Here is a 57671-nt window from a genome sequence, read left to right as displayed (position 1 = left end):
AGAAGGCATTGTGGCTCGTCAGCCATACGTATTCGTTGAAAGGCCGGCTCGTGTCGGCAATGAAGCCAGGTTGAGCTGCCCGAGCGAGGTCCGTGGGAGAGGGATTCACGGCCCGCTCGATTTCATCGGGCGTGAGCGGCTTCTCGTCCGGTGGCGGAATGGCACTGCGTGGATCTTGCCCTGGCCCCTGGTCTGCCTCGGGAGGCTGTTCGACGTTCGAGGGATTGAGCGTCGTTTGTTGCGGTGCGGGCGGTGGAGCGGAGGCTTCTTTTGTTCGCGAGGCACATCCGAAGCCCGCCGCCGTCATGAGGCACGTCAACGCTCCGACGATGACTTTTTCAACGGAACTCCGCTTCGGTACGGTTTGCATGCGGTCTCCTTGTACGTATGGATTGGGATTTGACTGCGAGTAACAAATCGCCTCGCCGAGAGCGCATCAACTTTTTGCTGAGTTGACAGCCATGGGGAAATGTGGCCACCCCATCACATGGACGCTTTCAACTCGCGGGGGCGAAGCCATGGATGGTCTCCACGTTGGTCTCCCCGCACCAGTCGCACGAGATGGGAGACGCACGCCGGATGCGGCTCCTGGACTCATCCACCGCCGCGCCACCAAAGACAGGAGTGACATGGAAATAGGGTGGAGGAGAAGAGGCGAGGGGAGAACGCCGTCGCGTGACGACTGCCACTGGAGGACCCCAAGGGCCCGAGAAGGTGTCAGACGATTTGTACGAGACGGTTCGTCTGACTCGGGCGGGCCCGTGGGAGACCCCTCCCGGGAGAAGGGCGTCTCGCCAACGGGACCAAGGGGCGCAAGCGGACGTCCACGGCCTGCTGGCTCCCCGCGGGGTGCGACTGGCCCGCTCCGTGCTCAGGCGCCCCGCCATGCCCGGTCCTCATGAGCTCTTCGCCCGCTATACTTTCGGCCGTCCCGAGCGAGCCGAGGCCGAGCTATGAGCGATGAGGAGTCCGCAGCAGCCGAGGTGCCAACTGCCTCCATCGACAGGGTGCTCGCGGACACCACTCCCGCTGAGCCATCCGTGCTCGCCTGGTGGAGCCTGCCCCCCGCGCTTGATGAAAGGATGTGACGATGCGCTTGCGAACCTGGAGCGCGCTCCTGGTGCTGCACACCGCCTGCGCGAGCGCGCCCGCCCCGCGGTCGATGCCACGGCCCCATGCCTTCGCGTCGACTCCCTCTTCGGGCCCGCGCATCCGGCTCGTTTCCGCGCCGATGGAGCCGGCACCGCAACGGTCGTGGATTGGAAAGGCAGACCTGGACCAGGCCAGGGCACTGCTGTCCCGGGCACGCAAAGACCTGGAACCGCGTCGGTGGGAACAGTTGGACCACAAGCTGACCGCAGCGGAGCGGGCCTTCGAGAGCTTCTCCCGCGCCACGAGGATGAGCGGGCAAGCTGCCGAGGTGGCGAGGGGCGTCGAGGGCCTCGCCCAGGCTGGACGCGCAAGCGAGGCCCCTTTAGCGCTCTCCAGGGTGGGTCCGGTGCTCGTGGCTCTCGTCCTGCTCTGGCCCTCCAGCACCGCCGGGTCGGAGTTTGACAGCCGTCCGCCCTGGGTCGACGCTCAACGAGAGTTCGAGGCACGGCTGCGGGACGTCTCGGAGTCCTCGCGGCAACTCATGGTGGAGCTTGAGGCCCAGCCTCGCGCGGCGAAATCACCGGCCCGGGCGCCCTCGCCGCGGAAGCAGCTCACGTCCGCTCTCGTGGAGGAAGACGACCCGAGATGCAAGCCCGTCCCGGTTCCACACCTGGGTGGTCATGACCCTCACAACAAATGCGCCGACCTGATGCCGAACAACAGCTTCCCCGGCTGGGATGTGTTCCTGAATGGGAAGAACTTCGACGCGCTGCAACTGGCCACGCGCACCCTGTGGGACGTCAAGACTGATAATTTCGACAAGCACTCGCCGCGCTCCCGGAGGTTTCTTGCGGAGGTGAAGTTCCCGGAGATTAGACGTGAGAAAATGCTTGCCGAAGAATGTGGGTATGAATTCGCCGTTGGCGTCCGAAGCCAAGCGCACAAAGACGCGCTACTCGAGCTGGATCCCGATCTCACTGTCGTTGTCATGAATTGGTGCTGAAATGTCAGCCGAGCAAAAATCCCTTAACGTAATCGTCTACGCGCCTGCGCTCGTGGGCGACGAGAAGCGCCCTCTTGCCATCGCCCAAGGAATGGAGCGCGCCCTTCCCGGCTTGCGGCTGGAGTGGACGACTTCTGAAAAGGACAACCTTATTGCATTGCTCAACCGCGACGAGGGGATCGCGATAGACAAGGCCAACGGCGGCTTTTTCTTCCTTTGCAACGATGACGAAAAACACCCGGTAACACTCAGTGGGTGGGAGAATCCTGACGGGCTTGCCGCAGGGGGACCTCCGCACTTTCAAGTCTCTGCGAGCCTGCCGCTGGATGCAGTTGGCATTGCTGCGGCCGTAGATGTGTTGGAGGCGGTAGGGGATGGCGCTCGCGCGGTCTGGGGAAAAGCGTCGCTGGACGGCTATGGCGGGATAGTGGCGCAGCAGTTTCGCCGCCAGGGCGACAAGCCGCACGTGCCGCCCTACGGGTTGCCCTTGCTCAAGCGCCCTCGGGACAATCCCGCGCCTGAGATTCCCCATTACCTCGGGTGGCTGAACTACTGGTCTGCCGCTACCGCACGAGCCATCGGCTTCCCGGACCCGGCGCGCGACGCGGAACTGCTGTCGCGCGCACGGCGTACCGCGACGGGAGGGTGGGTTGTCCAGCTCACCGATACGCCGCTCGAGCTGGACAACTCCGCCCACCTGGATTTGCTCAGACGGGCCTACGAGCGCTTCCCGGAGATCGGCGGACGCTCAACCCTTTGAGGCTCGGCACGGTCCGCAGTGGCTAATCGAACTGCCTGGGGAGAGCGAGGAGGAGCGGGCGCACTCTCGCGTGCCTGTGTCGTGGAGGCGGGAATCGAACCCATGAACAAGGGCGGCTCCTGGACTCATCCACCGCCGCGCCACCAAAGACAGGAGTGACATGGAAATCCTCATCCCAATGAAGGCGCCACAGCGAGGGCACCGGGGGCATCACCCAGATTGTCATCTCCCACGGTCTCGAAGGAGGTGTCGTGGCTGGAGCCAAGGGCATGCCTGAGAACGAAGAAACGGGATGAAGCGTCACGGGCCTCAGAATCCATGGGGAAACCTCGCACGCAAGGAAGGCCGGCTGTAGAGCGAGCGAAGAAACGCCTCGAACTCCTCTCCTCGAGGCGAGAACCGCACGACGGGCACGGGGGCGGGGGTGTCTTACCGGCCGCGTCCGCGCTGACCAGAGCCGCCGGGCCTCATGGCCAGGGGGGCCCGGTCCTGGTACCATCGGCGCATGGGGGCAACGTTGAGCTGACGGGAGTCCCCACGAGATGAGCGCACTCGAAGTCCCGCCCCCCGTGCCCCACCCCTTGGAACCAGCCGAAGAGTTACTGCGGGTGGTGCTCGGCCTCACCGACAGCCTCGTCTTCGAGTTCGACGCCGAGGGTCGCTACCTCTCGGCGTGGGCCGGGTCCGACGCACTGCTGGCGGCGCCACGGGAGACGTTCCTGGGACGCCACATCTCCGAGGTAATAGACCCCGCGATCGCGGCGCGGACCCTGGAGAGCATCCAACGCGTGCTGGCCCGGGGAGAGCCCGAGCGCTTCGAGTACTCGTTGGAACTGGAGGGCGGGCGCCGCTGGTTCATCGCCGATGCGGTGCGGGTGCCCCAGCGTCCGGGCGTGGCCTTCCTGGTCCGGGACATCACCCGGCAGAAGACGCTCGAGCTGAGCCTGCTCCAGGCGGACCGGCTGGCGGCCCTGGGGACGTTGGCCGCGGGGGTGGCGCACGAGGTGAGCAACCCCCTGGGCTACATCTCCTCCAACCTGAACTTCATCGAGGAGGGACTGGCCGAGGTTCGCCAGGCGCTGGCGGGCGCGCCCGGACTCGCCCCGCAGGCGCGCACGCTGGAGGAGTGCGCGGAGGCGCTCACCGAGGCACGGCAGGGCACCACGCGCATCCGCAACGTGGTGGGCGACCTGAAGACGTTCGCGCGAGGAGAGGACACACGCCCGGGTGAGGAGCGGGCGGATGTCCGGCGGGCGCTGGAGATGTCGCTCAACATGGCCAGGCCGGAACTCCGGCACCGGGCCCGCGTGGTCTGGCAGGCGGAGGAGGTGCCCCCGGTGCGGGGCAGCGAGTCGCGCCTGGGGCAGGTATTCCTCAATCTGCTGCTCAACGCCGCCCAGGCCATCCCCGAGGGCGCCCCGGGAGAGAACACCGTGGAGGCCCACCTGCGGGCCGAGGACGGCAAGGTCGTGGTGGAGATCCGGGACACCGGCCACGGCATCCCTCCCGAGAACCTGAAGCGCATCTTCGAGCCGTTCTTCACCACCCGGCCCGCGGGCGTGGGGACGGGCCTGGGGCTGGCCATCTGCCACAGCATTATCATCGCGATGCGGGGCGAGCTCACCGTGGAGAGCACCGTGGGCAAGGGCACCTGCTTCCGCGTGCGGCTGCCCACCGACTGACGCCGTCATCACACTCGCGGCGCGATGGGGTGCGGAGGCAGCCGGAGGGGACGCATCGCCCAAGCGCTAGACAGCGCCATCATCGCGGACATCGTCCAGACCTACCCGATGGTCGATTTGTTCCTCATCCTGGTGGACCGCGATGGCGCCGTGACTTCGCAACGGACGAGCCAGGCCGCTCAGGGACCGCAGACCCATTGGCCGACAATATTGGAGGTCGTGCTATGGCTCGTCAGGAACGTTCGCCAGTGGGCCCTGGTATCACCGCGCAATGCCCGACAAGGCGCGTGAGGTCCTGCAACATCTGGTGGATGCGCTTGCCGCGATTGACCGGCACGACAGCCCGGACTGGCCCTCCCGTTCGAGTCCAGCGTCATCGGCCGACGGCCGTGCGTTTCCGTGCGCTGTCGGGACTGCCATCCGCTTCGCACATTGCCAGCTTGGAGTGGTCTCGAACGGAAAGAAGAACACCCATGCATCCCTCACGCTCGATGTGGCAGGAGCTCCACCGCGTGGTCCTCCTGGGTTGTCTGCTGTTCACCCCGGCACTGCTGGCGGCACAACCCCTCTCCCCGGGCGCCACTGCCTCCGTCACCTTGCTGGAGCCGACCCCGCCGCAACGCCTGTCGCTCGAGGTGGTGCACACCAACACCACGTACCGCTTCCTCGCGGTCGCGCCCTCGGGCACGGCCTATGCCGTCTCGCTCAATGATTCAGAGAATCGGCTCCATGAAAGCACGGATGGGGCGCTCACCTGGCACCTCAAGGTGAGGCATCCCAATGGCAACGGGTTCCGTGTGATGACCGCACTCTCGGATGGAACGCTGCTCGCGGACACGGCCCGCGGGAATCTCCACTTCATCTCCCGCTCGGGCGACGGGGGCGCCACCTGGCGGGATGTGCTCTCCCTCGACACCTACCGGATGCTCACGCCGCGGAGCATCGTGGAACTCGATGGCACCGTGTACCTGCTCGAGTATCAGGTGTTCACCTTGGAGGATGCGCCCATCCGGCTGTACGCGAGCGTGGATCGGGGACAGACCTGGCAGGTGCGCTTCACCTTCCTCGGCCACCGCCACGGCCATGGGCTGGCGGCGGATCCGGCGCGTCATGCGCTCTGGGCCTTCTTCGGAGACACCACACGCCAGGCCGGCACCTTCCGCTCGACGGACGAGGGGCGCACCTGGCGGCAGCTGCTGGGCGGACAGCAGGGGGTGGTCGTGGAGGGGGTGGTGCTCGCGGATGGCCGTCTGCTCTTCGGCCAGGACATCTCCTACCTGCCGGCGCGTCCTCACATCGCGCAGCTCACCCCCGAGGGACTCTACACCGAGTTGTACCCACTCACCGGCCCCGCCTATTCCACCCATGCGCTCCAGGGAGGGGGATTCGTGGTGGGGGCCGCGCGCGAGCCGGGTGGAGACATCTACCCGCCCACCGAGGTGAGCACCCATGTGGTGGGCAGTCTCGACGGCGTCACCTGGGAGGAGTTGCTCGTCTACCCCCGGCTGGATGCCAACGAGAATACCCGGGCCGACGTGTACTACGAGCTCCCCTCGGGGCTGCTCGTCCTGCAGCTCGAGAATGTCCAGGGCATGGGGCCCGGCGGGAGGGGCTACCAGCTCCTGCGGCCCGTCCGGCGGTGACTCGCGTGGCGATAGACAAGGTGGAATGTGTTCGTGAGAGTACCCTGGCTTGATGAGTGATTGGACACTGTTGCCACGCTTGTGTCTTTTGACGAGCAGCGGGAACCGCCCCGATGTTGGAGTGGAGGCACTTCGTGGCCCCGACGTCCACCGTGCGCACGGCGGCCCTCGCCCGGTCCAGAGAAGAGGTCAGGCGACCTCCTGGAGGCCAGTCCAAGGGGGAACATGGGGGGTTCTCCTCTGTCCGGGTCTGTTTCCTCCCTCCCGTGCGTCCTATCCTGTCTTTTACTCGGCTGGTCTCCTCGCTCCTGGAGAATCGAAGCGCCGCGAACACGGTTGAGACCTCTTCCACCACGGGGAACCGCGGCATGTTGCTCATTCCTGGCTATTCCCTGCGGGAGGTCATCAAGACCACGGGCAACAACCTGCTCTTCCATGCCGTGAGGAAGGAAGACTCGCTGCCCGTCATCCTCAAGACGCCCTCTGCCTCGGTGTCTGGTCCTGGAGAGATCGAGCGCTACCGCCGCGAGTTCGGAGTCCTCCAGCGCCTCCAGGACATCCGGGGGGTTCCCCGGGCCTATGCCTTCGAGTGCGTCCAGGACCGACCCATCCTCCTGCTGGAAGCGGTGTCGGGCTCGCCGCTGTCGTCGATCATCGGCCGCCCCCTGGGGGTGGAACGGACCCTGGAGCTGGCCATCTCGTTGTGCACCACCCTGGCGGGGATTCACCGGCGGGGGGTCATCCACAAGGACATCAAGCCCTCCAACATCATCGTCACCACCACGGGCGACACCTGCCTCATCGACTTCAGCATCGCCACGCTCCAACTCGTCGAGCACGTGGACGCGGCGCCCGCGACGCTCATCGAGGGCACGCTCGCGTACATGTCCCCCGAGCAGACCGGGCGCATGAACCGCACTCTGGACTCCCGCACGGACCTGTACTCGCTGGGGGTCACCCTCTACGAGATGCTGACGGGCACCCGGCCCTTTCATGGCAGTGATGCGCTCGAGTGGTTCCACGCGCACCTGGCCGTGTCCCCGCCGGCCCTCGTGGAGCGCGTTCCGGAACTGCCCGCGGTGCTGTCCTCCCTCGTCCTGAAGCTGTTGGCCAAGGAGGCGGAGGAGCGCTACCAGAGCGCCGAGGGGTTGAAGGCGGACCTGCGGCGTTGCCTCGGGGACTGGCGCCGGGGACGGCTCGAGGACTTTCCCCTGGGCGTGGAGGACTACCCCAACCGCTTCCAGCTCCCGCAGCGACTCTACGGGCGACAGGCCCAGCTGGACGCCCTGCATCAGGGCTTCCAGCGCGTCGTGCGGGGCGTCCGTCCCGAGTTGTTCCTGGTCCGGGGCTACTCGGGCATCGGCAAGTCGGCCCTCGTCCACGAGCTCCACAAGCCCGTGGTGCGCCAGCGGGGCTTCTTCCTCCAGGGCAAGTTCGAGCAGCTCCAGCACGACATCCCCTATGCCCCCCTGTCCCATGCCCTCCGTGGATTGACCCAACAGCTCCTGGCGGGGACCGACGAGGAGCTGAAGCAGTGGCGCGAGCGTCTGACGACGGTCTGCGCGGGGCAGGGGCAGCTCCTCGTGGACCTGGTGCCCCAGCTCGAACTCGTCATCGGGCCGCAGCCGCGTGTTCCGGAGCTGCCCCCGTCCGAGTCCCAGCGGCGCTTCCTCCAGGTCTTCCGCCGGTTTCTCGGCGTGTTCGCCACGCCCGAGCACCCCCTCGTCCTGTTCCTGGATGATCTGCAGTGGGCGGATCCCGCGAGCCTGCGGCTGCTGCTCGAGTTGTTCATCCATCCCCAGCCCTCGTCGATGCTGCTCATCGGAACCTACCGGGACAACGAGGTTGGCCCCGCGCATCCCCTGACGCAGGTGTTGGAGGAACTGCGCGTGGCGGGCGCGCGGATGACGTCGCTGCTCCTCGAGCCGCTGGGTGTCGGGGATGTCCACCAGCTCCTCTTCGATGCGCTGCCGGGCGTGAATCGGGACGACCTTCCTCCGCTCGCCGCACTGGCTCACGAGAAGACGGGAGGCAATCCCTTCTTCCTGCTGCGCTTCCTGCTGGCGCTCCATCAGGATGGCCTCCTGTCGCGCACCACCCTGGGCACCTGGCAATGGGACGTGGAGGCGGTCCGGGCCCGGGGCTACTCGGACAACGTCGTCGACTTCATGGTCGGCAAGCTGCGCGAGCTGGCCACGTCGACCCAGCACCTGCTCGCGCTGGCCGCGTGCGTGGGCACCTCCTTCTCGCTCGAGTTGCTCGGCCTCGTGTCCCGGATGGACCTCGACGCGGTCCGGGAAGGGCTCGAGCCGGCGCTGAGGGAGGGCCTGGTGACGAGCACGGGGGAGCTACCCCATCGCTTCCTCCATGACCGCATCCAGCAGGCGGCCTACGCCCTCATGTCCAAGCAGGAGCGGGAGGCCATCCATCTGAAGATTGGCCGCCTGCTGTCGGGAGACCTTCCTCCCGAGTCGCTCGGGGAGCGGCTCTTCGACGTGGTGGGCCAGTTCAATGCCGGACTCGAGCTGCTGCGGGAGCCCGAGGAGCGCCAGCGCGTCGCGCGGCTGAACGCCGAGGCGGGCCGCAAGGCGCAGGCGTCGAGCGCGCACGCCTCGGCCATCACCTACTTCGCCACCGCCATCGCGCTGCTGCCGGGCGACCCCTGGGAGACGGCGCCCGCGCTGACCTTCGAGCTGAGTCTGGCCCAGGCCAGCAGCGAGTTCATGCGCAACCGTGTCGGCACGGCCCGCCAGATGGTGGACGAGCTGTGCGACCGGGCCCGGACGAAGGCGCAGTGGGCCGCCGTCTACGACTTGAAGAGCGTGCTGCTCACCTTGTCGGGCGACACCACCGGCTCCTGCGCGTGCCTGCTGGAGTGCCTGGCGCGGATGGGCATGCCCCTGCCCGCCCATCCCACCAGGGAGGAGGCCGTGGCGGCCCATGAGCAGGTCTGGGCACTGTTGGATGGCCGCCCCGTCGCGAGCCTCATCGACCTGCCGCTCATGACGGACGAGGACATGCGGGCGGTGATGAAGGTGCTCGCCGCTCTGACCGCGCCCTCGTTCTTCGTCGACGCCAACCTCACCATCCTCCATCTCAGCCGGATGGTGACGCTCAGCCTCCAGTACGGCACCACCCTGGAAAGCGCGCATGGGTATGCCATGTACGGCATGGGGTTGGGGCTCTACTTCCACAGCTACGTGGATGGTCATGCCTTCTCGAGGCTGGGGCTGGATGTCCTCGAGCGCCATGGTTATGGCTCCCAGCGGGCCACCGTCCTCTTCTGCCTGGAGCACAGCAGTTGCTGGACCGAGCCCTACACCCGGGGCCTGGAGATCATCCGCGAGACCTTCCATCAGGCCGTCCAGGACTTCAATCACAGCATGGCATGCTTCTGCGGCAACCACATCATGGCCTTGCGTCTGGCGTTGGGGCACGACCTGGAGGCCGTCCAGCAGGAGAACCTCACGCACGTGGACTTCGCCCGCGAGGCGAACTTTCCGGACATGCTCGACACGGAGCTGCTCACCGGGCGCTTCGTGCGGCAGTTGCGCGGGCTCACCCCCTCGTTCGGGACCCTGGATGACGAGGGACTCCGGGAAGAGGACTTCGAGGCCCGGCTGACCCCCAACCGCATCGGCACGCTGCGCTTCCTCTACTGGTCGCTCAAGATGCAGGCGCGCTTCATGGGAGGCGCCTACGAGGAGGCGCGCGAGGCGGGCGAGCGGGCCCAGGCCCTCTACTGGGCCGCGGCCAGCCCCGTCTACCGCAGGGACTTCCAGGTGATGCGTGCCCTGACCCTGGCGGCGTGTGTCCCTGGCGCGGCGCCCGAGCTGCGCCCCTCGCTGCTCGAGGAGCTCCGCCAACACCTTGGTTTCATCGAGACGTGGGTCCGTATCTGTCCCGACGACATGCGCGCCTTCGAGCGGATGGTCTCCGCGGAGCTGGCCCGCGTCACGGGACGGTTGGACGAGGCCCTCCATGCCTATGAGGCCGCGATCCAGTCCGCGCGCCAATATGGCCACCTGCACCACCTCGCGCTGGCCAGTGAGCTGGCGGCGAACTACTGGCGGGCCCGCGAGGTTCCCACCATCGCGGACGCCTATGAGGACAAGGCGTACGACGCCTATTCCCGCTGGGGTGCCCTGGGCAAGGCGCGTCACCTGGCCCGGCACTCTCGTCCGGACGCCCAGCCCTCGGCGGAGGAGCGCGTTTCCGATACGACGTCGGTGCGGATCGACGTGCTCACGCTGGTGAAGGCCCAGCAGGCCATCTCCCAGGAGATCGTCCTCGAGCAGCTGGCCAGCACCCTGCTGCACGTGGCGATCGAGAACGCGGGGGCCCAGCATGGCGCCCTGCTGATGCCGGAGGGCGAGGGGCTGTCCGTCATGGCGCTCGACCTGGGCGGGGCCGAGGGGGAGGCACATCCCGACGCGAACACGCGACTGCCCTGGTCCCTGCTCGCCTATGTCCGGCGCACCCAGGAGCACGTGCTCATCCGGGATGCCTCCGCGCCCCATCCCTTCTCCTCGGATCCCTGGTTCGAGCAGCTCATCGCCCGCTCCGTGCTCTGCCTGCCCCTGGTGCGTCAGGGAGAGCTGCGCGGCGTGCTCTACCTGGAGAACAACCTCGCCACGGATGCCTTCACCCCGCTCCGGCTCTCGCTGCTGGAGCACCTGGCCTCCCAGGCCACCATCTCCATCGAGAACGCGCGGTTGTACGCGAACCTCCAGCGCGCCGAGAGCGCCCTGCGCGCCGCCAATGACGACCTGGAGAAGCGCGTGGAGGATCGCACGCGGGAGCTGCGGCGGGCCCAGGCCGTGCTGGTGGAGACGGCGCGCTCGGCGGGCATGGCGGAAGTGGCCACCAACGTGCTCCACAACGTGGGCAACGTGCTCACCAGCACCGTCATCAACATGGACATGATGCGGCAGTCCTTGAAGCTCTCGCGCATGGGACGGCTCAAGCAGGTGACGACCCTGCTCGGCGAGCACCGCGGGGATCTGGTCGGCTTCCTCACTGGCTCACCACAGGGCCAGCAGCTCACCGATTATCTCTTCGTGCTCGCGGATGAACTGGTGCGCGAGCAGTCCTCGCTCAAGGACTGCGTGGATACACTGGCCATGCACATCGAGCACATCCGCGCCATCGTGCAGATCCAGCAGGTCCATGGGACCAGCATGCTCGTCGTCGAGGACTGCGACCTGCGCCAGCTCGTGGAGGACGCCTTGAGTCTTCAGATGTCGGCCCTCACGCGTCACGGCATCCAGGTCTCCCGGCGGTTGGACTCTCCACCCATCGTGAAGGTGGACAGGCACAAGGTGCTGCAGATCCTCGTCAACCTCATCAGCAACGCGAAGAACGCGATGCGCGGGCTACCCAAGGGCCAGGCCCACCTCCAGGTGCGGTTGATCTCCGAGGAGAACAGCGTGCGCATCCAGGTGGAGGACAACGGCGTGGGCATCGCGCCGGAGAACCGCGCGCGGCTGTTCTGCCAGGGCTTCTCCGGCTTCGAGGGAGGACACGGCCTGGGTTTGCACTCGAGCGCCCTGGCGGCGGAGCTGCTCGGAGGCTCGCTCTCCCTGGAGAGCGATGGGCCCGGCAGGGGAGCCACGGCCACACTGGTGCTTCCCCTCACGCCCGCTCCAGCCTGAGCGGGGGTTGCGCGCCCAGCGAGCCGCTCAGATGTCAGTCGGCACGCGCGCCCGTGCGGAGTACCTTCCCGGCCCCGTATGAGCTTTCCCTCACTGGACGATATCGAGACCCCGGCGGCGCTCGTGGACGAGGAGCGCCTGGAGCGCAACCTCGCGAAGGCCTCCGTGTATATGCGCGAGCACGGACTGCGGTGGCGGCCGCATACGAAGACGCACAAGGTGCCGGAGCTGGCGGCGAGGCAGCTCCAGGCCGGCGCGGTGGGCGTCACGGTGGCCACGCCTCGTGAGGCGGAGGTGATGGGCGCGGTGGTGGACGACGTGCTCCTGGCCTATTCGCCCGTGGGCGCCTCGAAGCTGGCGCGGCTGATGGCGCTGCCCGGGCACGTGCGGCTCTCGGTGGGGCTGGACTCGAGGGAGGTGCTGGCGGGGCTGGCGGAGGCCGCGCGTGGGGTGGGGCGCACTCCGACGGCATCGGCGCCGCGCTGAGGAACCCGGGGAGAGATCAGCGTCGAGGCCCACACTCCGCTGAGCGTGCCCGCGCGGAACCGCATCACCGTGCTGGAATGAGTCCCGGCGCGCGCGTCGGCACGAACGTCACCACCGGAGCCGTCTTCCCCGCGACGGGAAGCGGCTCCGCGGGCTCGAAGCGCAGGGTGTCGTCACAGCGCGCCCGGGTGGCCTCGGACACGAGCAGCGACACGCCGACCTTCTTGGTGAGCCCCTCGATGCGGCTGGCGAGGTTCACCGCGTCCCCGATGACGGTGTACTCGCGGCGCTGCGCCGGGCCCACGTCGCCGATGACCACACGCCCCGTGTGCACGCCAATGCCGATGCGCAGGGGCTCCTCGCCGCGCGCCTGGCGCTCGGTGTTGAGCTCCTCCAGCGCCTCGAGCATGGCGAGCCCGCAGGAGACCGCCGCCTGGGGATGGCCGGGCAACTCCAGGGGCGCGCCGAAGTAGGCGAGGATGCCGTCGCCGATGAACTTGTCGAGCGTGCCCCCGTGGCGGAACACCACCTCCACCATGCGCGAGAGGTACTCGTTGAGCAGCCGCACCACCTGGGGGCTCTCCAGGCGCTCGGACAGCGAGGTGAAGCCGCGGATGTCGGCGAACAGCAGTGTCACCTCGCGGTGCTCGCCCTCGGCTCGACCCGTACCCACCTCGATGATGCGGCGGGCGACCTCGGGGGAGAAGTAGCGACCCAGGCGCGTGCGGTGCGTCTGCTCCTGGGAGACCTCGAGCACCAGACGGTACATCTGCCGCCGGGTGAAGCCCGCCACGCCCGCCGCGAGGGTGAGCACCAGGGTGACGGCGGGCAGCGTGTGTTGCACCGGGAGCCCCGCCCGCCAGGTGAGCGCCGTCTCCAGGACGATGCCGAACCCGGTGGCCAGCACCAGCCTCGGCCAGGAGGTCCCCAGGAGCGCCATGAGCATCCCGATCAGGATGAAGATGCCCACCGAGATGCCCGAGATGACCTGGGCCTCGGCGGAGATGGACACCGATGACCACTGGATGAGGAAGATGGCGGGCATGTCGAGCAGCAGCACCGCGAGGTCCGGCTGACGTCGCACCAGGGGCACGACGCGCGAGCCGGCCCATGAGGCCGCGGCGAACAGCAGGTAGGCCGCCACCCCCGCCAGGGGCATGGTCCACTCGAAGAAGTAGACGCACGCCAGCCATCCGAGCGCGCCCAGGGTGCGGAAGCGGTACACCCATCGCCCCATGCGCTCGCCCTGCACCTCGAGCCGCTGACTCAGGATATCGTTGACCATGGACTCGGGGAGCACGGTGGAGCGCACGACATGGCAGGGTAGTCCAGTTGGCCGGCGCCTCGTCGTGAATCCTCGTCGCGGGAGTCGGCCCGCTTCAGGTCCAGTGAAGCCAGAGTGAGCCGTCTCCTTCCAGGGTGACGCGAGTTCCGAACCGGCGGCCCTCCCGGTCCAGGAGGCCCTGCAACCACCCGGCGTCGGCGGAGGAGGCCCGGCACGCCTGGAAGCGGCGCACCTGCATGGGCGTCATGCGAAGGGAAAGCAGTCGGCCGCTCGTGGGGTCCAGCGTCACGAAGTACATCAGGGTCAGGTCGCCGCGGAAGCCTGCGTTGTCGCGGATACCTTCGTAGTCGTTCAGGAAGTCCCCACAGCCATAAAGGATGGGGCGCTCCCGGTGGACCTCGATGCCACGGGGATGGTGGGAGGAGTGGCCGTGGACGACATCCACCCCCGCCTCGTCGATGAGGGCCCGGGCGAACTCCCGCTGCGCGGAGGGCACTTCGTAACCCCAGTTGCTCCCCCAGTGGATGGAGGCGATGACGAGCGCTCCCGTGTTCTTGATGGCTCGCACCCTCGCACCGATGCCGCGCGCCGTGGCGGGAGCCAGGTTCTCCAGCAATTCCACCCCTGGCCTGTCCGCGCTCGCCACCCACTCCGGCGGGATGCCGCTGCTCCTCGTCCCGAACGAGAACACGGCGACGCGGCCCTTGCCTGGGACGTCCAGCATGGCGGGAGCCCGTGCTTGCTCCAGGTGGGCGCCCGCTCCCGCGGTGGCGATGCCCACGCTTCGCAGGGTCGCCAACGTCTCGCGGAGTCCCTCGTACCCCCAATCCAGCACATGGTTGTTCGCCAGCGCGCAGCATCCGATGCGGGCGGCCGTGAGGCAGGCGGCGTGCGCCGGGTTCATTCGATAGTGGATGCCTTTGTCCGGCCACCACGCCTCGCTGGTGGTGATGCTGGTCTCCAGGTTGATCAACCGCACGTCCGGAGCACGCCGCTCCAGCTCCGCGAGCGCATCACCCCAGATGTAGTCGAGGCCCACCGGTCTGGGGATGGGACCATTCACCTCCTCGGCCAGTGCGACGTAATCCCGGGCATCCCGAACATAGGGCTCGTACAGGTGGGGTGGGCACGGGTGGGGAAGCACCTGGTCGATGCCTCGCCCGGTCATCACGTCGCCACAGAGGAAGACGGTGAGGGCGTCCCCGTGGGCTGGCGCTGTCATGTTCATGGCCCACCTCCTCGAAGCGCGACGGCGCGAGCAGCGTCCTTCCGAGAGGGTGGACATGACGTTCATTGAGCGCATGGGAACGCCAGCGCGAAGCTCCCGCGCAACCGCCCGGCGAGGGTCCAGGCTTGCTGGGAGGGAGGCGACTTCAGTAGCCCACCGAGTCGCTGTAGGTGATCAGCTTGGTGCCGTAGCTGCCGCCCCACTCGTAGCCGTAGCGGCGCTCGGCTTCGATGTCCATGATGTCGTAGAACTTGCCGCCGGTGCGGTCGCTGAAGAAGCCCTTGTCCTGGTTCAAATCATAGAATCGGTACCACAGGGTGCTGCCGGCCTTGGTCTGGATCGGGTTGTAGGTGTCGTCGGTGTTGCCCGAGGGGCGCTTCACATAGGCGGTGTTGGCGACCTTGACCGTGCTTCTCTTGTACCAGGCAATCGCGGCCTGGACGGCGGCCTTGACCTCGGCGGTCTGCGGACGGGTCATCAGGAAGGTGACGATCCCCACCGATTCCTTTCCGCTCCTGGAGGGCAGCTCATAGGCCCGGGCTCCCTTCGGAGCGTAACTGACCGGATCATGCTGGGCACACCACACGGTCTTCACGCCGCCCTGAACGATCTGCGCCTTGAGGATGTAGTTCACGCCCTTGTCGATCGCGGTGGCGAGTTTCGCGCGCTGCTCGGAGGTGAAGATGTCGCCATCGAGCGGCGCCTTCTGCCGCGAGGCATGATCGAGCAGCACCAGCACTCGCACCATCGCATCGTCGTTGAAGGTGATGTCATTGGAGTAGCTCGTGCCGCTACGCGCCGGATAGACCTGCGGCCAGCCGCCCGAGGAGGACTGCATGATCAGCAGGAAGTCGAGCGCCCGGCGAGCGGCGTCGCGGTGGCTGGTCTTGCCACCGCGCTTGTAGACGTCGGCGAGGAAGAGGATTTCGGAGACCGTGGCGTCGTTGTCGATGGTGCCCAGTTCCACGCCGTTCGCGCCGAGCCACTCCGAGCGGGCCGCCTTGCCGTTCCAGGCGGAGTCGTACCAGGAGGGAATCTTGTAGAAGCCGCCGTGCGGCATCTGCCAGGAGACGATGTTGTTGGCCTTGGTGGTGTCGGCCGCGAGTGCGGTGGCCGCATTCGTGCTGGTGCTGAGCCAGCTCTTGTAGGTGCTCAGTTCGGCGTACACCGGGTTGTTGGTCTGGTCCAGGGTGGGCGCGCTGCTCGCGGCCGTGCTGGTGCTGTACGGACCGCTGGCTTCGCCTTCCTCACCCCCGCAGGCGCAAAGCAGGTTCATGACGAAGAGGGTGACAAGGCCCGTGCGCGGTGGATTCATCGTGGTTCTCTTCTTCTTTCCCATACCCGCCAGGGTTTCTCCCGGGCGAGGCTGCGCTGGTGCGCGGGCTGCCATCATCCCTGGTATTCCTGATTGAATCCAGTAATAATAGCTTAACCGGAATATGCTGTAATCAGAAAATGCCACCCATCGTCCAGGGGCTTCTTCCTGGCGAGACACGGAGCTGCTCTCCGCCTTGCTCAGGTGGCTCGCGCCAGGAACTCGTCGGTGGACTGGGTCTGGGCGTAGGCGAAGCTGAGCGCCGCCATGAAGGCGGCATGGACCTGGGCGGCGGGCACGCGCACGCCTCCGAATTCCAGATCGCGGCTGGCGCAGGCATCGTGGATCAGGGTGCAGCGGTAGCCCAGATCGACCGCCGCCCGCACTCCGCCATCGATGCACATGTGGCTCATGGCGCCGCAGATGACAAGCTCCTCGATCCCGTGGCGCTCGAGGATTGCCTTCAGTTCGGTTTCGCGGAAGGAGTTGATGAAGTGCTTCAGCACCACCGGCTCCGCCGCCGCCGGGGTCACCTTCTCATGGATCGCGGCCCCGCTCGAGCCTGGAGAGAAGAAGGGGGCGTCGGCGGTCTTGAACTCATGGCGGACATGGACGACCAGCTCACCCCGGGCCCGCGCGGCGGCGATCAACCGCGCGGTGTTGTCCGCGGCGGCGTCGATGCCGACGAGGGTCCATTTCCCACCCGGGAAATAATCATTCTGGATGTCGATGACGATGAGGGCGCGCTTGCTCATGGTGCCTTCCTTCCGATCCTGGCCGTTGGGGTGTCGCGGTTGATGGTCGGAAGATAGAGCGGTTCTCCGCCCCACCGGGATTGGCGGAACTGACAGGATCAGGGTTAGAACTGACAAATGACCACGGGGCACGTTCTGGCCCATATCGGACTGCTGATCTATCCCGGTGCCCAGTTGTCGGCGGTACACGGGTTGACGGACATGTTCCGCATCGCCAACCGGCTCGCGGCCCAGCAGGGCTTGTCGGGCGTGCCCGCCCTGCGAGTCAGCCATTGGCGGCCCGGCGAGGGCGGGGAGGTGGAGCGGGTATTCGACACCCACGCCCAGGCCGGGGAGTCCCTGGTCGCGTTGATCCTTCCGCCGAGCCTGGAGGAAGAGCCGCGGGTGGAGCGGAGGAAGACGCTGGCCCGTTGGATCGCCGCCCGGCATGCCGCCGGCACCACGCTCTGCTCCATCTGCGCCGGCGCCTTCCTGTTGGCGGAAACAGGGCTGTTGGATGGCCGGCCGGCCACGACCCATTGGAGCCTGGCGGAGCGGCTGTCCGAGCGATTTCCCGCCATCCGGCTGGAGGCGGACAAGCTGCTCATCGAGGATGGGGACATCATCACGGCGGGTGGCGTGATGGCCTGGGTCGATCTCGGGCTGCGGCTGGTGGATCGGCTGATCAGTCCGGGTCTCATGCTGGCGACCGCTCGTTTCTTCCTGGTGGATCCCGCCGGGCGCGAGCAACGCTTCTACAGCCACTTCTCGCCCAAGCTGCACCATGGCGACGAGGTCATCCTGAAGGTGCAGCACTGGCTCCAGGCCCGCGGCTCGGAAAAGGTGACATTGCCGATGATGGCGGCGCAAGCCATGCTGGGCGAGCGCACCTTCTTGCGCCGCTTCCAGAAGGCGACGGGGTTGACCCCGACCACCTATGTCCAATACCTGCGTGTGGGCAAGGCAAGGGAGCTGCTGGAGTTCTCGAACCTGTCCATCGAGCAGGTGGCGTGGCGGGTGGGGTACGAGGACCCTGGCGCCTTCCGCAAGATCTTCTTCAAACGGGTGGGCTTGTCCCCTGGTGACTACCGGCGTCGCTTCAGCGTCACCGGTCATCGAGGCACGTAACTGGAGGAGGGGAGCGCTCCGCCTCCCGGTTACGACCGGGCGGCCATGTGCTTGCCGGTCAGCGAGCCCTTGTGTGAGGCGAGCTGCCCGGGAAGCCCTTCGAAGACCACGCGGCCGCCCTCATGCCCGGCGCCGGGTCCCAGGTCGATGACCCAGTCCGCCCGGGAGACGACGTCGAGGTTGTGCTCGATGACGATGACGGTCGACCCAGCATCGACCAGCCGATCGAACAACCCTATCAGCGTGTCCACGTCGTTCATGTGCAGGCCCGTGGTGGGCTCGTCGAGCACGTAGATGTTGCCCGAGCGCCCCAGCTCGGCGGCGAGCTTCAGACGCTGGCGTTCGCCGCCCGAGAGCGTCGACAGCGGCTGCCCCAGCGTGAGGTAGCCGAGCCCGACGTCATCCAGCCCCTGGAGAATCTTGGCGATGGCCGGTTCGGTGAAGAAGGTGACGGCGTCGGTGACGGACATCTCGTAGACGTCGCTGATGGACTTGCCGCGCAGCCGATGGGCCAGCACCTCGTCGGTGAACCGCTTGCCCTCGCACGTCTCGCAGACGGTTACCATCGGGTCCAGGTGCGCCAGATCCGTGTAGATGACGCCGAGCCCGTTGCAGTCCGGGCAGGCTCCCTTCGAGTTGGCGGAGAACAGCGCGGCGTCCACCTTGTTCGCCTTGGCGAAGGCCTTGCGGACATTGTCGAGGATGCCGGTGTACGTGGCGGTGTTGGAGCGGCGCGAGCCACGAGCCAGGTTCTGGTCGATGATGATGGTCTCCGGGTAGGCCTTGGGCAGGCAGCCCTGAATCAGCGACGACTTCCCCGAGCCCGCGACGCCCGTCACGACCGTCAGCACCCCACGAGGAATCGAGACGGAGAGGTTCTGGAGGTTGTTGAGGCGGGCGCCCTCGAGCTGGAGCTGCCCCGTGGGCTTGCGTGGCGTGGTCTTGATGGGCTGGTACTTCTTCATGTGTTTGCCCGTGAGCGTGCCCGAGCCCAGCAAACCCTCGTACGTGCCCTCGTAGACGATCCGTCCGCCCTGGCTGCCGGCCTTCGGCCCCATGTCGACCACGTGGTCGGCGATGGCGATCATGTCCGGCTTGTGCTCGACGATGAGCACGGTGTTGCCCTTGTCGCGCAACTGCTGCATCAGGCCCGCGAGCCGGCCGACATCGTGCGGGTGGAGTCCCACGCTGGGCTCGTCGAAGATATACGTCACGTCGGTGAGGCTGGAGCCCAGGTGCCGCACCATCTTGACGCGCTGGCTCTCTCCGCCCGACAGGGTCGAGCTCTCGCGGTCGAGGCTGAGGTAGCCCAGCCCGATCGTCACCAGGTTGTCGAGCCGGTGGGCCAGGGCCTCCAGCATCGGTCCCACGGACGGAGCGGCGATCTCGCGGACGAACGCGGCGAGATCCGAGACCTGCATCGCGGAGCACTCGGCGATGTTCTTGCCCTGGATGCGGCTGCCGAGCGCGGCCTGGTTGAGTCGCCCGCCCTGGCAGGAAGGACAGGTGGCGCGGGTGAAGATGCGCTCGTATTCGGCGCGGACATGCGGCTGGACGGTCTCCGGGTCCTTGGCGCCCAGCGTCCTGCGCAACTTGGGGACGAGGCCCTCGTAGGTGAGGTTCATCTTGTCGACCTTGATCTTCCGGCCGTCGTCCAGATGGAGGAGCTTGTCCATCTCCTCCTTCGAGTACTCGGACAGCTTCTTGTCGAGGTCGAAGTAGCCGGACCTCGCGAAGATGAGCCAGTACCAGCTATCGACCGCGTAGTCCCTGGGCAGGATGGCGCCCTCGTTGAGGGACTTGGACGTGTCGATGACGGCGTCCATGTCCATGGACGCGACCTGGCCAATGCCCTCGCACCCCGGGCAGAGGCCGCGCGGGTCGTTGTAGGAGTAGAACCCCGGGCTGCCCAGGTGGGGCTCGGCCAGACGCGAGAACACCACGCGGAGCATCTGCGCCGCATCCGTGACGGTGGCGACCGTCGAGCGCGAGTTTCCCCCCAGCCGCTGCTGGTCGACGATGATGGCCGCGGAGAGGTTCTCCAGGCTCTCCGCGTCCGGCTGGCCATAGTGCGGCATGAACTGCTGCACGAAGGCCGGATAGGTCTCGTTGATGAGCCGCTGGCTCTCGGCCGCGATGGTGCCGAAGACCAGGGACGACTTGCCCGAGCCCGAGACACCGGTGAAGACGGTGATCTTCCGCTTGGGAATATCGAGCGAGACGTTCTTGAGGTTGTTCTCGCGTGCCCCACGAATCTTGATGGAACCGTACATGTCTTCCTTCTCCGGACAGTCTTCCTGCAATAGCACGAGTGCCTTCCAATGCGCACCTGCAACGCATCGTCGTTCTCCACCCAATCAGATGAAGAGCGGCTTCATCCTTTGTTCCATATAAGAGATGAAAACCAGGACCTTCGGTGGCGTGAAGTGGTGTTTTTGAAACAAGAAATGAATGGGTGCGTCCTCCATCGACCACTCCGGCATGACGACTTTTATACACTTTGCTTCGATCTCCTCCCGACAATTGGAAACAGGCAGGAGGGCGACGCCGGCTCCTTGCACCACCAGGGCTTTCACGGTGGTCACGTTGTTTGAAAGAAACTTGATCTCCGGCTCGAGAGTCGTTCTCGAGGTTCTGGATTTCAACCGCCAGGTTCGCATGTCGGGTTTGGGTGCGAAGACCAGGCAGTCGTGTTTTTTCAGATCGCCTGGCTCCTGAAGAGGGGGCGAACGTTTGATGTACGCGGGACTCGCCACCAACTGAAAGACATCTCGGCCGATCTTCTTCGCGCTCAGGGATGAGTCCATCATCGGGCCAAGCCGGATCGCGACATCGATGTCGTCATTCACCAGATCCAGAATCTTGTCGGTCAGCATCATCTCGAGCGAGATTTTCGGATACGTCTCTAAAAATTCCGCGAGGATCGGTGCGAGGATGCTCGTCGCGAAATCGGAAGGAGCCGTGATGCGTAGGCGTCCTCGGGGTTCAATGCTCGTTGCCTGTGCCTGCTCGGTCGCCTTCTTGATTTCTGATAACCCTTTTGACGACTGCTCGTGAAACTGTTTTCCCATGTCCGTCAGCTGGATGCTTCTGGTCGTTCGTCTGAGAAGAGTTGTTCCCAGGTGAGACTCGAGTTCGGCGATCTTCTTCGAGATGGTCGATTTCGTGACGCCAAGCTCCACCGCGGCTTTCGAAAAACTGCCGACCTTCACGACCCGATTGAACATCATCACCGCGTTCAGATCCACCTGGCTCCTCCTGGGACACTGTTCGCCTCGAGAAACAAAGCGTTCACATTATAGCGTCTTATCGAACCCCACAAGCTCCGATAGGGTCGTGGATGTCAGCGGAACACAACCCCCAGCCGAGCGCACGGCGGAGGGAGCAAGCAAATGAACCCGACATTTGTAAATATCGTCTTCTCGGTCGCCGCGGCATTCGCACTGACGTCGACTGCCCAGGCGCAGGTGCCTGGAATCAAATCAGCCGGAATCGATCATGTCGGAATCACGGTTCCCAACATGCGCGAGGCCGAGAAGTTCTTTTCTGAAATATTCGGCTGTGTCGCTGTGACGAAAATCGGTCCCCATCCGATGACCACCAGTTTGTCGAACGACCGGAAGACGCAGGTCCCAGCCAGAGCGAAAAGCATGACGCTCAAGATGCTTCGCTGCGGCCACGGCTCCAATATCGAGCTCTTTGAGTATGAAGGCTCAAAAGGGAAAACAACCCCACCGGATCATGAAGACCTGGGTGGCCACCACATTGCTTTCTATACGGACGACGTCGAAGCGGGTGTTGCCTACTTGAAGTCAAAGGGCATCACCGTGATAGGTGAGCCGATGACGACGACTTCAGGCGATACGGCAGGCGAAACATGGGTCCACTTCCTCACTCCATGGGGGCTCGAGATGGAGTTGGTTGGTTATCCACAAGGGAAGGCCTACGAGAAGCGAGCGCCGGTGAAGCTCTGGTCCGCGAAGCATCCAGCCGATTGAGACGAAACATATGGAGCAGCACGCCTGGGGAGACTCGGTCCATCAGGTTGAATCATCGACGCAAAGGAAACAAAACCCCATGCATCTCGTGAAATCCGCCCCCCTCCTCGCTGTCGCCCTCCTGCTCTCCGCCTGTGGCGGGTCCGCCACCGACGAGTCGCCCGAAACCGCTACGGACTCCGCCACGCTGACCTCTGCCTTCTCACAGGGGTGCACCTTCTCCATTACCTATCAGCGGACAAGCTCGAACTCGCATCCGCCCCTGTTCGAGCCCGTCATCACCCGGCAGGCCTCTTCCACGTGCCCATGGCCGAGCGCGAGTGTGGTGCTCGAGGGCTCGTACTCGGTACCCGCCCTGTCGATTGCCGCGAACGACCTTGGGGTCGCCGTCAGCTACACGTACGATTACTCGCCGAGCGGCTCCAATGGCGCATACCTGAAGCTGCTGCACCTGACGCCGGACACGCTATCGGTGGTGCGCTCCACGTTGCTCGTGGCGCAGTACGAATTCCGCTTCTCGAACGTCTTCTGCGAGGAGCTGTCCTTCCTGGCCGATGGCACCACCCTCCGGGTTCAGGGGACCAAGGACGGCATCATCCCGCTCGAGATCGGGAGCGGCTCCAACTACCTCGCCACCTACCCGGACTTCTTCACCAGCACCACGGAGCCCACCGTCGTGGCCTACTGAGACGCTCCGCTTTCAAGGTGTGCGCGATCCTGAGGCGCGGGCCCTCCGTCACGTCTTCCCGCCGCGCGCGGGAGGGCGGCGCGGGGGCCCGCCGTGCGCCGCGGTCCAGACGCGGCGCAGCTGGCGCACGTCGGCGTAGCCGCAGGCCTCGGCCACCGCCTCCACCGTGAGCTCGGGGTTGCGCAGCAGGCCCTTGGCGCGCTCCAGCCGCAAGCGCTCGCGGTAGGCGTGCACGCTGATGCCGGTGGCGCGGCGGAAGGCGCGTGTGAGGTTGCGCTCGCTCATGGAGGCCACGCGGCCCAGTTCGGCCAGCGTCGCCTTCGCCTCGGGGTGTGCGACCAGGTACTGCTGCACGCGGTGCACGCCCGGGTTCAGGTGCGTCTGGAAGTCCAGGTAGACGCTGTCCTGAGACTGCGCCCCGTCGCGGCGCAGGTACACCACCATCTCGCGCGCGACGCTCGAGGCGAGCAGTGGCCCGCCATCGCGCTCCAGCAGCGCGAGCGCCATGTCCACCCCCGCGCTGATGCCCGCGCTGGTGACGACGCCCGCGTCCTCCACGAAGAGCCGCTCGCCCAGCACTCGCGCACGCGGGAAGCGCGCCTGCAACTCCTGTGTGCGCCGCCAGTGCGTGGTGCAGCGGCGGCCGTCCAACAGGCCCGCCTCGCCCAGTGCGAACGCCCCCGTGCACACCGCGCACACCTGCGCGCCCGCGTTCGCCGCCGCGCGCAACCAGGACAGCAGCGCGGGCGGCACCCGCGTCGTCGCCAGCGGGTAGCCCGGCACGACGACGCGGTCGCCGGGGCCCACGTCCTTCGGCAGTGGCGCGAGGCCCGCGAGCTCCAGGCCCTGCGCCGTGCGCACGGTGGGCGTCGGGGACACGGACGTGACGGCGTACGGGTGCCCGAAGCCCGCGGCCTCGTGGAAGGCCTGCATCGGCCCGGCCAGGTCCATCACCTCCACGCCCGGTGCGAGCGCGAAGAGGACGCGCGGGGCGGGGCGCGGCGGCGGGGGAGGGGCGGGCCGCGCCGGCTCACGCGGCGGTCCGGGCGGGGGGAGGGCGGCGAGCTCGGCCACCAGCTGCCGGGCGTGGGTGATGCGCGCGAAGCGGTGGCGCAGCGCGTACGCCGTGCGCTCGGTGATGGCGTCGACACCGAGCTCCTCTCCCGGCACGTCCCAGTTGGGGATGGGGAACGTCATCGTGGCGTCCAGCACGAAGTCCACCGCGTAGCCCAGGTCCGCGGCCACGCGCGTCGTCGTCTCGCAGCACTGCTCCATCTGGATGCCCGTCACGGCCAGGCGCCGCACGCCGCGGGCGAGCAGGATCGGCGAGAGGGGCGTGGAGGTGAAGCAGTTGCGTGTCTGCTTCGTCAGCACGGGCTCGTCCGTGCGCGGGGCGAGGAAGTCCATCAGCTTCAGGTGCGGGCTGCCCGGCTCGAAGCCGGGGTCGCCGTCCGTGTGCAGGAAGTAGAGGACCGGCAGCCCCGCGGCCCGGTATGCGTCCACCAGCGACGCGACGTTGCGCTCGAAGTCCGGCGTGCTGCGCCGCTCCCAGCGTGGGCTCACCTTGAAGGAGTCCTGCACGTCGATGACCAACAGGGCGGATTGGGCCAGGGGCACGTCTTCGGGCTTCAGCATCTCGGACTCCAGAGGGACAGCGGGTTCGCGAGGGTGAATAGCCCCGCCACGGCCCCGACATCAGGGCCGCAGCGGACCATGAGGGGACGTTTCCGGCCATGGGCTTCTTCGTGCCTGTCTGCAGTACTCAGTGGAATGGTGGGTCGGCATCGACACAAGGTTTTAGGGCCTGTCTCCGTTGCGCATTAGGCTACCGCCAGCTGTCAGCCTGGAGAAAACCCCATGATGCGACCCTCCCCGACCCCTTCCCTCATCGCCGCGTCGACGGCGCTCCTCCTTTCCGCCGCGCCGGCGCGCGCCCACTTCAGCATCCAGCAGCCGGCGAGCTGGGCGGAGCAGGACCGTCTCGGCAACCCGCAGAAGAGCGAGCCCTGCGGCCAGGCCGACCCCGGGCAGCCGGCCCAGCCCACCGGCGCGGTCACCACCTACCGCCCGGGGCAGATGATCACCATCGCCCTCACCGAGACGATCTTCCACCCCGGCCACTACCGCGTCTCGATCGCCCAGGACATGAACTCGCTGCCCCCCGATCCGCCGGTCACCGCCGGCAGCACGCCGTGCGGTAGCACCCCCATCAACGAGAACCCGACGCTGCCGCTGCTCGCCGACGGTCTGCTCGTGCACTCCTCGCCGCTCTCTGGTCCGCAGACGCTCCAGGTCCAGCTGCCTCAGGACTTCACCTGCGACAAGTGCACGCTGCAGATCACCCAGTTCATGTCGAACCATGCGATCAACAACCCCGGTGGCTGCTACTACCACCACTGCGCCACCGTCACGGTCGCCGCGTCCAGCGACGGCGGCGGTACGGGTGGCGAGGGTGTCCCGCCGGACGACGCGCCGGGCAAGGGTGGCGGAGGTTGTCAGCTCGGCGGCGTTTCCGGCACCGCGGCCGCGCCGGCCGCCGGCCTGATCATGCTGGCGCTCGGGCTTCTCCGCCGCCGCCGCCGCGCCTGAGCGGCACCACCCCCGGCTGCCGCGCCCGCCGGGCTACCCAGCCGCGCTCCCGGGTCTGGGTCTGCTCGCCGGGCCATGCGCTCGGCGGCCGGGTGCCGCAGAGCTGTGTGCGCCCGGCCACCCGAGTGCTCGAAACCACCAGGTGAAGTCGAGCGTTGGGTATCGCACGCGGCGCCCGCGGCGCTGTCGAGCCCCCAACTTCCCAGGAACACGCCGCATGGCGCCTGCCTTGTGACCGCAGCGCTCCGATCTCAGCCTCGTCGCGTCTTGCTGGGAGGACGACACACATGCGCAACGGTTGGGCGGCAGCAGCCATCGGCTTCGTGGTGTTCAACGCAACAACGGCGGCGGCGACCGAGGAGGAGTCCGAGCTGCGCTGTGAGCGCTTCATCGACGGTGGCGTCGTGGCGGAGGTGCACAGCTACCCGGCGCACATCGCCGTCGACACGTACATCTTCAACGACAGCGAGACGCGGACGCTCACGGTCACCTCCATTCATGACTGGCCCCGCTCCGCGGTCCCGACCCACGTGAGCATCGACGTCGAGCCAGGCGTGAGCATCGGCGGGACCAGTTACTTCACGCTGGAGGGGTACGAGCAGTGCGCGAGCCTCGCGGGCCACGAGCAGCGTGCGCGGACGGGCCAGCCCATCCGCCTCAAGACGTTCGCCGAGGTCCTCACCTCCACCGGTGAGAAGGCGAAGTGCGTCGCGCGCGTCATCTGCCACAACGGATGAGGAGGAGGGCAGGGGAGACGGATTCGAAGCCTGTCTCACCAGGGAATGCGCTTCTGGCATGATGCGGGTCTCCCGCCGCCAAGGAGCACCCCATGGGCAGAGATTATCGGCAGCCTCGCAAGTTCGAGTATGAGTCGCTCGCCTCGAATGAGGGATCGGGAGTCCAGATCACCCAGAGCGCGCCCTTCGCGAAGGAGGTGATCCAGCTCATCACCCTCTTCAAGGGAGGGGTGCTGTCGCAGACGGGGGAGGCCCTGGCCCTCAAGTACTCGGGCTTGCTCAAGCCCAAGGGCCGGAGCGGACAGGTCCTCATGCTGGGCTGGGACCATGCCGCCTACCTGCAACGGGACGCCTTCTCGGGCCGCTACTTCCTCCGGGCGGTGTACTCCCACTCCTACAGTGGCGCCCTGCCCGAGACCCAGGCCCACCGGCTCGTTGCCCCGGGACGGAGTGAACCCCTGTGCGATGCGCAGTCGACCTTGTCGCTCCCCAAGGACAAGCACCACTGCGGAGGACACAAGAACGCCGACTGTGTCTGGCGCAAGTACACGCTTCCCCCGCTCAATTCGAAAGATCGCATCTGGATCGAGGAGCTCATCACGTTCAGCGTGACCTCCTGCTCCTTCGTCGCGCTCTGGGACGAATCCAAGGAGCACCTCTTCGTTTCCCACATGGCCTTCTCGCCCATCATTCCCGTGGCGTGGCTGGCGCTCGAGGAGCTCAAGCCCATCGAGCGTGCGTGGATGCGGATGATCGCCTCGGTGAACTCGAGCGTCGAGGAGATGAAGAAGGTCACTCAGCCGGAGCGCTTCCCAGGCGCGAACCGGCTGGCCATCGACTCCGTGCTGCTCCTGCGCGGGCGCGAGGGGCGGGATGTCTTCATGACCCACCCCTACCTGGGCCTGGACCTGTCCCAGCCCAACAACGTGAAGTACCAGGGCGCGCTCGGCTACAACAACGACTCGACCCGTGGGTTTCGCGAGCTGCCCCCCTTCCACTCCATCCTCGCGGATCTCTACCCCCTCTTCACGCGCAGCCAGAGTGCCAAGGAGATCCTCGACGCCACCGTCCGGCTGCTCCAGGGTGAGTATGGCTATGCCGCGCTCCACCACGAGGTGCTCAACCAGATCGCGCTCGCGGACCACGTGTACTACATGGGCAACAAGCAGAAGCATTTCTCCGCTCCGCGGCTCGACAACCTGCTGTACCAGCTCACGGATGGGCTGATCCACTCCGGCGTCCCCGTTCCCCAGGAGATCGTGAAGCGGTGGGGGAAGCAGGGCGCGCGGGCCGCGTTCCTCCTCGCCGAGCTGTGCGTCAAGCCCGACGCCGTGCCCATGCAGTGGCTCAAGGAGGCGGTTCTCGACGCGTGGGATCGCATCCAGCGGGGCTTCGAGCTTCAAATCAAGCACCACGACAAGTGGTAGACGCTGGAGGGTGGCTCCCGCCCGCTCACCTGGTGCCGGGAACCCGCTCGAGCATCAGCGTCGGCTCGCCCTTGTACGAGCCGCGTGTGAATTCACGGAACCCGCACTTGTGCGCGACCTTGAGGGAAGCCTCATTCCCCGGGTTGATGATGCACACCACGCGCTCTGGACCGAACCTGCCGTCCGCCCACCTCAGCGCCGCGCTCACCGCCTCCGTGGCGAACCCCTTTCCGTGCGCCGACGGAGACAGCACCCAGCCCGCCTCCTTCGCCCCCTCGAACGAGGGTTCGAGCTCCCGCCGGAAGTCCGCGAGTCCCACCTCGCCGACGAACCGGCCCGTGCTCTTCTCGCGCACCACCCAGAATCCGTACCCCATCACCGCCCAGTGGCCCACGTAGCGCAGCAGCCGGGACCACATGTCCTCGCGCGTGGATGGCCTGCCGCTGATGTACCGGGTCACCCGTGGGTCTCCCCACATCTCGAACGCTTCCTCGAAGTCCTCGCGTCGCGGGCCGCGGAGCGTGAGGCGCTCGGTGTCGATGGCGGGAATGTCGATGGCGGGCACGGGCTCCACTCCTTGGGGGTTGAACCCGCCCCACACTACTCGCGAAAGAGTCCTTCGAGCACCCGGGACCAGTGCTCGCGCATCGCCTCGCGGGCCTTCGCGTCCGGCAGCTTCTCCATGTGCACGTGGAGGGAGGCGCCTCGTGCCTTCGGCACCAGGGTGAGCTGTAGGGTCGCGGGTTTCTTCCAGCCCTTTGGCTGCCAGGTCATGCGGATGCGCTGCCCGGGCTTCACCATCGCCATGGTTTTCGGCCCCCGAGTGTTCTCGGAACGGATTGTCCCCTCGCAGCGCCTCCAGCGCCACCGCGACGTACCTGGTTACTCCCGGGTGACGGTCGTCGTCTCGAGGACCGGAGAGCTGGCAATCTCCTGCTCGGAGAAGAGGATGGGCCGCCACTGCTTCTGGGAGAAGAGCTGGAGCTGGTCGTTGAGGTGGGACGGGTCCTCGGACTCGCCGTAGGTGAGCAGGGCCCGGGCCTCCAGGCCGCTGTCGGTGTAGTTCATGGCCATGAGGAAGCTCGTCCCATAGTTGATGACGTAGCCGTCGGTGGTGAGGCCCGACGCGGAATTGATGACCGTGCCGCGCGGTGTCGGCCCGGCCAGGGTGGACTGCAGGATGCGGTAGCTGACGACATTCATCGTGCCATCCACCGCGACGCCACCGTGGAGGGCCGTACGCGTGCCACCTCGTGGGGTGAACTGCACCTGGCCCAGCGGCGTATCCACCGCGATGCTCGCATCCCCCAGTCGCAGCACGGCCTCGGCCAGCTTGTCCAGGAGCGGATCCGCCCCCGTCGCGGGCGCCGGTACGAGCGTGTTCGGTGTCTCCATGGGTTGAGCGGGCGAGAAGGCCGTGGCGAAGAGGGTGCCCGCGTTCTGCAGGGCCGCGGTGCCGTAGATGCCCATCAGCTCGCGCCAGAGGGGAGCGCCCACGCTGCTCAGGTCGTAGTGGCCATCCCACGCCGCCAGCACGGCACACGCCTGGGTGAGGTCCACGGCCTGGCCCCGAGCGTTACCCGTGGGGTTGGCCTGACAGCGCTGGACCACCTGCGCGCGCAGCAACTCGGCCGTCATGCCGCGGTTGTCGAGGACGGTGGCCTGCAGCTCCTCGAGGGTGAACCGGCCATCGGCGCCGGAGGCGCCTCCCTCGCGCACCTCGGTGAGCGCGACGAGGTTCATCCGGGTGCGGGGCGTCTGGGGCACGCGCTCGAAGCCGTGCAGGGGAGAGAAGCCCTCCAGGGGCTGCGCGGGGTTGGCCAGCCAATAGCTGTCATTGGCGTTGAAGACGAAGTCGCGGCGGGACCGCTGCGGCACCCGGGCGAAGGGAACGAGCCCCGGGCTGCGCGCTCCGGGCTCCACCACCCACTCGTTGATGGCGGTGCTCCCGTCGAGCAGCACGATGCCCTGGGCCAGCAGCGTGGCCTGCGGCGAGCCGGGCGTGGCGACCGCCTGTTGCCACTTCGTCAGCGCCTCGGCGCTGAGGTTGGGCGTGGCCGAGGCATCCGTGTACCAGGTGTTCCCCTCGCGATCCGTGGCCATGGTGTTCACCCAGGGGCTGCCCTGCGCGGTGGCGAAGACCTCCTGGTACTGCTGGAGGCTGGTGGCCCGTCCCATGCCCAGGAACTGGGTGAAGAAGGTGGTGTTGTCGAGGTTGGCGTCCCGGTAGCTGACGGCGACGGAGCCGGTCCAGCCCAGGCCGGGCAGGGCCAGCAGGGGTCCATGGTGGCTGCTGTAGAGGGTGCGGGAGACGTCCTTCAGCGAGCCATCGGGCTGCAGCACCTGGAGGGTGAAGGTCCGGGCCGTCATCTGCCGCTCCTGACCCTCATACAGATACGTGGTGGGCTTGCCGGGGACGAGCTTCAACAGATAGGCCGTGAAGCGCGAGCCGGACGAGAAGGTATGCGTCCAGGCCACGTCCTTGTTGAAGCCGATGACGACACCGGGCGCGCCGAGCAGGGAGACGCCATAGACGTCGAGCTGGCCGGGCACGGTGAGGTGGCTCTCCCACAGCCGCAGCTCGCCCTCCCAGGGGAAGTGCGGGTTGGCCAGCACCATGCCGCGCCCGTTGGCCGTGCGCTCGGCGCCCAGGGCCCAGCCGTTGCTGGCGAGGCCCGCCTCCTCGCGCGGTGGCAGCGCGGGCGGTACGGACTGCACGCCCTTGGGGCTGGGGGGCTGCGCCGCGGCGATGGCGTCAACGAAGCGGTAGCCGCTGGCCGTCAGCGCGATGTTGATCAGATAGGCCACCATCTCGTCCGCGCCAATGGGGCGCAGCCAGGGCTGCCCGGCGCAGGACAACCGCGTGGCTCCGGGGCTCTCCAGGAAGTGGTTGTAGCCGGTGGTGAAGCCTTCGAGGAATTGACGGGAGTCCTCGGGCTGGGTCTCGAGGCCGGCCCGGCCGCGCTCGAGCAGATCCAGGGCGTGGTAGGCGAAGTCGCTGGAGAGGTGGGCATCCCCGGCGCCCGCCCCGAAGAAGCGGGCGCGCTCGCCGCGAACCTTGATGATCTGATCCGCCAGGGTGCAGGCATGATCCTGGGCGAAGGCATATCCCTGACCGAAGCCCACGCCGCCGAGGTTGGAGGCGCTGATGTGGGGAATGCCGTGGGCGGTGCGGCGGATGGTGGCCCGGTAGCGGGGCTCGGGCTCGGGGGGCTTCGGCTCCGGCTCCGGACAGCCCGTGGAGGCCACCAGGGCCAGGGACAGCAGGAGGGTGGGCCAGCGAGGCGGACGCGCGGACGCGTCAGACCGTACGAAGCAGTCCGAAGGGGAGTCAGTGTGCATGGGGATGGCCCCGAGTGTAGCGATGCCGTCTCCCCCGTTCAATTCCTGGCCCGGAGCCCTATCCTCCTGGGGAGTTCCCTCAGTGGCTCGCGTCGGGCGTGCCCTGCCAGGGAGACAGCACGTCGGCCAGGAACTTCTGTGCGCGCGGGTGTTCCGGCCGGCTGAAGAAACGCTCCGGCGTGGTGCGCTCCAGGACGCGGCCCTGGTCCATGAACAGCACGCGGTTGCACACGTCCCGGGCGAAGCCCATCTCGTGCGTGACGACCACCATGGTCATGCCATCGCGCGCCAGCCCCTTCATCGCCTGCAACACCTCGCCGACCATCTCGGGGTCGAGCGCACTGGTGGGTTCGTCGAACAGCATCACCGGCGGGTTCATCGCGAGCGCCCGGGCGATCGCCACCCGCTGTTGCTGTCCCCCGGAGAGCTGCGCGGGGTAGGCGGACGCCTTGTGCGCGAGCCCGACGCGGTTCAAGAGCGACATCGCCAGCTCGTTCGCTTCTCGCGGCGGGAGCTTGCGGAGGTGGGTGGGCGCCAGCGTGCAGTTCTCCAGCGCGGTGAGGTGGGGAAACAGGTTGAACTGCTGGAAGACGAAACCGATGCGGCTGCGCAGCGCGTTGACGTCGACGCCCTGGCCGTAGATGTCCTGGCCGTCCAGCAGGATGCGGCCCTTCTGGATCGGCTCCAGCCGGTTGATCGTGCGGATCAGCGTGGACTTGCCGGAGCCGCTGGGGCCGCACACGACCACCACCTCGCCCTGGGAGACCTCCTCGGTGATGTCGACCAGGGCATGGTAGTCGCCGTACCACTTGTTGACGTTCTCGAGCTTGATCATCGCGTTCCCGGGTGCGAGGTGCCCGCGGCCAGCCGCCGCTCCAGCCAGAAGGCGAAGCGCGACAGGCTGAAGCACAGCACGAAGTAGGTGAGCGCCAGCAGCAGATAGACCTCGGCCGGCCGGGTCAGCAGCTGGGTGTTGATCTGGGTCGCGACGAAGGACACCTCGCCGAGGCTGATGATGTAGCCGAGCGAGGTCTCCTTGATGGTCGACACGAACTGATTGACCAGCGAGGGCAGCATGTTGCGGAGCGCCTGCGGGAGGATCACCAGCCGCATGGCCCGCGGGTAGTCGAACCCGAGCGAGCGGGCGCTCTCCATCTGGCCCTTGGGGATGGCCTGGATGCCGGCGCGGATGATCTCCGCGAGGTAGGCGCCGTCGAAGAGCACCAGCGCCGCCAGCATGGTGTTGAACTGGTCGGTCACGTGCCCGGTGAGTGTGGGCAGCAGGAAGTAGGCCCAGAACACGACCATCAGCAGTGGCGTGCCGCGCACCACGAACACCACGGCGGTCACCGGCCAGCGCAGGAGGCGGTAGGGCGAGAGGCGGCACAATGCGAGCACGATGCCGACCGGGAAGGCGAGCACCAGGGCGAGCGCGGCCAGGACCAGCGTCAGCGAGAGGCCCCCGAGCGGACCGTCCGGATACTGTCCGATCAAGTAGTACAGCCAGTAGGTCTGGAGGATCTCCCACATCAGGCGCTCCGCACCGGATGGTGATGGTGGTACCAGGCGGAGGCCCCGGTGATGGCGAGCGAGATCATCAGGTAGGCCCCGGTGGCGAAGGCAAAGGACTCGAAGCCGCGGAAGCTGGCGCTCTCCACCTGCTGGGCCTGGTACATCAGCTCGGCGACGCCGATCACCATGGCGATGCTGGTGTTCTTCCACAGGCTGAGCGTCTGGCTGATCAACGGTGGCACCGTCAGGCGCAGCGCCTGCGGGAGGATCACCAGCCGCATGGCGCCGAGGAAGCTGAAGCCGAGCGCGCGACTGGCCTCCATCTGTTCCTTGGGAATCGAGCGGATGCCGCTCCGGATGTCCTCCGACATATAGGCGGCGGTGTACAGCACCAGCGCGATCACGGCGCTGGCGGCCTCGAAGTTGCGCTCGTACAGCCAGAGCTTGAGCGCCTCTGGCAACACCTCCGGCGCGCCGAAGTACCAGAACAGCATGTGTGCCAGGAGCGGCACGTTGCGGATCGCCTCGACGAACACCACGCCCACCGCGCGCAGCATCGCGAGCGGCGCGAGTCTCAGCACCGCCACGAGCAGCGCGAGGGGCAGTGCGAACACCAGCGTGATCAACGCGAGCTTGATGGAGAGGGCGAAGCCGCTCACGAGCCAGTCGTGGTACTGGCCGGACAGCAGCAGCGAGACATCGAATGAGTTCATGGGCCGCTCGGGACGACGGCCCGCTCCGGCGGGAGCGGGCCATCCGCCGGGCTCAGTCGACCTTGTCGGTCTCGATCTTGAACGGGCGGCTCGGGAACTTCATCTTGGTGGTCGGGCCGAACCACCTGGTGAACAGCTTCTCGGCCTCACCCGAGGCTTCCAGGTCACGCAGCACCTTGTTCACCTGCTCCCGGAACGCGGGCTCGCCCTTCTTCAGACCCATCGCGAGATGCTCGGTGGACAGGTTGTGGGGAAGGATTTCGTAGTCCTTGGCCACGGGGCCCAGCTTGGAGAAGTCGTCGATCAGCGACGTCTCGTCGTTGACGTAGGCCACGCCCTTGCCCTGCTGTAGCGCGAGGAAGGCCTGCGGGCTGTTGTCGAAGGAGACGATGACGGCCGTCGGCACCGCCTTCTTGGTGTTCTGCTCCATGGTGGAGCCCTTGACCGTCAGCACCTTCTTGCCAGCGAGCTGGTCCAGGCGGGTGATGCCGCTCTGCTTCTTCACCAGGACCTTCTGACCGGTGATGAAGGTGGACAGCGAGAAGTCGATCAGCGCCTCGCGCTCCTTGTTGTGGGTGAGCGAGGCGGCCAGCAGATCGACGCGGCCCTGCTGCAGCTCGGGGATGCGTGCGGACACCGCCAGCTGCTTGAGGGTGAGCTTCACGCCCAGGCTCTTCGCCACCGCGTTGCACAGGTCCACGTCGTAGCCGACGAGCGCGCGGCTGGCGGGATCCTGGATGAAGCTGAAAGGCTCGTCGGTACCGAGTACGCCACAAGCCAGCTCGCCCTTCTTCTTGATGTCCTGCAACTGGTCGGCGTGAGCTGGCGACAACGGAGCCAGCGTGAGGGCACCTGCCATCAGCAACATCAAACGCTTCAGCATCATGGACATCTCCTTCATACGGGCCGAAGGCGCCGCACGAGGGGGGGTGGGCGGCACGAGTGGGGGGGAGGCAGCCTAGCCTGGGGCAGTGAAAAGCCCAACAGGCAACAGTCCCTCTCGGGCTCAGCGGGAGCGTGAGGGCTGGCTCCGGCGCGGCGTGGCGGGGACGTCCTCTCCCGTCACCGCCCGGGCAATCCGCTCCGCGTCCGCGGTGGTGATGCCGAGCGAGGCGAAGACGCCACTGACGAAGAGGCTGGCCAGGCCTTGAGCCAGGGCGCGGCCTCGCAGTTGCTGCACCAGCGCATGGGAAGCGGGCAGGGAGGCGCCCGAGCGCACCAGGGCCGCCAGCTCCGGCCAGAACGCCTCCAGGGAGCCCTTGAGGGCTTCCGGGGCATCGACCTCGTGAGACGTCGCCGTGTAGTCGACATGCGCGGGATCCGTCGCGATGCGATAGAGGGCCGGGTTCTCCGCCGCCCAGCGGATGTAGGCCACGCCCGAGAGCCGGAAGGCCTCGCGCGGGTCGGTGCTCCCCTGGGTCGCCGCGACGAGCGCCTCGCCGAGCCGCCGGTTGCCCTCCTGGGCGAGCGCACTCAACAGCGCCTGGCGGTCCGCGAAGTGCTTGTAGGGCGCCGCGGAGGACACGCCGACACGGCGGCCGACCTCGGCCACGGTGAGCGCGTCCACGCCTTCCTCGCGGATGAGCTCGATGCTCGCTTCCAGCAGGGCGCGCTTGAGATCCCCATGGTGGTAGGGGCGCGCGGGCTTCTTTCGAGTCATGTGTGGTACCGGATTGGACCGGAAACGAAGTCCATTGCAAAGTAAGTAAGACTCACTTACTTTCAATCCCGTTGCGGGTCCACCCTTCCGAGGAGCAGTGTCGATGACCAGCCAGAACGCCGTGAGTCCTCTCCTGCGGTCGCTCTCCCGGCCCCACGGCTTCGAGCCGTTGCGGGTCGAGGGGCGGCTTCCCGAGCCGCTCCGGGGCACGCTCTTCCGAGCGGGACCGGGCCTCTTCGAGCGCTTCGGTGCGAGCCTCTCGCATGCGTTCGAGGCGGATGGAGCGATCACGGCGGTGCGTTTCGAGGGCGGTGGCGCGCGGGGTGCCTGCCGCATCGTCGAGAGTGCCGGCTACCGCGCGGAGGAGAAGGCGGGGCGGTTTCTCTTCAACTCGGCGGCCTCGTGGCTGGACCGCATGCGCGCCGCGCGCGCCGCCACGGGGAAGACGACGGGGAACACCTCGACCTTCTGGTGGCAGGACCGGCTCTTCGCGCTGATGGAAGGTGGCCTGTTGCAGGAGATGGACCCGGGCACGCTGGACACGCTCGAGGCCACGGACCTGGGCGTGGTGACAGGCGCCTTCTCCGCGCACCCGCACCGCGTCGCCTCGCTGCGGACGACCTTCAACTTCGGCGTCCGCTATGGCTCGAAGATGCTCATCGACCTCTACGCGCTGCCGGATGAGGGAACCCCCTCGAAGCTCGGCACGGTCGAGGCGCCCTGGCACGCCATGCTGCACGATTTCATCGCGACCGAGCGGCACCTCATCCTCTTCCTGGGGCCGGTGAAGCTCAATCTCCTGCGCGCGATGATGGGCCTGGCCGACTTCACGAAGCTCTTCCAGTGGAAGCCGGAGCTCGGAGCGCGGCTCATCGTCGTTCCACTGGACGACATCCAGAGGCCACGCACCTTCGAACTCGATGCCTTCTGGACCTGGCACTTCGCGAATGCCTTCGAGGAGGAAGGCGGTCCGAGCATCGACCTGTGCCGCTACCCGGAGTTCTCGCTCGACGGCATCGGCGAGGTCGAGGGGAAGGGGCCGCCCCCGGTGCTGACGCGCCTGCACCTGGACCTGAAGGCCGGGAAGGTGCGTGAGACGAAGCTCTTCGACGCCCCCTGTGAGTTCCCGCAGCTGCACCCGCGGGTGCACGGGGCGCGCTACGGCGCCCTCTTCGCGCAGACCAGGCGCCAGGGCGCGGACCGGAAGTACCCGGGGATTACGCGCATCGCGCTCGACGGCGGGAGCGGCGCGGAGTGGGCCGTGCCGGCCGGGCATGTGCCGAGCGAGCCCGTGCTCGTGCCGCGTGGCGAGGGGGAGGATGACGCCTTCGTGCTCGACCTCGTCTACGACGCGACGAGCGACCACTCCTATGTCGCCGTCCTGGACGGACAGCACCTCGAGGACGGTCCCGTGGCGACCGTGCACTTCGACCACCCCATCCCCGTGACGTTCCACGGGGGCTTCGCCGCCGCGAGCTGAGGCACCCCGGCTCAATCAGAGTCGTTCGGTGGCTGGGCGGTGTTGGTCGCCAATTGCGCGGCGAAAGCCCGCTTGTAGGCGGGCCGCGTTTCGCCGCGGGCGACATAGGCAGCCAGGTTCGGGTATTCGTCCAGAATACCCGACGATTTCAGCCTGAGCAGCACCGACACCATCAACAGGTCGCCCGCGCTGAACGCACCATCGAGCCAGTCGGCATCGCCCAGGCGAGCGGAAAGTTGTTCCAACCGGGCGCGGACACGACCCTCGACCAGCGGCAGGCGCTCCTTGCTCCAGGGCTTGTCGTCCTCCAGAAGCCTGGCGTTTGCGAGCTCGAGGATCGGCGGCTCCACCGTGTTGAGCGCGGCAAACATCCATGTGATCGCGCGCGCTCGGGCATTGGCATCCTCCGGCAGCAGTCCCGCATGGTGCTCGGCGATATGGAAGACGATCGCGCCTGTCTCGAACAGGGCGAGATCGCCTTCCTCATAGGTGGGAATCTGGCCGAAAGGATGAAGTGCCAGATGCGCGGGTTCCTTCATCGCGCGAAACGAAACAAGGCGAACCTCGTAGGGTTGGCCCACTTCTTCAAGCGCCCAGCGAACGCGCGTATCACGCGCCAGTCCCTTGCCGCCATCGGGTGACCGCTCAAAGGCGGTAATGGTGATGGTCATCGTGAGGCGCCTCCTTGGCGAAAATCATCGGCTGGGGGCTGGCAAGCTGTCAAACGCATACAAACGCATAGGAGGGACAGGGGCGCCCTCAAGCGCGGGGCGAGCGAATTGACCGAAGTGACGCGTCAGCCCCGGGGCTACTCCAGCGGGGCCGGAAACGCCGGCAGCGCGGTGAAATCCTCGGGCACGTGCTGGCGGATCACGCGGGCGCCGGAGGCCTTCGCCAGTGCTTCCACGCGGCGCATCGACTCGAGCGTCTGTTCGCGGCTGGTGTTGAACGACGGCACCAGACGCCGCTCGCGCGACTCGCGCAGATGCCACAGGTCGCCGGTCAGCAGGACGGCGCCGGCCTTCGCCGTCTTCACGAGCAGCACGGTATGTCCGGGCGTGTGGCCGGGGGCCGGGTGGATCGTCACGATGCCGTCGCCGAACACGTCGTGTGCACCGTCGCCCTCGAGTCGCACGGTGTTCGCGTGCTCCAGGGCACTGTAGGCGGCGAGTTCGCCGCGCTCGCGGGCCGCGTCGGAGAACGCCGCGGCGCGCTCGTCCGCATCCACGATCCACGTCGCGCTGGCGAACAGATTGGCGTTGCCCGCATGGTCGAAATGCATGTGCGAGAACGACAGGAAGTCGATGTCGGCCGGTGCCAGCCCGAGCTCGCGGAGCTGGGCGGTGAGCTTCCTCGGGACCTCGATATGCAACGGTGCGCCCTGGGGACGCAGGCCGCCCGGCATGTCCGCGATGCTCTCGGGGACGCCGGAATCCCAGAGCAGGTCGCCCTTCGGATGGCGGATGAGGTAGCAGGGAACGACGAACGCGCGGGCGACGCCTTTCATCGAGCCATCGTCGACCAGCGAGCCGACGTCGGAGTAGTCCACGTGGCCGCAGTCGAGCGCGTAGAGTTTCACGGCGGGCGGTGCGGCGACGCCGGGTGCGAATGCGGTGTGAGGGCTGGCGCAGGCGGTGAGCGCGAAACAGGCGGACAACAGGCGGATGGCTTTCAGGGGTCGCTCCGGAGGGGATGGAGAGGTGGAAGACGAGGGGAGGGTGATACGGTGTCGGGTGGGCCCCGAACAGGTGTCCCCGAACAGGTGTCAAAGGACCCGAATTGGTTTCAAGGGACTCCCCGAAATCGAGCGCACCCCAGCGGGGGCCGTCACATCCGCCAGCACCTTTCGCCTGCCTCCACACTGCGGCCCAGGGGGGGCGGGCTGGAGCGCAGGGGCCGAGGAGGCCCAGCGGCCTTGACGCGTCGGTCAATCATTTCCTTCTAACGAGTTCGTGCGTCATGTCTCCAGCAGGCCGCGAATACGCGAGCGGATCTGCCGATCCGGCACGTCCTGGGTCAGCAGGAACTCCAGCAGATCTCTCACGGCCGGCTCGGTTTGCAGGTAGGGCGCCACCAATGACACGAGCGGATGATAATTCTCGGTCTTCATTCCGCCGGAGAGGGCCACATCACGCAGCCGCACGAGCGTGTCCGAGTCCAGGGGCCGCCGGCCCAGCGAGTCCATCGCCGCGGCCTGGACGGGAGCCTCCGCGTCCACCACCAGGGACAGCAGGGTGCTGGCCGCTTCGGGTGTCTGGATCTTCCGCAGCGCCTTGGCCGTGGCTCGTCGCACCTCGGCGCTGGACGAGCCGGCATGGCGGGCGATGAGCGAGGTCTGCTCGGCGACTCCCGCGTTGCCCAGTCCGAGCAGCAGGTGGCTCTGCTCCGAGGGCGTCCGGGCCTCGCCCAGATCCGAGGCCAGACGCCGTACCGCGGCGAGGGCCTCGACGGACTGCTCCTGACGGTAGAGCGCTCCGGCGGTCGCGCCCAGCACGTAGGCGCTCGACACATGGAGGTCTCCCTGGGTGGCCCCGTAGGTCCGCTCCGCGAAGCGCACCGTGTCCACGGTGGGCTCGCTCACCAGGGACAGGCGGCTGAGCAGCATGTGATAGCGCGTGTCGCCCCGTGCCTCCTTCGTGGAGAGAGCCTGGACGAGCGCGGCCTGGGCTTCGGGCGTGCCCGTGCCGGCGAGCAGATCCAACACCAGCGCGCGGCCCCGGGTGTCCAGCGAGGGCCGCTGGAACAGCTCCACCATCTTCGCGCACAGCTCGGGGTGCTGCTCCAGCAGCCCCGTGGCCTGGAGCAGGAAGTGGTTGTGATCCGGCAGGACGCCCCCGTTGGCGTGGAGCTCGAGCAGGGAGAAGAGCCGCTCGGCCGTCATGCCATCCACCTGCTGGGTCAGCATCTGCGCCCGTACCTTGGGATCCACCACCAGGACTCCTGGCGCCAGCCGCTGGGTCGCGGCCGTGCGCGCGGGGTCCTCCCGCTCGACACGGCCGTGGGTCCCGCGCACCAGGCTCACCCGGACCTGGGTGGAGGCCGTGGGCTCACCGTTCGCACCCAGGCGCTCCACGGTCTCCTCGCCCACGAGCCGCTCCCAGAGGCCCTCGTGGGCCAGGGACGCCTCGAAGCGCGAGGCGAGCCGCACGCGTCCGTCTTGCCCCAGGCCCCGGAGCTCCGTGTACCGCGTGCGCCGCTTGAGCAGCCTCACCCCCGACGCGTCCTCTCCCAGCCGCTCGTACTCCGTCAGGGCGCGACCCCGCGAGGTGCCTTCCTCCACCGTCCACGAGGCGCCGTCCTTCACCACCACCTGGAGCTCCCCCACCAGGGTCTGCACGGTGTTCTTGAAGAGCGAGGGGTCTTCCTCCCGGAAGGAGACGGCCTGGACGAGGCCCTCCTCGCTGAGCTCCAGCACCGCCTCGCGTCCGCCGAACACCGCCTCCACGGTGGCCGTGTCCGGGAGGACCTCCTGGCCGAAGACCCGCAGCGAGTGCCGCTGGAGGTTCTCCAGTCTCAGCGCCACGAGCCACGAGCCGCCACGTTTCCCCTGACCCCGGAGGACCAGGTCCCCCGCGAGGTGGAGTCCTCCAGCCAGCGCCTGGTCCTTCTGGGGGCCAGCGAGCTGGACCTGGGTCCGGGCCTCGTAGTCCAGTCGGTAGGTCCAGCGCTGTCCGGTGGGAACGTGGAGGCGGAAGGGCGCGGGGGAAGAGGAGGCGTCCTGGGAGGGAGTGGGCGAGCCCAGGGCATTCCAGAGGGCGAGGAGGGAGAGCAGCGCGAGCGGGATGCCGGCGACGAGCGCCTTGCGCGGGTTCATGAGGAGGTTCCGGGTGGGGGAGGGGAAGGGCGGGGCTCCGGTGGGACCGGAGCCCCGAGCAGCGCGGTTACAGCAACTCCTGGAGGTCCGCGACCGGCACCGAGAAGTCCCGGTCGAAGAGCTTCAGGTCGTAGTGCAGGCCGTCCCAGCTGATGAGGGTCTGCTCGAAGTTCTTCTCGAAAGGCCAGACGCCCACCTCCGCGTAGCCGGCGATGCTTCCGGACAGGAAGGTGAACTTGAGATCCGCGCGGCCGGCCAGCTGGAGCCCGAGTTGTTGGCTGTTGTTGGCGCCGTAGGACAGCTCCGCGACGGTGTTGAGAGGGATTCCCGCGTGCACCAGCTGGAGCTTGCCCTTGACTCCCGCCTCGACGATGAAGAGGTCCACGCCCGCGTACAGCTCGGCATCCACCGAGGCATAGGGCTCCACCCGGCCGTTCACCCCGATGGAGGACACGACGCAGCTCGTCGGCGTCGGCCGGGTCAGCTTGTGCGAGGCGTCGAGGGCGTAGTTGAGGCCCACCGTGCCGGCCACCTTGGCGCCGAGCGTGACGGGCACCACCACGATGACGAAGTGGGTCTGCACGTCCACGAACGTCTTGCTGGCCGACTTCGCGCCGGACACCAGGTTGTACGTGCCGGCGATCAAGTCCTTGTGCTCGTCCACCAGATGGATGGTGTTGTCGAGGACATCCAGGTCGATGTCGGCCCGGACATCGGACACCGTGGCCTCCGCCTGCACCAGGGAGACGCCGTGGCCGAACGCGCTGCCAGAGGCCTTGAAGAAGCCATGGACCCGGGGGGACATGACACACGCGTCGGTCTTGCTCAGGTTGTCGACCGACAGGGACACGTTGTATTCGGCGGAGGCGCCAAAGGTGTCATTGCCCATGCTGTAGCTGTCTCCCGACTCCCACTTCAGGCGCGGCTTGTCCGTGACGGGATCCAGCAGCCCTCCGGCCACGGTGGACAGGGCCTTGAGGTAGAGGTCCCGGCGGGTGAAGTACGTCTCCAGCATGGTGGGGCTGAGGGTGTAGTTCGTGGGCGGGTAGTAGACCGTGCCCGCCGACATGGCCTTGCTCTTGAGGGCGGCGAAGTTGTCGTCGGTGTAGTCCATGCACCTGGCGTGTTGCTGCTCGCGCTTCCCCTGGTACAGCGAGGTCACCCGCTGCGCGAAGCGCTTGGGAGACCAGTCACACGCGGCGGCGCCTCCGCCGCGCTGGAAGGAGAGGCAGCCGCGTGCCTTGGCGTTGAGCAGGGCCGCCTCGATGGCGTCATCCAGGGCCTCCAGCCGGTAGAGCAGGCAGATGATCTGATTGCCCGAGCAGGCCAGCGACACCACCGGGATGTCGAAGATGGGGACGTTGGGGATGGTGGGGGTGATGGGCGGAAGGGTCGGCGGAAGGGCCGACGGGGTGGACGCCACGGACAGGGAGGCCGGGGCGAGGCCAGGCAGGGTCATCGGCGACAGCACGTCCAGATCCCACCGGGCCGCCTGGATCACGCTCGTGGGATCCGGGTTCCAGACGGGATCCCTCCAATACTGTTCCGAGAAGCGGCCCGGACCCGTTCCTCCGGTGGTGTACACGGGCAGCGGCTTGGGCTGGAGCTTGGCGGCGAGGGTCGCCGCCAGGGACTCGCGCTGGGCGAGCAGCGCGGCGAAGTCCTCCTGCAGCCGGTCCATCTCATACATCTGCTCGTCCAGCAGCCCCGCGTTGGTCTCGCTCATCGCCTTGTGCCAGCTCCAGCTCTCGTTGTAGTAGCTGGCGCCCTGGTCGATGGTGGGCTTGAGCGTGCTGTCATTGAAGACGACACCGGTGAGTGACAATCCATTGCGGTGCAGGTTCTTCAGCGTGACGGTCACCAGGCCCGGCAGGATGGTGACCTGATCCTTGTCACCCGTGGCGATCGAGACCTTGTCGCCGGCGGGCAGCGGTACCGTGAAGAATTGATTCTTGGGCAGACCCGCCTGGAAGGGGATGTTGGGAGTGAAGGGCGTACCGTCCTTGCCGCGCAGCACGGGGTTGACGATGCCCCGCGTCCCGATGGCCGAGGCCGGGGTGACGCCATTGACCGCGGGCGCGTACGCGGTGTTGAAGATGGCGCGGTAGTTGTTGCCCAGCTTGACGAAGGCATCCTCGAAGACGCTGTAGTCGTAGTACTTCTCGTAGACATACTCGTTGCACGAGTCGATGACGTTGCCGTTGGCGTTCCACGCGGCGCGCTGTTGCTGGCGCTGACTCTCCAGGAGGCTGGCGTACAATCCGGAGGAAGGCAGATAGGTCTGGGCCCTGTGCACGCCTCCCAGGTAGAAGCCAGACAGGCCACTCATGGTGCGCGTGTTGGGGTCCTCGTTCTGGATGTAGGCGAGCTTGGTGGCGGCATCCGGCGTGAGGCTCGTGTTGTTCACGTCGCGGGTGGGAGGCACCACCACGGTGCGCTGGGGCGCGCGGGCCGGGAGGGAGTTGGCCGCCTGCTGGATGAGGGTGTTGCAGGTGGCGTTGGGGTCCGTTCTCGCCTTCTCACGGGCCTGGAGGGCGCACTCCGTCACGGGGTTCTGGCAGTCCGCCAGGGTGGGGAGATACCGGCCGCACTCCGCGGCCTCGGCCTGGGAGAGCGGGGACATGAGGATTCCGCTCGCGGCGATGCCTGCCGCGAGTCGGCGGATGGGGGAAGACATGCGGGACTCCGTTCGAGGAAGAGACGGCTCCGCTCGCGCCCGACGTCGGGGCACGGCGGGAGCCGGAGCTGTCCGGAGGAGGGCCTCGCGCGCGGCCTCCCCCTCGACTCTCCTACGCGCCTTTTCCTGTTTATTCCCGGCGGGATTTCTGGAGTGGGGCCGACCCGCTCATTCGCTCGACGGGCGCCGCTGCGCCAGCTCACGCAGCGCCCGCCGATCGAGCTTGCCATTCTGCGTCCGCGGCAGCTCCGGCAGCACGCGGAGCTCGTCGATGATCATGTACCGCGGGAGCCGATCGGCGCAGTGCCGCTTCACCTTGATCAGCGAGGGCGCTGTCTCGGAGGCGCTCACCAGGAAGGCCACCAGCCTCGCCTCGATGCCGGAGCCCGCGGCGACCACGCCCACTTCGCGGATGTCCGGGTGGGTGAGCAGCGCCGCCTCGATATCTCCGGGCTCGATCCTCCGTCCCCGCACCTTCAGCATGTTGTCGCGGCGCCCGAGGTACTCGAAGCTTCCGTCCGGGAGCTGGCGGCAGAGGTCTCCGGTCGCGTACGGCCGGTCCTCTTGAGGCGGCTGGCCCCAGTAGCCCAGCATCACCGTGGGCCCCTCCACCATCAACTCACCCACCTCGGCGTCGCCCCCCTGCCGTGCTTCCTCGGAATCCGCTGGCGGCCGGGCCAGCCAGACCCGATCTCCGCAGCTCGCGCGGCCGATCGGAACCGGCTCGGTGCGCTCGGGGGCAATGTCCGTCACCTCGTGGAAGGTGCAGACGTTCGTCTCGGTGGGGCCGTAGAGGTTGAAGAACCGTGCGCCTCGCAGGTGCTCGCGCAGGGGTCTCAGGTGCTTGATGGGGAAGGGCTCTCCCGCGAACAGCATGGCCCGGAAGGGCAGCTCCGGGTGCTTCAACAGCCCACCGTCCTGCATCATCAGGATGAGCGCCGAGGGCACCGAGTACCAGACGGTGAACCGCTCGCGCAGCACCAGCTCCACCAGCTTCTCGGGCGCGAAGGCCAGCGTCTCCGGGATCAGGGTGACGGAGGCGCCGCCGAGGAATGCCGCATAGAGATCCAGGACCGAGAGATCGAAGAAGAACGGAGCGTGGTTGCTGAAGCGATCGGCGGGGGTGGTGCCCAGCAGCTCGTGACACCACTGGATGAAGGCCAGCGCGTTCCGCTGGCTGATGCACACGCCCTTGGGCGTTCCCGTGGAACCGGACGTATAGAGGATGTAGGCCAGCTCGTGGTCACCCGAGCCATGCCAGGGCAGCGGCTCGGAGGAGAAACCGGACAGCCGGGCCCACGCGAGCTCCGGGCCCTCGTCGTCCACCAGCAGGAAGCGGAGCCGGTCCATGCCACCGTCGCGCAGCCCGGCCGCGCGTGTGGCGGTGGTCACGAGCACGTCCATCCGGCAGTCCTCGAGGATGAGCCGCGTCCGCCCCGCCGGGTTCAGCGGATCCAGCGGGACGTAGGCGGCACCGAGCCGGGCGATGCCCTGCATCGCGGCCACCGCGCGCGCGGACTTCTCCGTCCACAGGCCCACCCGATCCCCCTTCTTCACCCCCATCTCCCGCAGGGCGCGGGCGATCCGGTTGGCGAGCGCGTCCAGTTGGCCGTAGGTGAACGTCTCATCCGGGCCCTTGACGGCGATGGCCTCGGGGGTCCGCGCCGCGGTGCGGCTCACGATCTGATCGAGTGTCATAGGCCCAGGTGGCTGGCGATGATGTCGCGTTGAATCTCGGAGGTGCCGGAGAAGATCGTGCTGGGAATGGCGTCGCGCAGCACCCGCTCGATTCCCGTCTCGGTCATGTACCCCATTCCGCCGTGGATCTGGATGGCGTCCAGGCCGCACTGGACCGCGGCCTCGCTGATCGCCAGCTTCGCGAGCGACACTTCCATCACCGCCTCCTCGCCTCGATCCATCCGCCAGCAGGCCTGGTACAGCAGCAGCCGCGAGGCCTCGAGCCGCTGCTTCATGTCCGCCAGCCGGTGGGAGATGGCCTGGTTCTTTCCGATCGGCCGCTTGAATTGCTTGCGCTGTCGGGCGAAGTCCACCGTCTGCTCGATCACCCGCTCCATCACGCCCACGTAGCCGGCGAACAGGCACGCGCGCTCCCACTGCATGGAGCGCTTGAAGAGGGGTGCGCCGTGACCCTCGGCACCGAGCCGGGCGGAGGCGGGCACCCGGCAGCCCTCCAGATAGATGGGGGAGGTGGGCGAGGTGGACAGCCCCATCTTCTCGAAGGGCCTTCCCACCGAGAGGCCCGGCGTGTCTTTCTCGAGGAGGAAGGCGCTCAAGCCCATGTAGCCGTGCGCGGGGTTGGTGACGGCGTAGACCAGGAACACGTCGGCGGACGGACCGTTGGTGACGTAGCTCTTCCCCCCATCGAGCACGTAGCTGTCGCCCTCGCGCACCGCGCGCGTCTTGAGGGCGAAGACATCGGAGCCGGCCTCTGGTTCGGAGATGGCGTTGGCGCCCACCCACTCCCCCGAACACAGACGTGGGAGGTAGCGGGCCTTCTGCTCGTCGTCCCCACTCTCCAGGATGGGAAGCACGCACGCGAAGAGGTGGGCTCCCACGGAGAAGACCAGGCCCGTGTCGGCGCAGCCACGCCCCAGCGCCTCCATCACTCGCGCGGTCGTCAGCGTGTCCAGCCCGAGTCCTCCGTGACGCTCGGGCACGGGCAGGCCCAGGAAGCCGAATTCACCACACCGTTGCCACAGCTCACGAGGGAGACCATGCCCGGTGTGCCTGTCCTCGGCCAGCTTCGCCCGGGAAAAGGCCAGTGCTCGCTCGTATAACTCTGTCTGTTCGCTCGTCCAACTGAAGTCCATGTGTTCCTTGACGCGCTGGTAGACCGCCGGGACGAAGGACTGCGCGCTCCGGAAGTCTGGTGCCTGTGTGCCGTCTGGGCCTCGAGGCTGCGTGCCGAGACCTTTCTGGATGACCCCGGACTCTCTCCCTCTCTGGCGCGAACCGTCAAGACACATGGTGGACGCGGGGCGAGCGTCGCGGTGGGCAATCTTCCAGATCGAGAAGCTGGAGGTGCCGGAATGTGAGTGCTTCTGGTTGGTTGATTTGGGTCTGTAAAAAAGACGGGCAAAGTCCTTGACGCTCCAAGTCAGCGTACCCTAGGGTGGCACGCGACTGTCGAGTTCTGAGCGGATTGGGTGGGGCCAGAGAAGCGCGGATTTTATGCAGCATGATGCGATAGCCATTGTTGGATTTGGGCTCCGAATGCCTGGGGCGGAGTGTTCGCGTTCGTTATGGAAGCTGCTATGCGATGGAATTGACGCGACCCGGGAGATTCCCTCTGAACGCTGGGAGCTGGGGTCGCTCCACGATCCGGCTCCTGACCGCCCGGGGAAGATCCGCAACCGCCACGCTGGATTGATCGAGGGCGTGGAGACGGCGGATCCCAACGCCTTCCGTCTGTCCAAGCGAGAGCTGCGGAACATGGATCCCCAGCACCGTGTGCTATTCGAAAGCGCATGGCACGCGCTGGAGGACGCTGGAATTCCTTTCGATGCCCTGCGCGGGAGCCGCACGGGTGTCTTCGTGGGCATCAACTTCAATGATTATCAGCGGATGCTCGCGCGTGACTGGGCGGCGCTCGATGGGTATGCCCTGCTCGGCACGACGGCCTCGTTCGCGGCGAACCGGATTTCCTATGCATTTGATCTCCGGGGCCCCAGCACCTGCTCGAGTGTGGGGTGTGCCTCCTCGACGACGGCCCTCCACGAAGCCTGCCGAAGCCTGACGCTGGGCGAGGTGGATCTGGCACTCGTCGGCGGCGTGGAACTCATGCTCTCGCCCGAGAGCAGCATCATGCTGTCCCAGGCGGGCGTGTTCTCGGCGAGAGGACAGTGCCGGACGTTGGATGCGGAGGCCGACGGCTACGTCCGCGGTGAAGGCGCTGGAGTGGTGGTGCTCAAGCCCCTGTCCAAGGTGGACGCCAGTGATCGCGTGTACGCGGTGATTCGCGGCAGCGCCGTCAACCACAACGGGCGCAACGAGTGGATCATGGCTCCCAGCGCCCCGGCGCAGGCGGAGGTGATCCGCCGGGCCTGTGAGTGGGGGGGCGTGGAGGCCGCCAGCCTGGACTATGTCGAGCTCCATGGCTCCTCCTTCCTCAAGGGGGACGCCGCCGAGGCCATCGCCATCAGCGAGGCGCTCGGGGAGCGGCGCTCCTTCCCTTGCCGGCTCGGCGCGGTCAGCAACAACCTGGGCTACATGGGCGCGGCGGCGGGGATCGCGCAGTTCATCAAGGTGTGTCTGTCCCTGTACCACCGCACCTTGCCGCCGACGATCCACGTGGACGCGCCCAATCCCCAGATCGCATTCGAGGCGCTCGGGCTGACGATCCAGTCGAAGCTGGAGCACTGGCCCGAGCGGGGGACGGGAGAGCCGAGGCGGGCCGGTGTCGTGTCCACTTCGCTCGGTGGTTCCAACGCCTTCCTGGTCCTGGAAGCCGCTCCGGAGGTCCGTGCGGCGGAACCGTCCGGCGTGGATGCTCCCGGCCATCTCCTGGTTCTCTCCGCGCTCACCCCGGAGGCGCTCCGCCAGCAGGCGATGCGGCTCCGGGACTTCCTCGCGGAGACGCCCGCCAGTGACTGCACGCTGGAAGACGTCTGCTTCACGGCCGCGTTCAAGCGGCAGCACCACCGCCACCGCGCCGCGGTGATCGCCCGGGGACGGGACGGACTGATGGGGCTCCTCGGTGAGCTCGCTCGCGCCTCCGGGCAGGCGCTCCTGGTGGAGGAAGGGCTGCTTCCCGGGCTCGTCGAGGCCGGGCGCACCTATGTCGACGGTGGCGTTCTCTCACGGGAGGCGTTCCCTGGAGTCGGCGGGCGCTGTGTGAGCCTTCCGCTCTACCCCTTCCAGCGGCAGCGCCTGTGGCCAGAGTGGCTGTCTCCCCAGGAGGTGTGCCGCGCGCCCACGGACTCGCGGCCAGCTCCGTCCGTCTCACCGCCTTCCGAGGTGGTTGTCTCCCGTCGAGTCCAGGAGGCTCCCGCGGGCGAGCGCGAGGCGCGGCTGATGGAGTTCCTCCGCGCCCAGGTCGCGGACGTGCTGGAGGTGGACCCGGCCGAGCTCGACACGCGAGGAAGGACCTTCTTCGAGCTGGGGCTGAACTCCATCGGCGCCACGGCGTTGAAGGATCGCATCTCGAGAGAGCTCGGCGTCACGTTGTTCACGACGATCTTCTTCGAGCACCCACGGCTGGAGCTGCTGGCGAAGCGGCTGCTGGCCCTCGTGGAGTCCCGGACCGCGGTCGGCTCGGAGGCCGGGAGCCGCGCGAGCGCGCCTGCCCAGGATGAGCAGGGGTTGATGGAGCGCATCGCCGGGTTGTCCGAGGAGCAGGCCCAAGAGCTGATTGCCCGGAAGCTGGCCGAAGTCAGCATCGAGGTCGACTGATGAGTCGAAAGGACGGTTCGCCGATGGAGCTGACGCCCCTGCAGCAAGCCCTGCTCACGATCGAGAAGCTGCAGAAGAAGCTCGCGGCTGGCACTCGAGCGGAGGATGGCGCGATCGCGATCATCGGCATGGGCTGCCGGTTCCCAGGTGGCGCGGTGAGTCCCGCGCGTTTCCAGGAGCTGTTGTGGGGAGGCGGCGAGGCGGTGACGGAGCTCCCGGCCGACCGGCGGGCGCTCCAGGGACTCTATGATCCCGATCCCTCCAAGCCCGGGAAGATGTACTTGCGCCGGGCGGCCTTCGTCGACGGCGTTGACAGGTTCGACGCGGAGTTCTTCCGGATCTCGCGGCGGGAAGCCGAGGGGATGGATCCGCAGCAGCGCTTCTTCCTGGAGGTGAGCTGGGAGGCCCTCGAGAACGCGGGAATCCCGCCGCACCAGCTCGTGGGGACGCGGACCGGCGTGTTCGCCGGAGTCCATGCCAAGGACTATGCGTTCGCCATGGAGGGAGGACTGGAGAAGGTCGGTGCCCACTACTCCACGGGGGTGGACGCCAGCTATGTCGCCGGGCGGCTCTCCTATCTGCTTGGGCTCGAGGGTCCCAGCATGGCCGTGGACACCGCCTGCTCCTCCTCGCTGGCCGCGGTGCATCTGGCGTGTCAGAGCCTGCGCACGGAAGAGTCAACGCTGGCCATCGCGGGGGGCGTGAAGCTCATCCTCTCCCCGCAGCTCAGCGTGTTCCTGTCCAAGGCCGGGGCGCTCTCCCCGAGCAACCGCTGCCGCGCGTTCGATCGCGCGGCCGACGGCATGGTGCAGGGCGAGGGCTGTGGCGTGGTCATCCTGAAGCGCTACCGGGATGCGGTTCGCGATGGGGATCGGATCCTCGCGACGATTCGCGGAACGGCGATGAACCACGATGGCGCCAGCGGCGGGCTCACGGTGCCGAACGTCCGGGCGCAGGAGTCGCTGTACCGGATCGCGCTCCAGCGTGCCGGTGTCGAGCCCGGGCAGGTGGACTACCTGGAGGCGCATGGGACGGGAACCCGGCTCGGGGATCCCATCGAGCTCGAGGGCGTGTCGCGGGTCTACGGTGGCTCGCGGACTCCGGAGCGGCCGCTGTGGGTTGGCTCGGTGAAGCCGAACATCGGTCACACCGAGGCGGCCGCGGGGATCGCGGGGCTGATCAAGGCGGTGCTGGTGCTCCAGGCTGGAGAGCTGCCGCCCTCCATTCATTTCGAGCACCCGAACCCCGAGTTCGCCTGGGAAGGCTCGGGGCTCGCGGTTCCTCGGGAGCGCACGCCGCTGGCGGGCAAGGCCACCCCGCACCTGGTCGCCGTGAGTTCGTTCGGGATGAGCGGCGTGAACGCCCATGCGCTCGTCGAGGCGTACCGTGAGAAGGCCTCGGAGCTTGCGGATTCCGGGCCGTACCTGCTGCCACTCTCGGCGCGCGGCGAGCCGGCCCTGCGTGAGCTCGCCGGCGCCTGGCTCCGTCAGCTCACGGCCGGCTCCACGCAGAGCCTCCGGGATTGCTGCTTCACGGCGGGGGCGGGGCGGTCGCATCACGAGCAGCGCCTGGCGCTCGCCGCCCGGACGCCCGAGGCGCTGTGTGAGCTGCTGCGGACCGCCGCGGATGGGCGTGGCGGCGAGGGGATCTTCCGCGGACAGGTCAAGGCCGCGGGAGGGCGTGAGGCGGTCTTCGTCTTTGGAGATACCGGAGCTGGGAAGGCCGGGGCCCTGCGCGAGCTGCTGCGGGAGGCCAGCATCCGTGGCCATGTCGAGAAGCTGGATGGGGTGATCCGCCAGGTGGCGGGGTGGTCGCTCATCGAGCACGTGGAGCGGGACGCCGCCAGCCCCGTGGCCCTCCTCGCCTTCCAGCTCTGTCTGGCGGAGCTGTGGCGGTCGTACGGCGTCGAGCCCGCCGCCGTCGCGGGCTACGGCAAGGGGGAGGTCGCCGCGGGCGTCGTCGCGGGGGTGCTCGGCGTGGAGGAGGCGGTCCGGCTCGTGCTCCAGGGACCGGCGGCCCCGACGATTCGTTCCCAGCCGGCGAAGTGCCCGTTCCTCTCCCTTTCCGAAGAGGAGTGGATCGGGACGGGCGGTACGGTGCCGGCCGATTTCTGGACGAAACGGCAGGCGTCCAAGGGCAGGCTGGAGCTGGATCTGCTCGCCGAGCACCTCCTGGAGCGCAGCGCGTCCGCCTTCCTGGAGTTCGCGTGCGATCCCTCGCTGGGCGAGGAGCTGGAGGCCGCGGCGCAGCGCCGGAGCAGGAAGGTGCTCGCGCTGCCCGCGAGCCCCGCGGAGGGTGATGTCCGGTACGGAGTCCTGAGCAGCGCCGCGCGGCTCTACTGTGAGGGATTCTCGATCCGGTTCGAGAGCCTCTACCCCGGAGCGAGGAAGGCGGTCCTTCCGACGTACCCCTGGCAGCGCGAGCGCTTCTGGTGGGATGGGGAGCGGGAGTCCGTGAAGGTGGAGCCCGTCGTGGTGGAGGGCGGGGTGGAGAACGCGGAGGCCCTGCAGGGGCTGTTCTGTGAACTCTCATGGAATGTCCGAGGGGCGGGCTCCGAGCAGGTCCGGGCGGACGGGACGTGGCTCGTCATCGCCGAGGAGTCCGAGGTCGCCGCGGAACTCCGGGATGGGTTGGTCGCGGCGGGTGGCTCGGTGGTCGTGGCCAGCGCGGGTCCCTCTTATGAAAAGGTGTCTGCCCGGGACTACCGCCTCGAGCTGACCGGCCGGGAGTCCTTCTCCCGCCTCCTGGCGGAGCTGGCCGCGGACGGCCAGGAGCTTCGGGGGATCATCTTCCGAGCGGGCTCCAGCCACCCGGAGACACTCGAAGGACCGCGCGCGGTGGTCCGGCGCGAGGCCATTGCCGTGACGTCGCTCGTGCAGGCGCTGGCGCACGTGGCCGCGCCGAAGCCTCCGCGTCTGTATCTCGTCACCCGGGGCGCCCAGATCACGGGGAGTGAGGCGGGGCCCGGGTCGATCGCGGGAGCGCCACTCTGGGGGCTTGGGCGCGTCATCGCGTACGAGCATCCGGAGCTCGCGTGCAAGCGGATCGATGCCGATCCCGCCTCCGGTCCGGAGTCGCTCCGCGAGCTCGTCGCCGAGCTCGGACGCCGGCTGGCTCCTGCCCTGGACGATGATGAGGTCGTCCTGCGCGGAGACCGACGCCTGGTTCCTTCGCTCACCCAGGGACGGCGGACGCCGGGAAGCGCGGGCGCGTTCCGCCCCAGGAAGGACCGCACGTACCTGATCACGGGAGGGCTCGGAGGCATCGGGCTTCGCCTGGCCTCCTGGCTGGTGAGCCGTGGCGCGCGGTACCTCGCGGTGTGTGGACGGAAGGGCGAGACGGCGGAGACCCGTCAGGCCCTGGCGCCGTTGCGGGCTGCGGGGGCGCGGGTGGAGACCTTCCAGGTCGATGTGAGCCGACCGGAAGCGCTCGCGGCCATGCTCGAGGACCTCCGGCGCGCGGGGCCTCCCCTGGGAGGCATCTTCCACTGCGCCGGCGTCCTGGCCGACGGCTCGCTGCTGCAGCTCGAGCCTCGGAGCTTCGAGACCGTCATGGGTCCGAAGGTGGATGGAGCCTGGAACCTCCACATGCTCGCCACGGATGCATCGATCGAGCAGTTCGTCCTCTTCTCCTCGACCGCATCGCTGATCGGCTCTCCCGGACAGGCCAACTACGCCGCGGGGAACGCCTTCCTCGATGCGCTGGCCCACCTGCGGCGCTCGCGTGGCCTGCCGGCGCTCAGCCTCAACTACGGGAGCTGGGGAGAGGTAGGCATGGCCACCACGGACGAGCGACGCGGGGAGCGGCTCGCGGAGCGCGGCATGGCTCCCATGTCCGTCGAGGAGGCCCTGGCGGCGATGGCCCTCACTCTCGCCGACGGCCCCGTCACCCGGGGCATCGCCCGCTTCGATGCGGAGCGGTGGGGGAAGAGCCATCCGTCCGTGGCGGCATCCTCCCTGTTCCGCGGCCGGGTCGCCCAGGAAGAGGAGCGCGTCGTGGACAAGGCGCCGCGCAAGCTGCGCGATGCGCTGCTCTCACTCGATAGCTCCGAACGGCACGGCGTGTTGGTGGCCCGCCTCAAGGAGATGGTGGGGGAGGTGAGCCGCAACCCTCCGGAGCGCTTCTCCTCCAAGGATACGTTCGACTCCCTGGGGTTCGACTCCATCATGGTGCTCGAGCTGAGGGACATGGTGATGGGGGAACTCGAGGTGAGCTTGCCACTCAAGAGTTTTGTCGATGAGCGCTCCATCGAGCAGGTGACGGTGGAGTTGTTGGAGAAGCTCGCCGTCGCGAGCGTGCTCGGCGCGGCCTCCTCGGAGCGTCCTGAATCGAAGCGGGTCCTGCTATGAACCTGAGAGAGCTCCTTCAGGAGTTGGCCCACCACGGCATCAAGCTGTCGGTGGAAGGCGAGAACCTGGCGGTCGACGCCCCCTCCGGTGAAATCCCAGCAGGGCTGCGCGAGAAGCTCGTGGCGAACAAGGCGGCGCTGCTGGCCCTCCTGGCCGAGCAGCACGCGCCCCTGGTGGACTCCCCGCCGCAAGCCGTGCCCCGGCCCGAGGAACGGTTCGAGCCGTTCCCCATGACCGAGATCCAGCAGGCCTACAGCGTGGGTCGGCAGGCCGGGCTCGAGATGAACGCGGCGATGCACGCGTACAACGAGATCGACTGTCGCGAGCTCGATCTGGCGCGTTTCGAGGAGGCCTGGAACCAGGTCATCGCCCGCCACGAGATGCTGCGCGCGGTGGCGCTCCCCGAGTTCCAGCAGCGCATCCTGCCCACCGTCCCGCGCTACCAGATTCCAGTGGAGGATCTGCGCGGATGGAGCCAGGAGGAGGCGGAGGCGCGGTTCGTGGCCATCCGCGAGCGGCTGTCCCAGCAGGTGCTGTCGCTCGATCAGTGGCCCTTGTTCGAGCTGCGCGTGTGCCTGCTCGACAACGGCCGGGCGCGCCTCTTCATGAGCGTCGATGGAACCTTCATCGACGGCTACAGCTTCCAGATCCTCTATCGGGAGCTGGTGCACTTCTACAAGCACCCCGGGGTGCCTCCCACTCCCGCGCGGCTCGAGCTGTCGTTCCGGGACTACGCGCTGGCCGTGCATCAGGCGCGCGGATCGCGCTATGCGCGGTCCCTGGAGTACTGGCGGTCTCGCCTGCCCAACCTCCCACCGGCGCCGGATCTCCCGCTCGAGCGGGATCCCAGCACGCTGCGGCGTCCTCGCTTCCGCCGCTGGTTCGAGCGCCTGGAGCCCGAGGTGTGGCAGCGCCTCAAGCAGCGTGCTCGCGCGCGCCGCCTGACGGAGCCGGAGCTGTTGCTGGCGGCCTATGCCGAGATCATCGCCCGCTGGAGCCGGAGCCCCCGCTTCACGCTCAACGTCCCGCACTTCAACCGCCTGCCGATCCATCCGCAGGTCAATGAGATCATCGGGACCTTCGCCAGCTTCACCTTGATCGAGGTGGATCACCGACCGGAGCGGAGCTTCACCGAGCGGGCGCTGGCGATCCGTGAGCAGCTCCTCCTCGCGCTCGAGCACCGCGAGGTGAGTGGCGTCGATCTGCTGCGAGAGCTGTTCCGGCTCCAGGGCAAGATCTCCGGCGCGATCATGCCGGTGGTCATGACGAGCTTCGCCTCCCACTCCAAGAGCCGGGACTCCCACTGGGTCGACTTCCTGGCGAACGAGTTCGGCGAGCTCATCGAGGCGCTCACCCAGACACCCCAGGTGTGGATCGATCTGCAGATCGTCTACCAGCAGGGCGGCGTCTTCCTGAACTGGGACGTGGCGGAGGAACTGTTCCCGCCCGGCATGATCGAGGACATGTTCGCCAGCTTCTGCACGCTGCTCCGCCGCCTGTCGGAGGATGACGCGGCCTGGGAGCAGGGGGGCCTGGACACCTTGCCCGCCCGGCAACGCGAGCTGTTCTCCCGCGTCAACGGCACGGTCCGCCCGCTGAGCGGAGCGCTGCTCCATACCGGCTTCTTCCGGAATGCCGCCGCGCGGCCGGAAGCGCTCGCGCTGGTCTCGTCGACCGTCTCGCTGAGCTACGGCGAGCTGGCCCGGCGCTCCAGCCGGCTCGGGCACGCGTTGCGTGAGCGAGGGGCCGCGCCCAACCGCATCGTCGCGGTGGTGATGGAGAAGGGGTGGGAGCAGGTCGTGGCCGTGCTGGGAATCCTGAGCTCCGGCGCGGCCTACCTGCCCATCGACGCCGGGCTGCCGCTCGAGCGCCGCTCCTACATGATGGAGAACGGTGGCGCCACGTGGGTGGTGACCCAGCCGAAGTTCGCCCAGGAGCCGTGGCCGGAAGGTACCCAGGTCCTGGTCATCACTCCCGAGGCCTTCAGCGAGTACAGCGATGCGCCGCTGTCGCCCGTGCAGCGCCCCGAGGACCTCGCGCACATCCTCTACACCTCGGGCTCCACGGGCCAGCCCAACGGGGCGATGCTCACCCACGCGGGGATGGTCAACGCGATCGAGTGGACGAACCGGAAGTTCGGCGTGGGGCCGGATGACCGGCTCATCGCCCTGAGCGCGCTCCACCATGACTTCTCCGTCTATGACATCTTCGGGATCCTGAGCGCGGGCGGCGCGATGGTGATGCCGGGCGCCTCCACGCGCCGCGATCCCTCGCACTGGGCCGAGCTCATGGCCCGGCACGGCGTCACGATCTGGAGCACCGTGCCGGCGATGATGGAGATGCTGCTGACGTACCTCGAGGGAGGCAACGTCCGGCTCTCCTGTCCGCTGAGGCACGTGATGCTCGGCGGAGACTGGATCGCCGTCACCATGCCCTCGCGGCTGCGAGCCCGATTCGGTGATGTGAAGGTGGTGAGCGTCGGAGGCCCGACCGAAACCTCGCTGTGGAACATCACCCACCCCGTGGTGGAGGCGGACGAGCGCCGCCGCAGCATCCCGTACGGAAAGCCGATCCCCAATACGAAGTACTACGTGCTGGACGAGCATCTGGACGAGCGGCCCATCTGGGTGCCGGGCGAGCTGTGCTGCGCGGGCATCGGCGTGTCGAAGGGCTACGTCGGCGCGGGGGCGGGCTCGAAGAAGTTCACCGTCCACCCGCGCACCGGGGAGCGCATCTATCGCACGGGCGATCTCGGGCGCTATCTGCCCGACGGGACCATCGAGTTCCTGGGCCGCGTCGACTTTCAGCTCTCCATCCGGGGCCAGCGCATCGAGCCAGGCGAGATCGAGGCCGCCCTGTTGCAGGAGCCGAGCATCCAGGCGGCCGTGGTGGGGGCCGTCGGCGAGCACCACGAGAAGCGGCTCGTCGCCTATGTCGTCCCCGTGGATGTGAAGCGGGGGATCGACACCCAGCGGATCCGCGCGTTCCTGGCGCGCAAGCTGCCGGAGCACATGGTGCCGGCGACCTATGTCGTGCTGGAGGCCCTGCCGCTGACCCGCAACGCCAAGGTGGATCGCCGGATGTTGCCGCATCCGGATCAGGTCCCCCAGGCGAAGAAGAGCGTGGAGAGCAGCCCGGCGATCGCTGGTGGCGGCGGCGAGGCGCGAGCACTCCAGCATTCCCTGGCGAAGGTGGTGGGAGAGGTGTTCGGCGTCCCGGAGGTCCCCCCGGAGCGGAACTTCTTCGAGCTCGGCGCCAACTCCGTCCACCTGGTCAAGCTTCACCTCCGACTCAAGGAGGAGCTGGGCGTCCTGGTCCCCGTCGTGGATCTGTTCGGGCACCCGACCGTTCGGGCGCTCATGGAGTATCTCGGCGCCACCGGAGCGGAGCTGAAGTCCGAGGCGATCCGCGAGCCCGAGGTGGAGGCGCCGCCGAAGCAGGAGGGCCAGGACATCGCCATCATCGGTATGGCCGGCCGCTTCCCCGGGGCCGCGAACCTCGAGCAGTTCTGGCGGAACCTGGTGGAGGGGGTCGAGTCGATCAGCACCTTCACCGATGACGAACTGCTGGCCGCTGGCGTGAGCGCGACCGCGTTCCAGGATCCCCGCTACGTTCGCGCGTCGGCGGTGGTGGACGGCTTCGACCAGTTCGACGCCGACTTCTTCTCGTTCTCGCATCGCGAGGCGCGCTCGCTGGATCCCCAGCAGCGCGTGTTCCTGGAGTGCGCCTGGGAGGCGCTCGAGCACGCGGGCTATCCGCCCAATGGCTGCGAAGCCGTGGTCGGCGTCTACGCGGGCAAGAGCGTGAGCCACTACCGCTATCCCTACCCGGATCTGACGCGGCCGATCAGCTTCTTCCAGGACCTCGTCTCCCAGGACAAGGACTTCCTGGCCACTCAGGTCTCCTACAAGCTGGATCTGCGTGGGCCGAGCGTCAATCTCCAGACGGCCTGCTCGACGTCGCTCGTCTCCATCTCGGCCGCCTGCGATGCGCTGCTCAATGGGAGCTGCGACATGGCGCTCGCGGGCGGAGTGGCGCTCAAGGTTCCGCATCGAGTGGGGTATCTCTTCGAGGAGGGCAGCGTCTTCTCCGGAGACGGCCACTGCCGGCCCTTCGACTCCAGGACCAGCGGCACGGTTCCCGGGAGCGGGGCGGGAGTCGTGGTCCTCAAGCGCTTGAGTCAGGCGCGTGCGGATGGTGATCGGATCCTCGCGGTCATCAAGGGGAGCGCGGTCAACAACGACGGGCATCGCAAGGTCGGGTTCATGGCGCCGGGCCTCCGGGGCCAGGTGGACGTGGTGCGAGGAGCGCTCCAGCGGGCGGGAGTCGACCCACGGACGGTCTCGTACATCGAGGCGCACGGAACGGGGACCGCGCTCGGCGATCCCATCGAAGTCGCCGCGCTGACCCAGGTGTTCGGAGAGCAGGCGACGCCCCGGTCGTGCGGGCTCGGTTCGGTGAAGAGCAACATTGGCCACCTCGACAGCGCCGCGGGGATCGCGGGGCTCATCAAGGTCGTGCTGGCGCTCCAGCACCGCACGCTGCCGCCCTCGCTCCACTTCGAGCAGCCGAACCCGCGGATCGACTTTCAGCGGGGCCCCTTCTACGTGGTCAGCGAGGCCACGCCCTGGGTGGTGGAGAACGGCCCTCGCCGCGCGGGGATCAGCTCCTTCGGGATTGGCGGCACCAACGCCCACATCGTGCTGGAGGAGGCGCCCCCATCGTTGGTGGAGGTCGGAGAGCCACGGGAGGACCGCTCCCGGCATGTCCTGGCGCTCTCGGCGCGGAGTGAGGCGGCGCTGTTGCAGCTCGCGGGGCACTACCGGGCGCTGCTCGAGGGCTCCGAGGTGTCGCTCGCGGACGTGTGCTTCTCGGCGAACACCGGCCGCACCGCCTTCGAGCATCGACTCTCCGTGGTGGGGTCGGATCGCCGCCGCGTGGCCGAACTCCTGGGCGCGGCGGAGCGCAAGGAAGCGAACCCGGGGCTGGTGCAGGGGACGATCGATCCGAAGCAGTCGGCGAAGGTCGCGTTCCTGTTCTCGGGGCAGGGCTCGCAGTACGTCGGGGCCGCGCGCGAGCTCTACCAGACGCATCCCGGCTTCCGCCGGCGCATCGATGCGTTCGACGAGCTGCTCCGGGCGTACTGGGATCGCTCCCTGATCTCCGTGCTCTATGCGGAGCCGGGGCAGGCCTCGCCCATCGATCAGCTCGACTACGCCCAGCCGGTGATCTTCGTCCTCGAGTACGCGCTGGCCGAGCTGTG

At 67.7% G+C, this 57671-nt stretch carries 37 protein-coding genes and 1 pseudogene (2 of these 38 running past the window's edge); 16 read left to right on the top strand and 22 right to left on the bottom strand.

Features of this window, described 5'->3' with window-relative positions; translation table 11 throughout:
* Positions 1-370 carry the 5' end (the start) of a hypothetical protein gene (locus tag CYFUS_RS30275; RefSeq protein ID WP_157758756.1) on the bottom strand. The gene continues 1511 nt to the left of window position 1, outside the view, so 370 of the gene's 1881 nt are visible here — the first part of the coding sequence; its start codon is at positions 368-370; the stop codon falls past the left edge of the window.
* 969 nt (positions 371-1339) lie between these two features.
* Between CYFUS_RS30275 and CYFUS_RS30270 the strand changes: the two genes are divergently transcribed.
* The 6 genes from CYFUS_RS30270 to CYFUS_RS30240 all read left to right on the top strand — a co-directional run bounded on the left by CYFUS_RS30270 (position 1340) and on the right by CYFUS_RS30240 (position 12320).
* Positions 1340-2095 carry a DUF6310 domain-containing protein gene (locus CYFUS_RS30270; RefSeq protein ID WP_157758755.1) on the top strand — a complete coding sequence of 252 codons (756 nt, stop codon included), beginning with the start codon at positions 1340-1342 and terminating at the stop codon, positions 2093-2095.
* Position 2096: 1 nt separating this feature from the next.
* Positions 2097-2855 (top strand): DUF5953 family protein, encoded by a 759-nt coding sequence (locus tag CYFUS_RS30265; RefSeq protein ID WP_095988389.1) that lies wholly within the window; start codon positions 2097-2099, stop codon positions 2853-2855.
* 542 nt (positions 2856-3397) lie between these two features.
* The gene (locus tag CYFUS_RS30260; RefSeq protein WP_095988388.1) at positions 3398-4537 is read left to right on the top strand and encodes a sensor histidine kinase; all 1140 of its coding nucleotides are present in this window, start codon (positions 3398-3400) and stop codon (positions 4535-4537) included.
* A 473-nt stretch (positions 4538-5010) separates the two neighbouring features.
* Complete coding sequence (locus CYFUS_RS30250; RefSeq protein WP_157758754.1) at positions 5011-6180, top strand: WD40/YVTN/BNR-like repeat-containing protein; 1170 nt, start codon at positions 5011-5013, stop codon at positions 6178-6180.
* Positions 6181-6548: 368 nt separating this feature from the next.
* Entirely contained in the window at positions 6549-11834 is a 5286-nt protein-coding gene (locus tag CYFUS_RS30245) for a trifunctional serine/threonine-protein kinase/ATP-binding protein/sensor histidine kinase (RefSeq protein ID WP_095988385.1), read from the top strand.
* Positions 11835-11912: 78 nt separating this feature from the next.
* Positions 11913-12320: an alanine racemase gene (locus tag CYFUS_RS30240; protein WP_232536898.1), complete on the top strand. Its 408-nt coding sequence runs from the start codon at positions 11913-11915 to the stop codon at positions 12318-12320.
* Positions 12321-12384: 64 nt separating this feature from the next.
* Here CYFUS_RS30240 and CYFUS_RS30235 read toward each other — a convergent pair whose 3' ends face one another.
* The 4 genes from CYFUS_RS30235 to CYFUS_RS30220 form a co-directional block, all read right to left on the bottom strand.
* Positions 12385-13605 carry an adenylate/guanylate cyclase domain-containing protein gene (locus tag CYFUS_RS30235; RefSeq protein WP_095992321.1) on the bottom strand — a complete coding sequence of 407 codons (1221 nt, stop codon included), beginning with the start codon at positions 13603-13605 and terminating at the stop codon, positions 12385-12387.
* 94 nt (positions 13606-13699) lie between these two features.
* Positions 13700-14833: a CapA family protein gene (locus tag CYFUS_RS30230; protein WP_232536897.1), complete on the bottom strand. Its 1134-nt coding sequence runs from the start codon at positions 14831-14833 to the stop codon at positions 13700-13702.
* Positions 14834-14978: 145 nt separating this feature from the next.
* The gene (gene pelA, locus CYFUS_RS30225) at positions 14979-16172 is read right to left on the bottom strand and encodes a pectate lyase (RefSeq protein ID WP_232536896.1); all 1194 of its coding nucleotides are present in this window, start codon (positions 16170-16172) and stop codon (positions 14979-14981) included.
* A gap of 176 nt (positions 16173-16348) precedes the next feature.
* Positions 16349-16903, bottom strand: a complete 555-nt coding sequence (locus tag CYFUS_RS30220; RefSeq protein ID WP_095988384.1) for a cysteine hydrolase family protein — start codon at positions 16901-16903, stop codon at positions 16349-16351.
* A gap of 117 nt (positions 16904-17020) precedes the next feature.
* Here CYFUS_RS30220 and CYFUS_RS30215 point away from each other — a divergent pair, with 117 nt between their 5' ends.
* Positions 17021-18010, top strand: coding sequence for a GlxA family transcriptional regulator (locus CYFUS_RS30215; protein ID WP_095988383.1), 990 nt, complete (start codon positions 17021-17023; stop codon positions 18008-18010).
* 29 nt (positions 18011-18039) lie between these two features.
* Here the strand turns inward: CYFUS_RS30215 and CYFUS_RS30210 are convergent, their stop codons facing one another.
* On the bottom strand, positions 18040-20283 hold the full coding sequence (locus CYFUS_RS30210; RefSeq protein ID WP_095992318.1) for an ATP-binding cassette domain-containing protein: 2244 nt from the start codon (positions 20281-20283) through the stop codon (positions 18040-18042).
* An 84-nt stretch (positions 20284-20367) separates the two neighbouring features.
* The gene (locus CYFUS_RS30205) at positions 20368-21258 is read right to left on the bottom strand and encodes a LysR family transcriptional regulator (RefSeq protein ID WP_095988382.1); all 891 of its coding nucleotides are present in this window, start codon (positions 21256-21258) and stop codon (positions 20368-20370) included.
* A gap of 144 nt (positions 21259-21402) precedes the next feature.
* Between CYFUS_RS30205 and CYFUS_RS30200 the strand changes: the two genes are divergently transcribed.
* On the top strand, positions 21403-22008 hold the full coding sequence (locus tag CYFUS_RS30200; protein ID WP_095988381.1) for a VOC family protein: 606 nt from the start codon (positions 21403-21405) through the stop codon (positions 22006-22008).
* Between the two features lie 79 nt (positions 22009-22087).
* Positions 22088-22696, top strand: coding sequence for a hypothetical protein (locus CYFUS_RS30195; RefSeq protein WP_095988380.1), 609 nt, complete (start codon positions 22088-22090; stop codon positions 22694-22696).
* 48 nt (positions 22697-22744) lie between these two features.
* On the opposite strand, the gene CYFUS_RS30190 is transcribed toward CYFUS_RS30195, so the two are convergent.
* On the bottom strand, positions 22745-24331 hold the full coding sequence (locus CYFUS_RS30190; RefSeq protein WP_095988379.1) for an isochorismatase family protein: 1587 nt from the start codon (positions 24329-24331) through the stop codon (positions 22745-22747).
* A 222-nt stretch (positions 24332-24553) separates the two neighbouring features.
* Here CYFUS_RS30190 and CYFUS_RS30185 point away from each other — a divergent pair, with 222 nt between their 5' ends.
* From CYFUS_RS30185 to CYFUS_RS30175, 3 genes are all read left to right on the top strand, one after another.
* Complete coding sequence (locus CYFUS_RS30185; protein ID WP_095988378.1) at positions 24554-25285, top strand: SCE4755 family polysaccharide monooxygenase-like protein; 732 nt, start codon at positions 24554-24556, stop codon at positions 25283-25285.
* Positions 25286-25572: 287 nt separating this feature from the next.
* A complete protein-coding gene (locus CYFUS_RS30180; protein ID WP_095988377.1) occupies positions 25573-26022 on the top strand; it encodes a hypothetical protein in 450 nt (149 codons plus the stop codon).
* Between the two features lie 92 nt (positions 26023-26114).
* Positions 26115-27449, top strand: coding sequence for a hypothetical protein (locus CYFUS_RS30175; protein ID WP_095988376.1), 1335 nt, complete (start codon positions 26115-26117; stop codon positions 27447-27449).
* A gap of 25 nt (positions 27450-27474) precedes the next feature.
* On the opposite strand, the gene CYFUS_RS30170 is transcribed toward CYFUS_RS30175, so the two are convergent.
* The 8 genes and pseudogenes from CYFUS_RS30170 to CYFUS_RS30135 all read right to left on the bottom strand — a co-directional run bounded on the left by CYFUS_RS30170 (position 27475) and on the right by CYFUS_RS30135 (position 34676).
* On the bottom strand, positions 27475-28014 hold the full coding sequence (locus CYFUS_RS30170) for a GNAT family N-acetyltransferase (protein WP_095992317.1): 540 nt from the start codon (positions 28012-28014) through the stop codon (positions 27475-27477).
* Positions 28015-28049: 35 nt separating this feature from the next.
* Positions 28050-28304: pseudogene (locus tag CYFUS_RS30165) on the bottom strand (SRPBCC domain-containing protein); the annotation flags it as partial.
* A gap of 27 nt (positions 28305-28331) precedes the next feature.
* Positions 28332-30791, bottom strand: coding sequence for an acylase (locus tag CYFUS_RS30160; RefSeq protein WP_232536894.1), 2460 nt, complete (start codon positions 30789-30791; stop codon positions 28332-28334).
* Between the two features lie 79 nt (positions 30792-30870).
* Positions 30871-31626 (bottom strand): amino acid ABC transporter ATP-binding protein, encoded by a 756-nt coding sequence (locus CYFUS_RS30155; RefSeq protein ID WP_095988375.1) that lies wholly within the window; start codon positions 31624-31626, stop codon positions 30871-30873.
* A complete protein-coding gene (locus CYFUS_RS30150) occupies positions 31623-32321 on the bottom strand; it encodes an amino acid ABC transporter permease (RefSeq protein ID WP_095988374.1) in 699 nt (232 codons plus the stop codon). Before CYFUS_RS30150 ends, CYFUS_RS30155 begins: the two co-directional genes overlap by 4 nt.
* Positions 32321-33016 (bottom strand): amino acid ABC transporter permease, encoded by a 696-nt coding sequence (locus tag CYFUS_RS30145; RefSeq protein ID WP_095988373.1) that lies wholly within the window; start codon positions 33014-33016, stop codon positions 32321-32323. Before CYFUS_RS30145 ends, CYFUS_RS30150 begins: the two co-directional genes overlap by 1 nt.
* 52 nt (positions 33017-33068) lie before the next feature.
* A complete protein-coding gene (locus CYFUS_RS30140) occupies positions 33069-33902 on the bottom strand; it encodes an ABC transporter substrate-binding protein (protein WP_095988372.1) in 834 nt (277 codons plus the stop codon).
* A gap of 120 nt (positions 33903-34022) precedes the next feature.
* The gene (locus CYFUS_RS30135; protein ID WP_095988371.1) at positions 34023-34676 is read right to left on the bottom strand and encodes a TetR/AcrR family transcriptional regulator; all 654 of its coding nucleotides are present in this window, start codon (positions 34674-34676) and stop codon (positions 34023-34025) included.
* Positions 34677-34779: 103 nt separating this feature from the next.
* Between CYFUS_RS30135 and CYFUS_RS30130 the strand changes: the two genes are divergently transcribed.
* Entirely contained in the window at positions 34780-36156 is a 1377-nt protein-coding gene (locus CYFUS_RS30130) for a carotenoid oxygenase family protein (protein WP_095988370.1), read from the top strand.
* 11 nt (positions 36157-36167) lie between these two features.
* On the opposite strand, the gene CYFUS_RS30125 is transcribed toward CYFUS_RS30130, so the two are convergent.
* The 6 genes from CYFUS_RS30125 to CYFUS_RS30100 form a co-directional block, all read right to left on the bottom strand.
* Entirely contained in the window at positions 36168-36827 is a 660-nt protein-coding gene (locus CYFUS_RS30125; RefSeq protein WP_095988369.1) for a glutathione S-transferase family protein, read from the bottom strand.
* Positions 36828-36964: 137 nt separating this feature from the next.
* Positions 36965-37813, bottom strand: a complete 849-nt coding sequence (locus tag CYFUS_RS30120) for an N-acyl homoserine lactonase family protein (protein WP_232536893.1) — start codon at positions 37811-37813, stop codon at positions 36965-36967.
* Between the two features lie 300 nt (positions 37814-38113).
* Complete coding sequence (locus CYFUS_RS30115; protein WP_095988368.1) at positions 38114-39970, bottom strand: HEAT repeat domain-containing protein; 1857 nt, start codon at positions 39968-39970, stop codon at positions 38114-38116.
* Between the two features lie 67 nt (positions 39971-40037).
* On the bottom strand, positions 40038-42647 hold the full coding sequence (locus CYFUS_RS30110) for a hypothetical protein (RefSeq protein WP_095988367.1): 2610 nt from the start codon (positions 42645-42647) through the stop codon (positions 40038-40040).
* A gap of 168 nt (positions 42648-42815) precedes the next feature.
* Positions 42816-44345, bottom strand: coding sequence for an amino acid adenylation domain-containing protein (locus CYFUS_RS30105; protein WP_095988366.1), 1530 nt, complete (start codon positions 44343-44345; stop codon positions 42816-42818).
* Complete coding sequence (locus CYFUS_RS30100) at positions 44342-45478, bottom strand: acyl-CoA dehydrogenase family protein (RefSeq protein WP_095988365.1); 1137 nt, start codon at positions 45476-45478, stop codon at positions 44342-44344. The genes CYFUS_RS30105 and CYFUS_RS30100 overlap by 4 nt, the downstream gene beginning before the upstream one ends.
* A gap of 403 nt (positions 45479-45881) precedes the next feature.
* Between CYFUS_RS30100 and CYFUS_RS30095 the strand changes: the two genes are divergently transcribed.
* The 3 genes in view from CYFUS_RS30095 to CYFUS_RS30085 are tightly spaced (each overlapping or abutting the next) and all read left to right on the top strand, a layout consistent with a single transcriptional unit that may run on beyond the window.
* Positions 45882-48059 (top strand): beta-ketoacyl synthase N-terminal-like domain-containing protein, encoded by a 2178-nt coding sequence (locus CYFUS_RS30095; protein WP_232536892.1) that lies wholly within the window; start codon positions 45882-45884, stop codon positions 48057-48059.
* Entirely contained in the window at positions 48059-52408 is a 4350-nt protein-coding gene (locus tag CYFUS_RS30090; protein WP_198316173.1) for an SDR family NAD(P)-dependent oxidoreductase, read from the top strand. Before CYFUS_RS30095 ends, CYFUS_RS30090 begins: the two co-directional genes overlap by 1 nt.
* On the top strand, positions 52405-57671 hold the 5' portion of the coding sequence (locus CYFUS_RS30085; RefSeq protein WP_095988362.1) for a hybrid non-ribosomal peptide synthetase/type I polyketide synthase. It continues 3646 nt past the right edge of the window; the window shows 5267 of its 8913 coding nt (coding positions 1-5267); it begins with the start codon at positions 52405-52407; its stop codon lies beyond the right edge, outside the window. Before CYFUS_RS30090 ends, CYFUS_RS30085 begins: the two co-directional genes overlap by 4 nt.

It is taken from the genome of Cystobacter fuscus (assembly GCF_002305875.1).
In the GTDB taxonomy this organism is placed as follows: Bacteria; Myxococcota; Myxococcia; order Myxococcales; family Myxococcaceae; genus Cystobacter; species Cystobacter fuscus_A.
Note: the sequence above shows the minus strand (reverse complement) of the source record. Positions and strands in the feature narration are given on the sequence as shown.

What these genes read in the sequence shown, in the direction of transcription:
- CYFUS_RS30235 (WP_095992321.1), bottom strand. Translation starts at nt 13,605, where the DNA reads ATGGTCAACGATATCCTGAGTCAGCGGCTCGAGGTGCAGGGCGAGCGC.
- CYFUS_RS30230 (WP_232536897.1), bottom strand. Translation starts at nt 14,833, where the DNA reads ATGAACATGACAGCGCCAGCCCACGGGGACGCCCTCACCGTCTTCCTC.
- CYFUS_RS30140 (WP_095988372.1), bottom strand. Translation starts at nt 33,902, where the DNA reads ATGATGCTGAAGCGTTTGATGTTGCTGATGGCAGGTGCCCTCACGCTG.
- CYFUS_RS30180 (WP_095988377.1), top strand. Translation starts at nt 25,573, where the DNA reads ATGCGCAACGGTTGGGCGGCAGCAGCCATCGGCTTCGTGGTGTTCAAC.
- CYFUS_RS30125 (WP_095988369.1), bottom strand. Translation starts at nt 36,827, where the DNA reads ATGACCATCACCATTACCGCCTTTGAGCGGTCACCCGATGGCGGCAAG.
- CYFUS_RS30250 (WP_157758754.1), top strand. Translation starts at nt 5,011, where the DNA reads ATGCATCCCTCACGCTCGATGTGGCAGGAGCTCCACCGCGTGGTCCTC.
- CYFUS_RS30175 (WP_095988376.1), top strand. Translation starts at nt 26,115, where the DNA reads ATGGGCAGAGATTATCGGCAGCCTCGCAAGTTCGAGTATGAGTCGCTC.
- CYFUS_RS30240 (WP_232536898.1), top strand. Translation starts at nt 11,913, where the DNA reads ATGAGCTTTCCCTCACTGGACGATATCGAGACCCCGGCGGCGCTCGTG.
- CYFUS_RS30210 (WP_095992318.1), bottom strand. Translation starts at nt 20,283, where the DNA reads ATGTACGGTTCCATCAAGATTCGTGGGGCACGCGAGAACAACCTCAAG.
- CYFUS_RS30160 (WP_232536894.1), bottom strand. Translation starts at nt 30,791, where the DNA reads ATGCACACTGACTCCCCTTCGGACTGCTTCGTACGGTCTGACGCGTCC.
- CYFUS_RS30195 (WP_095988380.1), top strand. Translation starts at nt 22,088, where the DNA reads ATGCATCTCGTGAAATCCGCCCCCCTCCTCGCTGTCGCCCTCCTGCTC.
- CYFUS_RS30130 (WP_095988370.1), top strand. Translation starts at nt 34,780, where the DNA reads ATGACCAGCCAGAACGCCGTGAGTCCTCTCCTGCGGTCGCTCTCCCGG.
- CYFUS_RS30090 (WP_198316173.1), top strand. Translation starts at nt 48,059, where the DNA reads ATGAGTCGAAAGGACGGTTCGCCGATGGAGCTGACGCCCCTGCAGCAA.
- CYFUS_RS30100 (WP_095988365.1), bottom strand. Translation starts at nt 45,478, where the DNA reads ATGGACTTCAGTTGGACGAGCGAACAGACAGAGTTATACGAGCGAGCA.
- CYFUS_RS30265 (WP_095988389.1), top strand. Translation starts at nt 2,097, where the DNA reads ATGTCAGCCGAGCAAAAATCCCTTAACGTAATCGTCTACGCGCCTGCG.
- CYFUS_RS30185 (WP_095988378.1), top strand. Translation starts at nt 24,554, where the DNA reads ATGATGCGACCCTCCCCGACCCCTTCCCTCATCGCCGCGTCGACGGCG.
- CYFUS_RS30115 (WP_095988368.1), bottom strand. Translation starts at nt 39,970, where the DNA reads ATGAACCCGCGCAAGGCGCTCGTCGCCGGCATCCCGCTCGCGCTGCTC.
- CYFUS_RS30200 (WP_095988381.1), top strand. Translation starts at nt 21,403, where the DNA reads ATGAACCCGACATTTGTAAATATCGTCTTCTCGGTCGCCGCGGCATTC.
- CYFUS_RS30145 (WP_095988373.1), bottom strand. Translation starts at nt 33,016, where the DNA reads ATGAACTCATTCGATGTCTCGCTGCTGCTGTCCGGCCAGTACCACGAC.
- CYFUS_RS30190 (WP_095988379.1), bottom strand. Translation starts at nt 24,331, where the DNA reads ATGCTGAAGCCCGAAGACGTGCCCCTGGCCCAATCCGCCCTGTTGGTC.
- CYFUS_RS30135 (WP_095988371.1), bottom strand. Translation starts at nt 34,676, where the DNA reads ATGACTCGAAAGAAGCCCGCGCGCCCCTACCACCATGGGGATCTCAAG.
- CYFUS_RS30245 (WP_095988385.1), top strand. Translation starts at nt 6,549, where the DNA reads ATGTTGCTCATTCCTGGCTATTCCCTGCGGGAGGTCATCAAGACCACG.
- CYFUS_RS30260 (WP_095988388.1), top strand. Translation starts at nt 3,398, where the DNA reads ATGAGCGCACTCGAAGTCCCGCCCCCCGTGCCCCACCCCTTGGAACCA.
- CYFUS_RS30105 (WP_095988366.1), bottom strand. Translation starts at nt 44,345, where the DNA reads ATGACACTCGATCAGATCGTGAGCCGCACCGCGGCGCGGACCCCCGAG.
- pelA (WP_232536896.1), bottom strand. Translation starts at nt 16,172, where the DNA reads ATGGGAAAGAAGAAGAGAACCACGATGAATCCACCGCGCACGGGCCTT.
- CYFUS_RS30110 (WP_095988367.1), bottom strand. Translation starts at nt 42,647, where the DNA reads ATGTCTTCCCCCATCCGCCGACTCGCGGCAGGCATCGCCGCGAGCGGA.
- CYFUS_RS30150 (WP_095988374.1), bottom strand. Translation starts at nt 32,321, where the DNA reads ATGTGGGAGATCCTCCAGACCTACTGGCTGTACTACTTGATCGGACAG.
- CYFUS_RS30155 (WP_095988375.1), bottom strand. Translation starts at nt 31,626, where the DNA reads ATGATCAAGCTCGAGAACGTCAACAAGTGGTACGGCGACTACCATGCC.
- CYFUS_RS30215 (WP_095988383.1), top strand. Translation starts at nt 17,021, where the DNA reads ATGACCACGGGGCACGTTCTGGCCCATATCGGACTGCTGATCTATCCC.
- CYFUS_RS30095 (WP_232536892.1), top strand. Translation starts at nt 45,882, where the DNA reads ATGCCTGGGGCGGAGTGTTCGCGTTCGTTATGGAAGCTGCTATGCGAT.
- CYFUS_RS30220 (WP_095988384.1), bottom strand. Translation starts at nt 16,903, where the DNA reads ATGAGCAAGCGCGCCCTCATCGTCATCGACATCCAGAATGATTATTTC.